The organism is Limnobaculum parvum (assembly GCF_003096015.2).
Taxonomy (GTDB): domain Bacteria; phylum Pseudomonadota; class Gammaproteobacteria; order Enterobacterales; family Enterobacteriaceae; genus Limnobaculum; species Limnobaculum parvum.
Genome location: NZ_CP029185.2, coordinates 2,763,233 through 2,820,903 on the forward strand (window position 1 = coordinate 2,763,233; position 57,671 = coordinate 2,820,903).

Below are 57,671 nucleotides of genomic sequence, written 5' to 3' on the forward strand. Positions count from 1 at the left end.
TCAATATAGATAACGGGGACGCCATGAGACATCACTACGGTACCGTTAGCCGCCTCCCCTTCTGCCTCAGCAATCACGGCGGCGACACCCTGAGCAATTGCTTGGGAAATATAACGGCGGCCATCTACTTTATGGCCCACAACGGCAATAAAAAGATCGCCAGAGGCTGCCACGCGGCTATCCAGCGTCATCTCTTTTAATTTGCGCTCAGGAACCTGAATATTCCACGGAGCGAGCAGATCGCTTAAATTAAGATCGGCCACCGGAAGCTCCTTTCTGATTAATCACTAATTCGTTTTTGTCCGCTACGGGCAATCCATCTGGCTCGATATTCATTGTCCGTAAAACCCCGCCCATAATTGCACCAAAAACCGGCGCAGAAATGGCACCACCATAATATTGTCCACCACGTGGATCGTTAATCACTACCACCAGCGCATAACGTGGCTTGCTGGCAGGAGCAACACCCGCAGTGTACGCAATATATTTATTAACATAACCGCCATTAGGCCCCACTTTTTTCGCTGTACCGGTTTTAATGGCGATACGGTAACCTTTCACTGCGGCTTTTGTACCACCGCCTCCCGGTAACGCTACTGATTCCATCATATGGACCACAGTACGAACGGTACTTTCAGGGAAGATACGTTTCCCCTGCACCGGTGGGTCAATTTTAGTAATGGAGAGCGGCCGATAAATACCGAAGCTCCCCATCGTTGCATACGCTCGCGCTAACTGTAATGGCGTTACCATTAGCCCATAGCCAAATGAGAAGGTGGCCCGCTCTATGTCAGCCCACCGTTTTTTTTGTAAAAACAAGCCGCTGCTTTCTCCGACCAATCCCAAATTGGTCGGTTGCCCCAACCCAAAGCGCGAGTATGTATCAACCAATGCATCCGCTGGCATATTCAACGCCAGATGAGAAACACCGACGTTACTGGATTTTTGTAAAATACCGGTGACCGTTAGTTCAGGATAAAGGGCAACGTCTTTTATCTCATGACCATTTACCCGATACGGTCGGGTATTCAACACCGAATTTTCTTTGATAATACCGCGATCCAACGCCGTCATAACCACCATAGGTTTAACCGTCGATCCCGGTTCAAAAATGTCTGTTATCGCCCGATTACGGAAAAATTCTTCCGGTGAGCCAACCCGGTTATTCGGGTTATAGGAAGGACTGTTAACCATGGCCAAAATTTCGCCGGTATTCACATCTACCAGTACCGCGGTACCTGATTCGGCTTTGTTAGCCGTCACCGCATTACTCAACTCACGGTAAACCAGTGCCTGAAGGCGTTCATCAATACTCAACGTCAGGTTATGGGCTGCTTGGCTATCTACAGAAGAGATATCTTCAATGACTCGGCCATAGCGGTCTTTACGTACCGTACGTTCGCCGGACTTACCCACCAGCTTATCTTCAAAGCTTTTTTCAATACCTTCCAGGCCGTTATCATCAATATTGGTAAAACCAACAACATGGGCAGTGACCGAACCGGCAGGGTAGAAGCGACGAGACTCACGTTTTAAGTAGATACCCGGCAGTTTGAGCTTACGCACATACTCTGCGGTTTCCGAATTGATTTGGCGGGCTAAATAGACAAAGCGCCCTTTAGGATTGACGTTGATTTTTTCTGACAGCTTATTCAACGGTAAACCGACGACATCCGCCAGCGCTTTCCAGTGCATGTCCTGTGAAATACCGCCCCGCTCATTCAATTCTTTTGGATCGGCCCAAATCGCATTAACCGGCACGCTGACCGCTAATGGTCGACCAAAGCGATCGGAAATCATACCGCGAACAGTAGGAACTTCCTGCACTCTTAAAGAGCGCATGTCCCCTTCTTTGACCAATTTATCGGGCTCAATCACCTGTAACCATGCAGCACGAGCAATCAAACCAACCATGGCTAACACAATAAACAAACAGAGCAAACCAAAACGCCAGCTTACAAAGCCGGCCTCATTCTCAGGACGTTTCACTTTAATCTTATTGGTTCGTGCTGCTTTCATGTCATTTCATTAGCCATGGTAAGTTCATCAATCATCCATTAATTTATAACGTGCTTCGCACGTCGACTATTTTATCAGTTCTTTTTACTATTTCTGGATAACTATTTGTTCCTGCTCCGGTGCCACATGCTGCATTTGCAGTTTTTCATTAGCCAACCGTTCAATACGGCTATGGTCAGCCAGAGCATTTTCTTCCAGAATCAGGTTACGCCATTCGATTTCCAGCGCTTCTCGTTCTAAAATCAGTTGTTCACGTTCTGCGGTTAGCAAACGCGTACGATGACTCGATAGCACCACCGCTATCGCCGATACTAAAACCAACACAGTCAGCAGCAGCGGTAACTTTGCATTACGCAGTAAATCATCACCGATGATACTGGATAAACTGTGGCGCTCATTCGATATCATTCAGCTGTCCTTTGGGCAAACCGCAACACGGAACTACGCGCCCGTGCGTTGTCTGCCACTTCCTGCTCGGATGGCATCATTTTACCCAACGCTTTTAATTTTTTTACGCCATGTTGCTTTAACTGTTCTTCCGTTAGCGGAATACCTGCCGGAACCTGAGGTCCTTTGCTGTGCTGGCGAATAAAGCGTTTAACAATACGATCTTCCAGTGAATGGAAGCTGATGACAGAAAGACGTCCACCTTCAGTCAGTGCTTCCAGTGCGCCATCCAGAGCACGTTCAATCTCTTCCAGCTCACTGTTAATATAAATTCGGATTGCCTGAAAACTACGCGTTGCCGGATGTTTATGTTTGTCACGAATTGGCGTTGCCGCCGCAATGACTTCTGCCAATTCCTTGGTACGGGTCATTGGCTCGGTACGATTACGCTCAACGATGCCCCGGGCGATACGCTTGGCAAAGCGCTCTTCACCAAACGTTTTCAATACCCAGGCAATATCTTCTTCTTCCGCTTTTAGCAACCACTGTGCCGCGGATAAACCACGCGTAGGGTCCATACGCATATCCAGTGGACCATCGCGCATAAATGAGAAACCGCGTTCGGCATCATCCAACTGTGGAGAAGAAACGCCCAAATCTAATAGAATGCCGTCAATTTTCCCTTCTAAACCGAGGTCACGGGCATAGCTAGCCAGATCGGAAAAAGGACCATGAATAATGGAAAAACGAGCGTCTGAAATAGCAGATGCGGCTTGAATAGCCTGAGGATCGCGGTCTATAGCGATAAGGCGCCCTTGGGGACCCAGTTGTGAGAGGATCAGTCGCGAGTGTCCACCACGGCCAAAAGTACCGTCAATATAGATACCATCCTGTCGAATGCTTAAGGCATTAACTGCTTCATCCAAAAGCACCGTGGTGTGCTGATAATTATTCAACATAGTTTATAATGAAAAATCCTGTAGCCGCTCTGAGAGAGGTGACTTAGCAGACTGCTCAGCCTCGATGTCGTCCTTAACTTGTTGATACCAGGCCTCTTCACTCCACAGTTCAAACCTATTGAACTGCCCAACCAGCATCACTTCTTTAACTAAAAGCGCATGTTGCCGCAATGTATTCGCTATCAATACACGACCAGCGCTATCCAACTGGCATTCACTGGCATGACCCAATAACAGACGCTGAACTCTGCGTTCTGCTGGATTCATGCTGGATAGTCGGGATAACTTCTGTTCAATTTTTTCCCATTCAGGGAGGGGGTAAAGCAACAGGCATGGCTGATGAAGGTCAATGGTACATACCAATTGCCCTTCACATTCATCCAGCAGTGAATCTCGATAGCGAGTAGGGATAGCTAATCGCCCCTTACTATCGAGATTTATTGTTGTTGCTCCACGAAACATGGGCAGGTCACTCCTTCGCGACAAGTTTTACCACTTTACCCCACAAATTCCCACTTGAATAGAGTTTACGGAGGGTATTAAAAGCTTGTCAAGACGAAGTGCCGCGACTTTACACTAAATAGAGAGGCTATTTAGTGGTCTGAAAATAGAATATGTATGTGTTAAATTTGAATGAAACAAACTAACAATATGAATAGTAATAATTATTTATTCAATTCAGAATCAGAAAAGCTGGCGGTTAACAGCGTTGGCAATCAATCAATAAAAAATCCGTTAATATAAAAAAATGTTTCTATAACCACTACAGCATAAATCTGACACGATCTGATGTGAATGGAAGGGAATATAGGTGGTTGGCTAGTTTACTCGTCAATCAGGCCAATACTTTAGCTGAGAATAGTAACATAACGTAACGCTTCGGAGTAAGCTCAATACCGCTTACTGACCACAAAATAAAGGGCCTGTTACAGGCCCTTTATGGTTTTCTCAGCTTATCAAAGTGATACTGTTAAATGAGTTACAGGCTATGCGCGACTCAAACTACCACGGCGGAACAAACTGCGTCGAATGCGGGTTAGCCCTGGTTTTGGCTTTTGAGTTTCATCGATACTTGCCAGAACTAACTCCAACACTCGTTCGGCGACCTCTCGATGGCGTTGAGCAACGGATAGCACCGGGCACTCCAGAAAATCCAACAGCTCATTATCACCAAAGGTCGCAATCGCCAGATCGGCGGGTAGACGCCCCTGTTTCTGCAGAATCACATCCATCACGCCCTGTAGCAATGAGAATGAGGTGGTATAAATTGCCTGAGGAATCGGGTTCGATTCCAGCCAATTTTTAAATACTTCCGCCGCGGATTCACGTTCATAGCTGTTAGCATAAATATAGCTAACTTGGCGCTTATCCTCTTTCCACGCCTGACGGAACCCCTGCTCACGCAATTGACTGACCGACAATTCCGGTAAAGCCCCCAGATACGCCACGCTATCTGCTTTGAAGTTACGTAACTCCGATGCCAACATTTCCGCATCTTCGTAATCTGCCCCGACAACACTGATGAAGTGCTCCCGATCCAGTGCACGGTCAAGTGCAATAATTGGTAAAGGACTGTTCACCCAACGTTGATAAAACGGATGCTCTGGCGGCAATGCCGTGGAGATAATCAAGGCATCCACTTTCCGTTGCAGCAAGTGCTCAACACAGCGCATTTCATTATCTGGCTGGTCTTCAGAGCAGGCAATAAGCAACTGGTAACCCCGTTGGCGAGCCTGACGTTCAAGATAATTAGCAATTCGTGTATAGCTGGTGTTTTCTAAATCAGGAATAACCAGCCCAATAGAACGAGTACGACCAGCACGTAAGCCAGCAGCAACCGCATTCGGTTGATAATTATGTTCCCGGACTACCGCCATGACTTTCTCAACTGTTTTATCGCTCACACGATATTGTTTGGCTTTGCCATTAATTACATAGCTGGCCGTCGTGCGTGAAACACCCGCGAGACGCGCAATTTCATCCAGTTTCACGTTAACCCCTTAAGTATTAATTCGCCCCGTCATTGGTGGCATAATAGCCATAATATTATAAATGGCTTTAAGTAATGTAGATCTAACCCAAGATATGACGATTCAGCAACTGCTTAATCCATTCAGTCGATGTAATACAAAATAAAAAGCTCCACGCCACCGGCAGAGCTTCTGTTTTTATCTGAAAAATACCTAGCGCATAATCCGCTCACCGCGCCCTACACCAACAATTCCTGAACGGGCAACCTCGACAATTTCCCCCGCTTCACGAATAGCGGCTATAAACGCATCCAGTTTACTGCTGTTACCCACAAGTTGAACCGTGTACAGCGAGGCTGTGACATCCACGATCTGCCCGCGGAAAATATCGGCACAGCGTTTGACTTCTTCCCGTCCGTCACCGGAAGTACGTAATTTCACCAGCATAATTTCACGTTCAACACAGTCACCATCGGCCAATTCAGACACTCGCAGGACATCAACCAGCTTGTGCAACTGTTTTTCTACCTGCTCCAGCGCTTTCGCATCACCTTTAGTGTGGATAGTCATACGCGAAAGAGTCGGATCGTCCGTTGGCGCAACGGTTAGACTTTCAATGTTGTATCCCCGTTGGGAAAACAGGCCAATCACCCGCGATAGTGCGCCGGACTCATTCTCCAGTAGTACTGATAATATACGGCGCATAATCAGCTCCTCTCCGTTCTGCTCAGCCACATTTCGTCCATTGCACCGCCGCGAATTTGCATCGGATAGACGTGTTCTCTTTCATCAATGGCAACATCAACAAACACCAGCCGGTTTTTAATTGCCAGCGCCTCCGCCAGTTTACTTTCCAACTCGTCCGGTTTGCTAATAGCGATCCCTACATGACCATAGGCTTCCGCCAATTTAACGAAGTCCGGTAGCGAATCCATATAAGAATGGGAGTGGCGACCAGCATAAATCAGATCCTGCCACTGTTTTACCATACCGAGGAATTTGTTATTTAAGTTAAGCACCACCACGGACAAATCGTATTGCAGCGCCGTAGATAGCTCCTGAATATTCATTTGAATGCTGCCATCTCCGGTTACGCAAACTACTGTTTCCTTAGGAAATGCCAGCTTAACCCCCAGCGCAGCGGGTAAACCAAAGCCCATGGTGCCGAGACCACCAGAGTTAATCCAGCGACGGGGTTTATCAAACGGATAATACAGTGCGGCAAACATCTGATGCTGACCCACATCAGAGGTAACATAAGCATTGCCTTGCGTTAAACGATATAAAGTTTCTATCACAGCCTGTGGCTTGATGCGATCACCGCTGCGATCGTAAGCCAGTGATTTTTTGGCACGCCATTCATCAATGCGCTGCCACCAACTATTCAGATTCTCAAAGCTCTGTGCCGGATCGTGCTGTTTCAGCAGATCTAACATCTGGGTCAATACCTGCTTGGCATCACCAACGATAGGTACATCGGCATTCACCGTTTTAGAAATTGAAGTAGGGTCAATATCAATATGTAATACCGTTGCCCCCGGGCAGTATTTCGCCAGATTGTTAGTCGTACGATCATCAAAACGCACGCCAACTGCGAAGATCAGGTCAGAATGATGCATGGTCATATTAGCTTCATAAGTACCGTGCATACCCAACATGCCAACAAAATGTTTATCCGTTGAAGGAAATGCACCCAATCCCATCAATGAGCTGGTTACCGGTAGATTCAGCGTTTCTACTAGGGTCTTCAACTCGGCATCACAACCTGAAGTGATAGCGCCACCGCCAACGTATACCACCGGAGTTTTCGCCTCGAGTAATATTTGTAAAGCGCGTTTAATTTGCCCCCGGTGGCCTTGCACCGTTGGATTATAAGAGCGCATAGCAATGTGATCGGGATAAGAATAAGGGATCTTAATAGCCGGATTGAGAATATCTTTGGGTAAATCGACAACGACTGGGCCAGGGCGACCGGTACTGGCAACATAAAACGCTTTTTTCAGCACCATAGGAATATCTTCTACGTGCTTAACCAAAAAGCTATGTTTTACTATGGGGCGGGAAATTCCCACCATATCGCATTCCTGAAAGGCATCATTACCTATCAGCGTCGTCGCCACCTGACCAGAAAGTACAACCAGTGGAATCGAATCCATATAGGCTGTTGCAATCCCGGTGATGGCATTAGTTGCCCCCGGCCCTGAAGTGACCAGAACCACGCCCACTTCTCCGGTTACACGGGCAAACCCATCAGCCATATGTACGGCAGCTTGCTCATGACGGACTAACACATGATCGATACCGCCTACCGTATGCAATGCATCATAGATATCCAGAACGGCTCCACCGGGATAACCAAACACATGCTTAACCCCCTGATCGATCAACGATCGGATAACAATCTCAGCTCCGGATAACGTTTCCATGGGTTTCCTCCAGGTTATTGTTGTTGTGCACTCAGGCGCTAGTAAGCCATAAGGCGGAATACAGGGTTTTACCCATGATATTGATCTTGTCTGCCCTGCTTGTGTTTACTGCCCTCAGATCGTCAATCAGCTAAAAGGCATCACATAAAAGATAGCCAAGGGTTGGTTTATTACCATACGCCGTATATTCATGCTGGCAAAAGCATTCTTTCATCACTAAAAATAAAGTTTTTCAAGCCATTAAGTAGATAACCAACAGAATAATCGGTTATTTTTAGCCGGATTTTTCCGATTAATAAACCACTCATTTAGTAAAAACCAGAAAAAACAAGGGCGCACTACTGTGCGCCCTTATGAATATGCAATAAAAACAATAACCGATTTGTGATACCTGACACTATTCTCGGTACATCTGCTCTATTTCATTCTGATAGCGATTGAGTATGACTTTGCGCCGTAGTTTTAGCGTCGGGGTCAATTCACCTAACTCCATGCTAAAAGCATCGGGCAGTAGCGTAAAGCGTTTAACCTGCTCAAAACGCGCCAACTCCTTTTGCAGTTCATTCAAACGTTGCTCGAACAGTGCCACAATATGGCTATGACGCAATAGTTCCATCCGATCCTTATAAATCAGATTCATGGAGCGGGCATATTCTTCCAGACTCACAAAGCAGGGAACAATCAGTGCAGAAACAAACTTACGGGCATCGGCAACTACCGCGATTTGATCGATAAAGCGATCCTGTCCTAACGCCCCTTCAATAAGCTGGGGGGCAATATATTTTCCGCAGGAGGTCTTCATTAAATCTTTAATACGTTCAGTAATAAACAGATTGCCAGATTCATCCAGCATGCCTGCATCACCGGTTTTTAACCAACCATCCGTGGTAAATGCCGCTGCGCTCTCTTCCGGACGGTTATAGTAGCCGCGCATGACAATCGGGCCACGCACCTGAATTTCGTTCTCATCACCAATACGCACATCAACACCGGGTAGAGGACGACCGATAGAACCAAAACGAAAACCGGTCTCTTCCCAGCAGGATACCGTGGCACAAGTTTCTGTCATACCGTAACCGTAAGTAATATGCAGCCCCACTGCATGGAAAAACAGGATGATGTTGTCATCCAGCTTTGCCCCTGCTGCCGGTAAAAAGCGAATATTTCCACCCAGAATGCCGCGTAATTTTTTCAGCACCAACTTATCAGCCAAACGATAACCCGCAGCCATCAATGGATTCAGTTTTTTACCCTGATGGGCTGCCCAAAACTTACGCTTACCACACCACAAGGCGCTATGAAATAAAGCGCGACGATGCCAAGGAGCCAGATCGACTTTGTCATGAATAGCAGAGAAAACTTTTTCATAAAACCGTGGCACTGCACACATCACCGTGGGTTTCACATCGGACATCGCTTCGCGTACTGCTGCAGTATCACGTAGATAGACATTTTGAGCGCCAGCATGCATCACATACAGACTCCAAGCTCGCTCAAAAACGTGCGATAACGGCAGAAAGCTAAGAGAAACATCATCCGCACTGACGGTCAAACGCTCGTCATGCAGGCAAAACTGTGTGGCTAAATTCCGGTAATCCAGCATCACACCTTTCGGTTCACCGGTGGTACCCGAGGTGTAAATCAGCGTAAACAAATCGTCGATATCGCGCTCGTTAATGCGCGCCTGAAATTCAGCCAAATGGCTATCATCGGCCCGTTGACAAAAATCATCCAGATGGATAGCAATATCACACTCACGCAGGTCTATGTTTTTATCAAACGCAATGATTCTTTCAAGTTGAGGACAAAGCTCACAGATAGTTAATGCTGCATCCATTTGAGCTTGAGCGCCAACAAACAGTGTTTTAGCCTGTGCATCATTAATTACAAAAGCGGACTGTACCGGAGTATTGGTGGAATAAATAGGTACGGCAATCGCGCGTAAATGAAGAATCGATAAGTCAGTAATCGCCCAATCAATACTGTTGGTGGCAAAGATAGCAATACGGTCCTGAACCTGCACACCGGTACTCAATAAAGATCTAGCCGTTTGGGAAATACGTTCACCAATTTGCTGCCAGCTTAATGACTTTTCCTGATGTTGATCCCACTCTCTGAATGCAATTCTGCTTGGATTTTGTTGGATACGATCCTGCACACGCCCTACCGGGTGAAATTGCCTGAGTGTTTGGTTCATAAATGGTTCTCATTTTCAGCTTACAGCTGTTCACTATTTTTATGCAAAGAAGTCTACATTTTCTCGTCCGTGGGTCAATGGGAATTAATTAAATATGCGTGAATGATTGCAAACTTTAAGCTAAAAAACCCTTAGAAACAGAGTGCTAACGAATGAGTATTTAAAAAGAAAATAGCAGTAATAAGTGTATCGGCGTGTGCTAGCGCCTACCCGGCAACATAGCGGCAATCAAATTGCGCTTCAGCCAAATTGAAAGAGTAACTATCGCCAAAATATGTAAACAAACTAAAAGAGTCACTAAATTTACTAACCAATAATGCCATTCATCTACCGGCCAACGATCCATTAAAGCCGTATCCTGAGCCCAGCCGGTTAAAGCTACTAGCGGTAGTAGTAGCCAAAATAACCAAATACTAATGGCACCAATAGGATTATGCCCCAGAGAACGATGTGCCGAACGCTGACGCACCTCTTCCAGATGCTGACGTATCGCCGAACAGGTTGGAATAATAGCCGAAAGACGGGCTGGCCCTTTTGCCCCCGTCATTCCCCATATTAGACGCACAATCACCAGCGTAGCAATGGTCAACCCCACGATTTGATGCAGGGTTTTACCTGGCTCAGTAATATGCAGTCGGTTAATCAGAAACCCCAACGCAACGCACCAGTGCGTCGTTCTGACCACCCAATCCCAACGCTGAATCATTTATTTATACTTCTTGTGATACTGGTCGCGAGTCTGTTTAAACTGTTCTGCGGCCTGCTTGGCCTGATCAAACTTGCCGGAATCGGCTAATGCTGTAGCACCATCAATCTCGCCGATCAATGTATCCAAACCATGACGGAAATCTTTCATGCTAGCGCTATCTTTTCCCTGTCCTTCCAACTTGTCGGGAGTACCCTGCTGTGCTTTTTGCGCGGCCTGCTTCATGGCAGACAAACCTTGCTTAAACTCATCGGGTGAATCCGTGTTCAATACCGTACGGTAATTTTTAGCAATCAACTTCATTTGATCTTCAACTTCACTCGCCTGCGTGATAGCACTGGTTGCCAGTGCCGTCAGACCAACCGCCGCAACTAACCATTTATTCATACATCCCCCTAATAACACTAAGAAAGTTCACTCAATGACACAACTTTAGTAAGTGTAGTTGCTGTAAAGAAAAAGAGGTAACTGGAAAGCGAAGAATCTGTTAATCCCTAACTTAAGTTTCTTAGCCTACCTTCCTCGAACATTTTTTCAGTCAAAATGCAAAACAACCGTTGACAACAACTCCGCAATCCAGTATCAATTAATCCTACTTAATTTTTTATAAAGAGTACTGGATCGCATGTTTACTTCTATTCGTTTTCTCAGCCTCCTCCTCCTCGCATCTTGTTGCGCGGCTGGCTTGTGGAAGACGAACTGATTCGATTCAGAAAAGACACAAGAAACCCGCGCTACCTGCGCGGGTTTTTTTTTGCCTCGTAGGAAGTTTTAACCCGATTAAACGACTTAAAAACAGAAGGTACAGAATATGAGCCAACAAGTAATTATCTTTGATACCACCCTGCGAGACGGCGAACAGGCTTTACAAGCAAGCCTGAACGTAAAAGAGAAAATGCAAATAGCCTTGGCGTTAGAGCGTATGGGCGTTGACGTGATGGAAGTTGGCTTTCCGGTTTCTTCTCCCGGTGATTTTGAGTCGGTACAAAGCATTGCTCGGCAGATCAAAAATAGCCGAGTGTGCGCCTTGGCACGTTGCGTCGATAAAGACATCGACGTCGCTGCCGAAGCGTTGCGCGTAGCCGAAGCCTTCCGTATTCACGTTTTTTTAGCCACCTCCACCTTGCATATCGAATCCAAACTGAAGCGCTCTTTTGAAGATGTCATGGAAATGGCAATTCGTTCAGTTAAAAGAGCTCGCAACTATACAGACGACGTTGAATTCTCCTGCGAAGACGCTGGCCGTACCCCCATAGATAACCTGTGTCGCATCGTTGAAGCCGCTATTACTGCAGGTGCCACCACCATTAATATTCCAGACACGGTGGGTTATACGGTACCGCGCCAGTTTGGCAATATCATCGAAACGTTGTATCAGCGCGTACCTAATATTGATAAAGCGATTTTGTCCGTCCATTGCCACGATGATTTAGGTATGTCTGTGGCAAACTCCATAACTGCTGTTCAGGCTGGAGCCCGTCAGGTTGAAGGTACCATCAATGGTATTGGTGAACGAGCCGGTAACTGTGCACTGGAAGAAGTCATTATGGCGCTTAAAGTTCGTCAGGACATTATTAACGTACATACCAACATCAATCATCAGGAAATTTACCGCACCAGCCAGTTAGTTAGCCAGTTGTGTAATATGCCTGTTCCGGCTAACAAGGCGGTGGTTGGTTCCAATGCTTATGCTCACTCTTCCGGTATCCATCAGGATGGCGTGCTGAAAAACCGGGAAACCTATGAAATCATGACGCCCGAATCCATCGGTTTCAGCCAAGTGCAATTGAACTTGACCTCCCGTTCTGGCCGCGCAGCCGTGAAGCACCGTATGGAAGCGATGGGCTATAACGAAACGGATTACTCTCTGGACGATTTGTACGCCGCCTTCCTGAAACTGGCAGACAAAAAAGGCCAAATATTTGATTACGATTTAGAAGCGCTGGTATTCATTCGTAAACAACAGGAAGAGCAGGAGCACTTCGCGCTGGATTACTTCAGTGTACAGTCTGGTACCAATTTGATGGCAACCGCCTCTGTCCGTCTGGCCTGCGGTAGTGAAATCAAGTCTGAAGCAGCAACAGGTAACGGCCCAGTAGATGCCGTCTATCAGGCGATTAATCGCATTGCTGACTATCCTATTACCATTGTGAAATATCAATTAACGGCGAAAGGCCAAGGAAAAGATGCTTTAGGTCAGGTAGATATTGTTGCTGAATATGAAGGTCGTCGTTTCCACGGTGTTGGGCTGGCAACGGATATCGTTGAATCTTCTGCTCAAGCGCTGGTTCACGTACTGAATCATCTCTGGCGCGCTAAACAGGTGGTAGTGCAAAAACAACGCCTGATACAAACTACCGAGTAATCTTTGAGTTCTATTTTTAAGCAAACAACAAAAATAACCATAAAGTATGGAGCAATTATGACGCGTTCTTACCACATTGCAGTATTGCCCGGAGATGGCATTGGCCCAGAAGTGATGCAGCAGGCAATCAAAGTGCTGGAGGCGGTTCGCCAGCGCTTTAATATCAAGATTACCACCAACGAATATGATGTAGGTGGTGCCGCCATCGATCGCCACGGCATGCCATTACCAGCAGCAACCGTAATGGGTTGCGAGCAGGCCGATGCGATTTTGTTTGGTTCTGTTGGTGGACCAAAATGGGAGCATCTGCCGCCAGCAGAGCAACCAGAACGCGGAGCATTATTACCTTTACGTAAACATTTCCAATTATTCAGCAACTTGCGCCCTGCCCGTCTGTATCAGGGTTTGGAAGACTTCAGCCCGTTAAGAAGCGATATCTCTCATAAAGGCTTTGATATTTTGTGCGTGCGCGAATTGACCGGCGGTATCTATTTTGGTCAGCCTAAAGGTCGTGAAGGCTCAGGCCCTGATGAAAAAGCCTTTGATACTGAGGTTTATCATCGTTTCGAAATTGAACGTATTGCCCATATCGCTTTTGAAGCTGCCCGTAAGCGTCGTGCCAAAGTCACCTCTATTGATAAATCTAACGTGTTACAAAGCTCTATTTTATGGCGTGAAGTGGTCACTGAAATTTCAAAACAGTACCCAGATGTGGCGTTAAACCATATGTATATTGACAATGCCACCATGCAGATGGTGAAAGAGCCTTCTCAGTTTGATGTAGTGCTGTGTTCCAATCTGTTTGGTGACATTCTGTCTGACGAATGCGCCATGATTACTGGTTCAATGGGGATGTTGCCGTCCGCCAGCCTGAACGAAAAAGGCTTTGGTTTATACGAACCGGCTGGCGGCTCTGCGCCGGATATTGCCGGAAAAAATATCGCCAACCCAATTGCTCAAATCCTTTCCCTGTCACTATTGCTACGCTACAGCCTGAATGCTAATGATGCCGCCAATGCGATCGAAAAAGCCATTAATCAGGCGTTAGAACAAGGTTATCGTACTTCAGACTTAGCCGGTAACGGCAAGTCTGTCAGCACCAGTCAAATGGGCGATATCATCGCTCAGTTCGTTGCTCAGGGGGCATAAAATGGCTAAGACACTGTATCAAAAATTATACGACGCCCACGTAGTGTACGAAGCGCCGAACGAGACACCATTATTGTATATCGATCGCCATCTGGTGCATGAAGTCACATCACCACAGGCTTTCGATGGTTTACGCGCAATGAAACGTCCGGTACGTCAACCGGAAAAAACCTTTGCCACTATGGATCATAATGTATCCACTCAAACTAAAGACATTAACGCTTGCGGTGAGATGGCCCGTATTCAAATGCAGGAACTGATTAAGAACTGCAAAGAGTTCAAGATTTCCTTATACGATTTGAATCACCCTTATCAGGGCATCGTTCATGTTATCGGACCTGAGCAAGGCATAACTCTACCAGGCATGACCATTGTGTGTGGTGATTCCCATACCGCTACCCACGGTGCTTTTGGATCTCTGGCTTTTGGTATTGGTACTTCTGAAGTTGAGCACGTTTTAGCCACACAAACCCTAAAACAGGCGCGTGCTAAAACGATGAAAATTGAAGTTCAGGGCGATACCGCTGAAGGTATTACCGCTAAAGACATCGTACTGGCTATTATCGGTAAAATTGGCCATGCCGGTGGTACTGGCTATGTGGTGGAATTCTGTGGTAGAGCCATTGAAGCGCTATCGATGGAAGGCCGCATGACATTATGTAATATGGCGATTGAGATGGGCGCTAAAGCAGGTTTAGTCGCTCCCGATAACACCACCTTTGACTATGTAAAAGGCCGTCAATTTGCGCCGAAAGCAGAACAATGGGATGCCGCTGTCGCTTACTGGCGTACGCTGAAATCTGATGATGGTGCTCAATTTGATGCCGTTATCAGCCTGAATGCAGCGGATATCGCTCCACAGGTCACTTGGGGAACTAACCCAGGTCAGGTAATGGCTATCGACCAAGCCATTCCTGACCCCGCTTCTTTCAGCGATCCGGTTGAACGTACATCGGCAGAAAAAGCGCTGGCCTATATGGATTTGAAAGCCGGAACTAAGCTGACCGATGTAGCTATTGATAAGGTGTTTATCGGTTCATGTACTAACTCACGTATCGAAGATCTGCGCGCGGCTGCGGCTGTTGCTAAAGGCCACAAAGTCGCCTCAGGGGTGGTGGCGATGGTAGTTCCCGGTTCTGGCCCGGTTAAAGTTCAGGCCGAAGCTGAAGGTCTGGATAAGATCTTTATTGAAGCGGGTTTTGAATGGCGTTTGCCCGGTTGCTCTATGTGTTTAGCGATGAACAATGACCGGCTAGATCCCGGGGAGCGCTGCGCTTCAACCAGTAACCGTAATTTTGAAGGTCGTCAGGGCCGGGGTGGACGTACTCACTTGGTGAGTCCGGCAATGGCAGCAGCAGCAGCCATTGCTGGTCACTTTTCCGACATCCGCAAGCTGAGTTAAGGAAACTACAACATGACTAAATTTACTCAACATACTGGCATTGTCGTTCCATTAGATGCAGCAAATGTCGATACTGATGCCATTATTCCCAAGCAATTTTTGCAAAAAGTAACCCGTACTGGTTTTGGTCAGCATCTGTTTAACGACTGGCGCTTTCTAGACGATGCGGGTCAGAAACCAAACCCTGATTTTGTTTTAAATAAGCCACGCTATAAAGGCGCTTCAATTCTGCTGACCCGAGAGAACTTTGGCTGTGGTTCCTCACGGGAGCATGCCCCTTGGGCCCTGACAGATTACGGATTTAAGGTCGTTATCGCGCCTAGCTTTGCTGATATTTTTTACGGTAACTCATTTAATAACCAACTGTTGCCAGTCATTTTAACTGAGGCAGAAGTTGATGAATTATTCAAACTGGTTGCTCATCAGGAAGGCGTGACATTTACCGTTGATCTGGAAAACCAGCAAGTGGTTGCCGGTGGTAAACACTATGCCTTTAACATCGACCCTTTCCGTAAGCATTGCATGATTAACAGGCTGGATAGTATCGGTCTGACACTACAGCATGATGATGCAATTAGCGCCTATGAAGCTAAACAACCTGCCTTTCTGCGCTAGAAGATAGGATTAACCAAACACTAGTCAAACACAAAGGGGCCAGCATATGCAGGCCCCTTTGTGATAATTCATACCCAAAAAGAGAACCCATCCAACAACGTTAATCACAAGTGACCTCTAATGCTGGAAAAACGCCTAACCTTTTCGGATATCTTATTATTTATCTGTTTCCATTTAAATTAAAACCAATTAACGCACATTAAAGTTATTGTACTAATTATTAAAATTTATAATTTAAAAACCGGATAAACAGTCATTATCACATGTCAATTATTTTTATATTAAAAGAACTCTAATCAGAGTGAAAATTAATAAAGGCAATACACATTTCACTAATAATTTATACTATCGTTATTAACCACTCAAAAAAAACAGAGAGCAAAGCTCTCTGTTTTAATATGCTTTACAACCTAACGGTCAGATCACTTATAGCTAGTGAAAGCGTCGCGATATTCTTTAGCGATAGATTTAATTTCAGTTTTACCTAAAGCGAATCCACCAACAGCGCCATAAATACCACCAACAACGCTAGCTACCGCTGCCCCAACAGCTGAACCAATCAGGCCAAAACCCAGAATGCCGCCACCCGCTTCGCCAGCAACTTTAGTACCTAAACCTAGGCCCGTTGAAAAACCATCGCCAAGGCCAACTAAAGCGCCTTCTATAGCATCACTAAAGTTTGCAGCCCAAGCACCACTCACTTGCTCAATTTCACTATTTTGTAATTCACGCATGATAATTCCCTTTTATGGATATATTAATCAATAAAAAATATTGATAGAAAAAAAAGCCTTAAATATTTAAGGCGAGTTTATTTTTATCACAAATAATTTTTTTATTTCTATTGATTTAAACCAATTTTACATCCTAAATAAGGCTGAATAATTAAAAAATTAAATAAAATGAGTAAACACTTAGCATCCTACCGATAGATAAGATCGCCATAAGGAGATGTCTTAATATCGACTTATTTTCATAGAAATAAAAAGACCACTTCAACGATAAAGCAAAATATATTAATGACTATTGTTGATAAATATCTTTTTTATAAATGGCGATTAAAAACAATAGTGAGTCGCACCAAGAGGCGCATCTCGCTATTTTCTTTCTCACTTCCGTACTTTTTTGGCGACTTTCTCAGACACCGCCTGCCGCTGTTGCTGAAATACTTGAGTCGTTGTACGAATTCTATCAACCAACTCTATTTCTGCGCTAGCAGGTGACCCGCCAACAAAGGGTGGTGCAGGATCATACTCCATTCTGAGTTGCACCATTTTTGCTTCTTCCGGTCCCCTTATTTTGCCCAATAACGTCAGGGCAAAATCAATACCAGAAGTCACACCGGCTCCCGTTACTCGATTACCATCAACCACCACTCGCTGATTCACCGGCTCAACGTCAAAATAGGCCAGTTGCTCAAGCGAAAGCCAGTGGCTGGTTGCACGATAGCCGCTCAATAATCCAGCCGCCGCCAAAACTAAAGAGCCAGTACACACCGAAGTAACATACTGAGCGCCTTCTGCCTGTTGGCGTAAAAAAGTAAGTATTTGCTGATCTTCCATTAACGCCAACTGGCCTGGACCACCAGGAACAAAAAGAATATCGGCTTGAGGAGATTGTTGTAAAGTGACCGTTGGCAAGATTGTCAGGCCGTGCGTATCCCTAACTGGCTCAAGGGTTTTCCACACCAGATGGACATTAAATTGCTTAACGCTGGAAAACACCTCAAATGGCCCCGTTAGATCTAATTGCGTCATATTAGGGTACAACAACATAACAACATTCATTTATGACTCCGAAATCATTAAACAAACGGACACTCGTTTTGTTTCGTCTCACTATACGCTATCCACGTAAAACCACCGATAATGAAATAAGTTAGTATTCACTCCTGATAATAATCCCCTTCCCCACGGACAAAACAGACTCTACAATGTGTCCTTCTCAACGGGGTGCGACATAAAGCTGAGAATGTGTTTAACGTGTGAAATCACACCAGACCATACCCGTAGAACCTGATCCGGTTAATCCCGGCGGAGGGATTTGAGAGTGTGTTCAGTTTCTTCCTATGCCTACTGAATAGCTTAACCAACTCAAAGACCTTTGTTTCCGACTGAACTATTTAGGGGAGTGCAAAGTGTTTAAAAAACTCATCACCGCAATCGGGTTTCTTGCCGTTTGCCCGTTTCTGGCCAATGGGGCAGAAAACCGTCCAACGTTAACCGTCTATACCTATGACTCTTTTGCTTCTGACTGGGGCCCCGGTCCGAAGATCAAGAAAGTCTTTGAAGCACAGTGCCAATGCGAATTGAAACTGGTTCCGCTAGCTGATGGCGTTTCATTGCTTAATCGTTTAAAGATGGAAGGTAAAAAAAGTACCGCAGACATGGTATTGGGATTAGATAATAATTTGCTGGTTGCTGCGAAACAATCCGGCCTGTTTGTCCCACACAAGCTGGATGTAAATGCCCACTCACTGACGCTACCCGGCGGCTGGCAAGACGATACCTTTATCCCGTATGACTATGGCTACTTTGCCTTTGTCTACAATACGGAAAAATTAAAGACACCACCCAAAAGCCTGAATGAGCTGATTGAAAGCCCGGAACAGTGGCGAATTATCTATCAGGATCCACGCACCAGCACCCCAGGACTCGGTTTACTGTTGTGGATGCAAAAAGTGTACGGCGATAAAGCGCCACAGGCCTGGCAAAAGCTGGCGAAGAAAACAGTCACTGTAACCAAAGGTTGGAGTGACGCTTACGGCCTGTTTCTTAAAGGTGAGGCCGATTTAGTCCTCAGCTATACCACCTCTCCGGCCTACCACATCATAGAAGAGAAAGATAATCGCTATGTCGCGGCTAACTTCAGTGAAGGTCACTATATGCAGGTTGAAGTTGCAGGTCTGCTGGCTAATAGCAAACAGCCCGAGTTAGCAGCTAAGTTTATGGCTTTTATGATGACGCCGGCATTCCAACAGGAAATCCCAACCACCAACTGGATGTATCCGGTTATTGATATTCCACTCCCAGAAGCCTTCACTCAAACAGCAAAACCTTCAGCAACACTGGAATTTAGCCCTGAAGAGGTAGCACAACACCGTAGTTCATGGATTCAGGCATGGCAAAACGCCGTCAGCCATTAATCCCTTCCTGGCTCTGGCCGGGTTTGATTGCTGCAACGCTGATCCTCAGCGTTGCGCTTGCAGCTTTTGCTGCGCTATGGCTTTATTCTCCTGCAGGAGATATCCGACAGCTATTGAATGATAGCTATCTGTGGCACGTCGTACGCTTTACCTTCTGGCAGGCATTCCTGTCAGTGTTGGTATCCCTGATACCGGCTATTTTTGTTGCCCGCGCACTCTACCGCCGGCGTTTTATCGGTAGAACGTTAATGTTACGTCTGTGTGCAATGACGCTAGTATTACCGGTGCTGGTCGCTGTTTTTGGCTTACTTAGCGTATATGGTCAACGAGGCTGGCTGGCTAATTTGCTAAATGCTCTGGGGATAGACTATGCTTTTTCACCCTATGGATTACAGGGCATTTTACTGGCTCATGCTTTTTTCAATTTACCTCTCGCGACACGGCTCCTTCTCCAATCGCTGGAAGGTATTGCCGTTGAACAACGCCAGCTCGCCGCTCAATTAGGTATGAGCTCGTGGCAGCGTTTTCGTTTTGTTGAATGGCCAGCCCTAAAGCGCCAACTTCTGCCAACCGGTGCGCTAGTGTTTATGCTATGTTTTGCCAGCTTTGCTACCGTATTATCCCTCGGTGGCGGCCCTAAAGCGACCACCGTTGAGCTAGCAATTTATCAGGCGCTGCATTACGACTTTGATCCTCAGCGCGCGGCGTTATTAGGATTAATTCAGCTGGTCTGCTGCCTATCGATTGTCCTTCTCAGCCAACGTTTCAACCCATCGCTCCCCGTGGGAAACACCTATGGTCAAGGATGGCGAGACAGGCAAGATTCCCGACTAAGTAAAATAGCCGATGGCTTGCTGATTACCCTGACTTTATGTTTGATGCTCCCGCCACTGGCAGCCGTGGTGTTAGACGGTATTAACAGTACCGTACCTGAAGTGCTACAACAACGCGCAATGTGGCAATCCCTGTTCACCTCACTGCGTATTGCTCTGGGCTCCGGATTGCTCAGTCTGGCACTGACCACAATGTTGTTGTGGAGTAGCAGAGAGCTCAGGTTACGCCACAATTCTTGGGGAGCTAGGCTCGAAATCAGTGGCATGGTAATTTTGGCGATGCCAGCCATTGTTTTAGCTACGGGTTTCTTTTTGCTGCTAAATAGTACCACCGGGCTACCTGACTCCGCTGACGGCATCGTAATACTGGTTAATGCTTTGATGGCTATCCCTTATGCGTTAAAAGTACTGGAAAACCCAATGCGCGATCTGGGGGAGCGTTACGCTTTACTTAACGTATCATTAGGGTTGACTGGCTGGAATCGGCTACGTTGGATCGAATTAAAAGCCCTGAAGCGCCCGCTCGCTCAGGCATTAGCCTTTGCCAGTGTGCTGTCTATCGGTGATTTTGGTGTTATCGCGCTGTTTGGCAATGAACAATTTCGCACATTACCCTACTATCTCTATCAACAACTGGGAAATTACCGTAGTGAATCGGGTGCTGTAACGGCATTACTGCTATTACTACTGTGCTTTTTCCTATTCACGCTGATTGAACGACTTCCCGGACGTAAACATGATCGCTCTGAATAAGTTAAGTTATCTTTATCCTCCGCTATCCATGTGTTTCGACCTGAATATTCAGGCTGGTGAACGCGTTGCCGTTCTTGGCCCCAGCGGCGCAGGGAAAAGCACCTTATTGCATCTGATTGCCGGTTTCGTTCTGCCTGAAAACGGCAGTTTATGGTTGAACAATGTCGAGCATAGCCGCACCCCACCGGCTCAACGTCCGGTTTCTATGCTATTTCAGGAAAATAACCTGTTCGCTCACCTTACCGTTGAGCAAAATATCGGTCTTGGGCTTAATCCCGGCCTTAAGCTAACGCCAGAACAACAGCAAAAACGGCTGGATATTTGCCGTCGGGTAGGACTAATTGACTACCTTGACCGCTTGCCCTCTCAGCTTTCCGGTGGACAGCGTCAACGTACCGCTCTGGCCCGCTGTCTGGTCAGAGATAAACCTATCCTGCTTTTAGATGAGCCTTTCTCTGCGCTCGACCCGGCTTTACGTTATGACATGCTATCCCTGTTGGAAAGCGTATGTGACGAGCAACGGCTCACCTTGATGATGGTTTCGCATAATCTGGATGATGCAGCGCGTATCGCACCAAGAACCCTGTTGGTGGTGGAAGGTAATATCGTTTATGACGATTCCACTCAGGGCCTTCTGAGCGGAAAATCCGATGCTGCTCGTATATTGGGTGTAACCAGCTAAATCCTAATGATTAAATTTGGCCTATAGCCCTGTATTCTTCCGGCCAGAAATGCCTGCGGCCGGAAAAATATCAGTCAGATAATAATTAATAACAAATATCATCAGAGCAAGATGGCCCTTGTGATGCATTATCCAATTGGATTAAGCGCGCCTTCTCTTCCTGCACCTTGACCAGAATTTCGCTAAACACACTGGAAGGTTGGGCTCCGGATACGGCATATTTATTATCAAAAACAAAGAAAGGAACTGAAGTTATCTTTAACTGCCGGGCAAAGGATTCGTCCGCACGAACGCTATCCATATAGCGATCGGAATTCAGTACCGCCTGAACTTCGGATGATTCCAATCCAACTTCGTTTGCCAGATTAATCAACGTATCAATATCCGCCAGATTAAGCCCATTGGTAAACATGCCTTTGAACAGGGCCTCACTGGTCGCATCCATCACACCCTGCTCAGCGGCGTAATGCAATAATCGATGTGCATCAAAAGTGTTAGTCGGTATCAGTCTATCAAAATGAAAATCTAGTCCGGTCTGTTTTGCCTGCTGAGCAATATTTGCCGTCATTTCGTTGGCTTCGGGTATGCTCATGTCATATTTTTCAGAAATATGAGTATAAATATCTTTTTGTTTTGATTTTGGCGCACTGGGATCCAGCTCAAAACTACGCAACACAATCTCGACGCTCTCTTTTTCCGCAAAAGAGACCAGCGCTTGATTAAGATGATGTTTGCCGATGTAACAAAACGGGCAGGAGAAATCAGACCATATTTGTATTTTCATAATACTTTTGTCCTTCACGATAATTCTGAGCTAACCGTTGAATAAAAGCGGGTGCAACAAAGCCAAGACCCGATAAATATTTTTAGCGTAGCGTTGTTACCTATTATTTCTGATTAAGCGCCTTAACCTAATGGATACATCTAAAAATCAGGTCACAAAGAATATATCGTAGGTCATAATGGCAATTAAAAAGAATATCTCTGCTCTTTAAAGATAGAACAAAACGATTTCATTCCCAATAAAAATGAAAATAGATAATAGCTGTATGGATATACATATTAGAATATACTTCCGATAGCTCGGTTCTTTATTGCAACAAACGACTCAAGGTAAGCATACGGTGAATTCAGTTCGACAAGGTTTTATCCTGACTCGTCACTGGCGGGATACCCCTTCAGGCATTGAAATTGACTACTGGCTCGCAACGGACAGTGGCCCACAACGTATACGTTTACCACTACAGCAAGCCGTTGCTTTTTCTCCCGCATCCAGCAATACCCGTATTACTTCACTGCTCTCTTCTGAACGAGGATGGAGTTTACGCCCGCTGGAAATGCAGGATTTTAGCTGCCAAACCGTGGATGGATTGTACTGTCGCCAATATCGCCAGCTACAACGAATAGAAAAGAATCTGAACGAATCGGGTATTACGCTGTACGAAGCGGATATCCGTCCACCAGAACGCTACTTGATGGAGCGTTTTATTACGGCGCCAGTGTGGTTTCAGGGGGAGCAAGCCGCGGATGGCAGCCTGATCAATGCTCAAATAAAAGCAGCGCCGGATTATCGTCCCTGCCTGAGTACCGTTTCCCTAGATATTGAAACCACAGAGCACGGAGAGCTTTATTCTATTGGTCTGTATGGCTGCGGACAAAAGCAGGTTTACATGCTCGGCCCGGAGAATGGCACGCCACACCAAAGTGACTTTAATCTTGAGTATGTTGCCAGTCGCCCTTTATTGCTGCAAAAACTAAACCAATGGATCGCAGAATACGATCCTGATGCCATTATTGGTTGGAATCTGGTGCAGTTCGATTTACGGGTATTGCAAAAACATGCAGAACGTTATCAGGTACCTCTCACTTTTGGCCGAGATAATAGCCCGCTGGAGTGGCGAGAACATGGCTTCAAGCAGGGGCATTTTTTTGCCTCTGCCAGCGGGAGATTAATTATTGATGGTATCGAAGCGTTGAAAAGCGCCACCTGGAACTTTGCCTCCTTTAGTCTGGAAAATGTCGCCAGAGAACTATTGAACGAAGGAAAAGCCATCGATAACCCCTATCAGCGAATGGATGAAATCAACCGCATGTTTCGGGAGGATAAGCCGGCGCTGGCCTACTACAACCTGATGGACTGCGTGTTGGTTACCCGCATTTTTGATAAAACTCAGTTAATGACCTTTCTGCTAGAACGAGCGACCATGACGGGTTTAGCTGCCGATCGCAGCGGTGGTTCGGTTGCGGCTTTTACCCATCTCTATCTTCCGCGTATGCATAGAATTGGTTATGTAGCGCCTAATTTGGGAACATTGCCGGAGGAACATAGCCCCGGTGGTTATGTGATGTCTTCCACTCCCGGCCTGTATGACTCAGTACTGGTTCTGGACTATAAGAGCCTGTACCCCTCAATCATTCGCACTTTTCTCATTGATCCTGTGGGTCTGATTGCCGGAACGTTAAAAGAAGATCAACAACAAACGGTACCCGGTTTTCGTCATGCCCGTTTCTCCCGCACAACCCACTGCTTGCCAACAATTGTTGAGCAAATCTGGCGTGGACGTGAAGAAGCTAAACGTTCTGATAATAAGCCGTTGTCTCAAGCGCTAAAAATTATCATGAATGCCTTTTATGGCGTGCTGGGCTCCAGTGGCTGCCGGTTTTTCGATCCTCGCCTTGCGTCGTCGATCACCCTACGGGGCCATGAAATCATGCTAAAAACCCGAGAGTTGATTGAACAACAGGGATATCAAGTTATCTATGGAGATACTGACTCGACGTTTGTCTGGCTAAAAAAAGCGCATACCAACCAACAGGCAAACCAAATAGGACGAGCGCTGGTTAATCATGTCAATCAGTGGTGGCAAACTACGCTAAAAGAAGAGATGGGTCTTGAATCAGCACTGGAACTGGAGTTTGAAACTCACTTTAACCGCTTCTTAATGCCAACCATCCGCGGCGCTGAACAGGGCAGTAAAAAACGCTATGCTGGCCTGATCTTAAGCGATAATGGCGATGATGAGGTAATTTATAAAGGAATGGAAACAGTAAGAACCGACTGGACTCCGCTGGCACAACACTTTCAGCAACAGTTGTACTCGTTGATATTCCATAATCAGCCCTATCAGGAATTTATCCGTGATTATGTGGCAAAAACCCTCAATGGCGAATTTGATCGGCAACTGATCTACAGTAAACGACTGCGCCGACACCTATCAGAATATCAGAAAAATGTACCGCCACATGCCCGAGCCGCTAAGCTGGCCGATGAGTATAATCTGGCTCATGGTCGCCCCCTGCAATATCAAAATGGTGGCACCATTCGTTATTTAATTACCCTTCAGGGCCCGGAACCACTGGAAAACCTACAATCACCCATTGACTACCAGCACTATATTTCTCGTCAGTTAGAACCAATTGCGGATGCAATCTTGCCGTTTATGCACGATAATTTTGATTCATTGGTTACTGGTCAAATGGGGTTGTTTTAACGCTCATCGATCATTACCATAGCGCCCTTGCTCCATCCCCCTAAAAATCATCGTAATAAGTGACTACGTTGTGCTCCATCGCCCCCCGATGACAGCCTTGGGGTAAATGTTAATTAATGAGAAGCCGATAAATATATGCCCTTTACTTTAGGTCAACGCTGGATTAGCGATACGGAAAGTGATTTAGGACTAGGAACAGTCGTTGCGCAAGATGCTCGTACCGTAACCTTATTGTTCCCTGCCATTGGGGAGAACCGGCTGTATGCTAAAGCTGACTCTCCGATAACCCGCGTCATGTTTAATCCTGGAGATACCATAACCAGCCACGAAGGTTGGCAGTTACTTGTTGACAGCGTTAAAGAAGAGAATGGCGTTCTGACCTATATCGGTCGTCGTCTTGATACTGATGAAGAAAATAGCCCCCTGCGGGAAGTAATGCTGGACAGTAAACTGACTTTCAGCAAACCACAGGATCGCTTGTTTGCCGGCCAACTCGACCGTATGGATCGCTTCAGCCTGCGCTATCGGGCAAGAAAATATCAAAGCGAACAATATCGTATGCCGTGGAGTGGCCTGACAGGTATACGCGCCAGCTTAATTCCTCACCAATTGCATATTGCCAATGAAGTCGGCCATCGCCACGCTCCGCGTGTTTTGCTGGCTGATGAAGTGGGCTTGGGAAAAACCATTGAAGCCGGGATGATTATCCACCAGCAGTTGCTGGCGGGCCGTGTTGAGCGGGTACTGATTGTGGTACCGGAAACCCTGCAACACCAGTGGCTGGTTGAAATGCTACGTCGCTTTAACCTGCATTTTTCGCTGTTCGATGAAGAACGCTATGCCGAAAGCCGTCAGGACTTCGACAACCCATTTGAAACCGAACAACTGGTCATCTGTTCCCTGAATTTTGTTTGCCAAAGTAAACAACGCCTGAACGATTTAGTTGAAGCTAACTGGGACCTGCTCGTTGTCGATGAAGCTCATCATCTAGCCTGGAGTGAAGAAGCGCCAAGCCGCAACTATCTGGCCATTGAACAACTGGCCCAACATACCCCCGGCGTATTGCTGCTAACGGCTACCCCAGAACAGTTGGGGCAAGAGAGCCACTTTGCCCGCCTGCGCCTGTTGGATCCGGACCGCTTCCATGATTATCAGGAATTTGTTGACGAACAACAGAAATACCGCCCGGTTGCTGACGCGGTTAGTTTATTAGTCAGCGGTGAAAAGTTGGACGACCAGGCGAAAAACTCACTGAGTGAATTAATCAATGAACAGGATATTGAGCCGTTATTGAAGGCAGCGAATCTTGATAGTGAAGAGAATGAATCTGCCCGTACAGAGCTGGTTAATATGCTGATGGATCGCCACGGTACCAGTCGAGTTCTGTTCCGCAACACCCGTATGGGCGTGAAAGGCTTCCCTATCCGCTATTTGCATCAGATTAAACTTCCTCTGCCGACTCAGTATCAAACTGCGTTTAAAGTCGCGAAAATAATGAACGGCAAGAAGCCAATTGACACTCAGGCGCATGACATGCTTTATCCTGAGAAAATCTTCCAGAATTTTGAAGGGGATAGCGTCAGTTGGTTGAATTTCGATCCACGCGTTGAGTGGCTGATGGAGTACCTGAAGCAAAATCGCAACGAAAAGATCTTGGTGATCTGCGCACAAGCCGCCACCGCTTTACAACTTGAACAAACACTTCGTGAGCGTGAAGGTATCCACGCGGCCGTATTCCATGAAGGCTTATCCATCATTGAACGTGACCGTGCTGCCGCTTGGTTTGCCGCTGAAGAGAACGGCGCTCAGGTCCTATTGTGTTCCGAAATTGGCTCTGAAGGTCGTAACTTTCAGTTTGCCAGCCGGTTAGTGATGTTCGACTTACCGTTTAATCCGGATCTGTTAGAACAGCGAATCGGCCGTCTGGATCGTATAGGACAAACGCGTGATATCCAGATTATTGTGCCTTATCTGGAAAATACCGCACAGGCTATTCTAATTCGTTGGTTTCATGAAGGGTTAGATGCCTTTGAGCACACCTGCCCAACTGGACGCCCAGTATATGATGCGGTACATGATGAGCTGATGGCTTATCTGGCTGAGCCTGCCGAACAAACTGGCTTTGATGATTTTATCCAGCGCTGCCGCACGAAACATTTGAGTCTGAAAACTCAGTTAGAAAATGGTCGTGACCGCCTGCTGGAGATGAACTCCAACGGTGGAGAACGCGCCCAAGCGCTGGTTCAATCGATTGCTGAACAGGATAACAATGTTGAACTGATCGGTTTCACCATCAATCTATTTGATATTATTGGTATCAATCAGGAAGATGACAGCGATAACTTGATGATCCTTACCCCTTCTGACCATATGCTGGTGCCGGATTTTCCGGGGATTCCGCAAGATGGCTGTACCATCACCTTCGATCGGGAAAAAGCACTCTCTCGAGAAGATGCACAGTTTATCAGTTGGGAGCACCCTATTGTCCGTAACGGCCTAGATTTAATTCTGTCAGGAGATACGGGAAGCTGCGCGGTTTCATTATTGAAAAATAGGGCCCTGCCTGTTGGAACGATGCTAATGGAACTGATTTATGTGGTTGAGGCACAAGCACCGAAAAACTTACAGCTTACTCGTTTCCTACCGCCAACACCGATTCGTCTGATGCTTGATCGCAAAGGGACCAACCTTGCTGCTCAGGTTGGTTTTGAAAGCTTTAACCGTCAGCTAAGTGCAGTCAATCGACATACCGGCAGCAAATTGGTTAACGCAGTACAGAAAGATATTCATGAAGTACTACAAATGGCAGAAACAGAGGTTGCTAAACAGGCTCAAGCACTGATTGATGGTGCCAAGCAGGAAGCGGATGATACTTTGACACTGGAATTTAATCGTCTAAATGCGCTGAAAGCCGTCAATCCAACCATTCGTGATGACGAACTGGAGGCCATTGAAGACAATCGCCAGCAGATTCTTGACTGCCTACAGCAAGCCAGTTGGCGGCTGGATGCATTGCGCATGATAGTCGTTTCTCATCAATAACGATGGTTCAGGATACCGGTTGCCACTCTACGAGCAGCCGGTATCAGTACTGACGCTGACCTGACACCACCGGAGATTTTCAATATGATGGAAGCCTATCATCCTTCACAAGACCCTTGGTTATACATTCTGTATCAGGATGAGCATATCATGGTGGTGAATAAGCCCAGCGGCCTACTTTCTGTTCCCGGCAAAGCGCCGGAACATCACGATAGCATCATGGCGAGAATTCAACGCGATTTCCCCGCAGCCGAGTCGGTTCATCGACTGGATATGGCGACCAGCGGTGTGATGGTCGTGGCATTAAATAAAGCGGCAGAACGGGAATTAAAACGACAATTTCGTGAGCGTGAACCGAAAAAATCCTATATTGCGCGTGTCTGGGGACACCTAGAAAAAGATGAGGGTTTAATTGATTTACCGCTGATTTGTGACTGGCCAAATCGCCCTAAACAAAAAGTCTGTTATGACACGGGCAAAAGCGCCCAAACAGAATATCAGGTGATTAGCCGCGACAATGATGGTTCCACTCGGGTAAAACTCATGCCGATTACCGGACGTTCTCATCAGTTACGAGTACATATGTTAGCGATGGGCCATCCGATATTAGGTGATAAATTTTATGCTCATCCAGAGGCTAAAGCGATGGCTCCACGGTTACAACTCCATGCACAGGAACTGTGTATCCATCACCCTGTGTTTGGTAGCCCAATGCACTTTAAATGCGAGCCAGATTTTTAATCTCTTACACTCAAACCATCTTCAGGTACAAACCTGAAGATGGTTTAGAATTTCGTCCACACAGCCTTCGATATCCTTACCAGCACTATCAACCACAATACGTGGGCGTTTCCACTCTTGATACTCCTTTTCTACGATTTGCTGCCAAACGGGTAAGACCAGATGAGGAATATCGCTCTGGCGGGATTCAACCCGCTGGCGATGCTCATTAATATTGCTACAGATAATCTCAATATCCACACCGGAAACTTGTGCATCAGAAGCGACCTGCATCCAGTTATCCCGCGACCAGCTAACGGGATTCACACAATCCGCAATGACTGTTTGTCCTAACATTAAGTTATCTTTTGCCAGCAGATAGCTGGTGTCATACCCGGAAGTTCCCACATCTTTCAGCAGTACCCCGGCGTTACGGATAGCCTGTTCAATAGAGTCTATTCGAAGGTAAACGCCCCCCATCTTTTTTGTCAGTGCTTTGGCTATTGAAGTTTTACCGACACCCGGTAACCCGCTGAATACGATTAACATCTAAGCCTCCAGTCAATTAAGATGAGTCATTTCTGACTTGTGCAGATCCTGACTTCTGGTTTATCTCCAGTTTGACCGGATGGGCTTGAAGCGGATAGGTTTGAAAGATGACGCTCTCCGTTTCAAAGATCCGGACAACTGATACCGTTTTGGCTGTTATCTTGAGCTTTTTATTGAAAAAAGCTCAAGATAATGAATATATGAAAAAATAGTGTACTGCAACATATCAAGATTCGACTGAATGACACACGCTTTTTAACTGATAATGTTCAATCAATCGCATAAAAGGGAATAAATTACTTAAAGCCCAGCTCTCGCTTAATTAAATCGTAAGCGCCCTGAATCTCCTGAGCTTTCTGTTTAGCGATTTCCATCATCTCTTGCGGTAAACCTTTTGCCACCAGCTTATCAGGGTGATGCTCTGTCATTAATTTCCGATAGGCACGTTTAATGGTTGCGGCATCATCACTTGGTTTAACCCCCAGCACTTTACAGGCATCTTCCAGAGTAGGCCCAGATGCGGGGCGATATCCGCTATTTTGTTGACCACTCCAACCACCAGATTGCCCAAACTGGCGACCGCTATCAATCATGCTTAGCAATTGATCTAACTGCGCGCGGGAAATGCCCAACTCTTCAGCAATAACATACAGCACTTGCCGCTCATTAGGGTGTAGCACACCATCAGCAAATGCCGCCTGTAGCTGAATCTCCAGAAACATACGAACCAAATCGGCGCGACCAAAACAGATCGTTTTTAATTCACGTAATTTTTCCCGTAAAGGGAAGCCACTCTGCTTACCTTCACGAAACGCCTGCTGGGCATCACTGCGGCGCGGGCCATGTATCTGCATACGATCCATAATCATCGATGCGTTCTGAATATCAACTTCGGTTACCCGGCCTTTTGATTTAGTCAAATGGCCCATCACTTGAAAGGTGGTACGGAAAAACAGCGCCTGACGCGCCTGTTGATTGGCAAAAAAGCCACCGCGACGCGCATTTCTTACATTGTCTACCATGTGGCCAACAATTAACCCAAGAACGACCGCCCAGAAGCCTCCGCCGGATATAACACCTAAAATAACCCCAAGGATTTTTCCCCAATACTGCATATCACCCTCAATTGACAATGCCGTCTGTCGCAAATTGCATTATCATACCTGCCAAATATTGAACCACCTAACGGTGATGGTAAGATTTAGCGCTGGTGTAACAGAGACGAGTACGATAATCTCATCGGGTTTACTTCTGCCTACATAGCCGTAACCAACGGAATACCAAGAATAACCGTATGAAAAAACGTTATCCCACACTGCTGGCCACTACAATTTGGATGGCATTATACAGCCAGAATGCTTTGGCTAACCCTTTAGCCGAACAATGTCGGCTTGGAATCCCTATTTATGAACGTCCGCTGATGTCGGGCGATCCGAACGCTTTACCGGTTAATATTGAATCTGATGACAGTCAGGTTAACTATCCTGAAAGCGCGATGTTTACCGGCAACGTTATTGTTGAACAGGGTAACCGGTTGATGGTTGCCGATCAGGCCGAAGTAAATCAAACCGAACAGCCGGGTCAATCGGAACCTATCCGTACCGTTACGGCTACCGGCAACGTTAAGTATGATGACAATATGATCAAACTTAGCGGCCCAAAAGCTTGGTCTAATTTGAATACCAAAGATACCGATCTTTACCAGGGTAATTATCAGATGGTTGGGCGCCAAGGGCGCGGTCAGGCTGATACCATGAAGCTGCGGGAAAATAACCGTTATGCGATTTTGGAAAACGGTACCTTTACCTCCTGTCTGCCTGACGATAACAGCTGGAGTGTAGTGGGCTCTGAAATCATTCATGATAATGAAGAAGAGCTGGCCGAAATCTGGAATGCCCGATTTAAAATTGGCCCAGTGCCGGTTTTTTACAGCCCATACTTACAGTTACCTACCGGTAATAAGCGTCGTTCCGGTTTCCTACTGCCTAATGCCAAATACGGTAATAACAGCGGTTTTGAATTTATTCTGCCGTATTACTGGAATATTGCGCCAAACTTCGATGCGACTATTTCGCCACACTATATCCAACAGCGTGGGATGCAGTTCCAGAATGAGTTCCGTTACTTACTCACCCCTGGCGCAGGTATCATGGAGTTTGACTGGCTGAAAAGTGATGACCAGTACGCCTCTGATTTTCCAAGTGCAGACAATACCGACCGCTGGTTATTCTACTGGAATCATAATGGTGTAATGGATCAGAACTGGCGTTTCAGTATTGACTATACCAAGCTCAGTGATAGCCGCTATTTAAGTGATTTTACCAGCGAATATGGCTCCAGTACCGATGGTTATGCTACCCAAAAATACAGCGTGGGATATGCTAACCAGAACTGGGATGCGACTGTGGCAATGAAAAAATTCCAGATCTTTGCTACCGGTGGTAACGTTAACGCCTACCGTGCAGAGCCACAAATTGATATCAATAACTATCTGTATGATATTGGTGGTTTCGACCTGCATACTTACGGTCAGTTATCTAAATTCACCAGTGAGAACCCGAATAACCCAACCGCAGTACGGGCACATATTGAGCCAACGTTTAACTATCCTATCGCCAATGATTGGGGAAGTATTGATAGTGAATTCAAGCTGATGGCGACCCACTACGAACAGGACTTCTCGGATAATTTTTATAAGTACTATGGTACCTCTGCTCCACATCTGGAAGATTCAGTAAACCGGGTATTACCACAGTACAAAATTGCCGGCAAAGTGGTGTTTGACCGCCCAATGGACACTTGGCAAGACTTTACTCAGACGCTGGAACCTCGGGTCCAATATCTCTATGTTCCTTATAAAGATCAGAGTGATATTTATGTCTATGATTCAACGTTACTCCAGTCAGACTATACCGGATTATTCCGCGATCGTACTTATAGCGGTCTGGATCGTATCGCCTCCGCAAATCAAGTGACGACAGGTTTAACCACACGGATTTATGACGATCGTCAAAATGAGCGTTTTAATGCTTCTATCGGACAGATCTATTTCTTCGAAAAATCCCGCACCGGTGACAATGACTACTATTCAAACAAAATCGACCAGAATAAAGAAACCGGCAGCGTAGTTTGGGCCGCAGACAGCTACTGGAAAATTGACTCTAACTTTGGCCTGCGCGGTGGCGTACAATACGATACGCGTCTGGATACCTTCGCGGTAGGTAATGCCGTGGCTGAGTATCGTAAAGATAGCGAACGTGTAGTTCAACTTAGCTACCGTTATGCCAGCAAAGAGTACGTGTCAGCCATGACCACTAACATATCTAACGGTTATACCGCATATAATCAGGATATTTCGCAAGTTGGTGGTATTGCCACTTGGCCAATTGCAGACAGATGGTCTGTTACTAGTGCATATTACTATGACACGAAACTAAAACAGTCTGCCGATGGTCTAATAGGCGTTCAGTACAATACTTGCTGTTGGGCTATTGGTGTTGGCTATGAACGAAAAATTATTGGCTGGAACTCGAAGGGTGATTTCCAGAGTGATTACGACAACAAGGTATCTTTTAACATCGAACTGCGTGGCTTAAGTGGCAACCATAACTTAGGCGGAAGCAAAATGTTACGTACCGGAATATTGCCATATCAACAGGCTTTCTGATATCCATCGTGAAGACGTTGGTATTATTTCTAAGATAAACCGCCCCGTGCGGATGGACTATATGAGAAAAGTAATGAAAAACTGGAGATCGCTTGCCGCAAGTCTGGCGCTCTGTACATCAGTCGCTTCGATGTCATTGGCTTCACATGCTGTACTTGCTGCACCTCAGGGACAACACGTCGATCGCGTTGCTGCTATCGTCAATAACGGCGTCGTTTTAGAGAGCGATGTCAACAATATGATGTCTTCCGTTAAAAATGGCGCTCGCCGCGCTGGCCAACAATTGCCAGATGACGATACTTTACGCGCCCAGATTACTGAAAGACTGATTATGGATAGCATTGTTAGTCAGCTAGGCACCAGCATGGGCGTTAAAATTGATGATGCCCAACTTGATAAAGGTATTGCTGATATTGCTCAGCAAAACCGTATGACGGTAGCTCAGTTAAGAAGCCGCCTTTCCGCAGATGGTATGGACTACAAAACTTATCGTGAGCAAATCCGTAAAGAGATGCTGATGAGTGAAGTACGTAATAACGAAGTCCGCCGTCGGATTACGGTATTGCCTCAGGAAGTTGACTCATTAGCCGGCCAAATGGCTAATCAGTTAGATGCCAGTGCGGAACTAAACCTAAGCCACATCATGATTCCGTTAGGTGAAAACCCTAGTCCGGATCAGGTTGCTAAAGCGGATGAGCGAGCAAAAAGCATCGTTGAACAGTTAAAAAATGGCGCTGACTTCGGCAAAATGGCTGCGACCTATTCAGCAGACCCACAGGCGCTGAGAGGCGGTAAAATGGGTTGGGCTAAAATGCAGGAACTGCCTTCTATTTTTGCCAGCGAACTACAAACATCGCAAAAAGGCAGTATCGTTGGTCCAGTTCGTTCTCGCGTAGGCTTCCACATACTCAAAGTAAATGATATTCGCGGTGAGCAAAAATCCATTTCGATCATGGAAGTTCATGCTCGCCACATCCTGATCCGTCCAACGGTTGTAGTGACTGACGATCAGGCTAGAGCACAATTGGCTTCTATTGCCGATGATATTCGCAGCGGAAAAGCAGATTTTGCCGAAATGGCGCGTAAATACTCTGAAGACCCAGGTTCTGCTCGCCAAGGCGGAGATATGGGTTGGTCTTCGCCAGAAGTCTTTGATCCGGCATTCCGCGATGCGCTGATGCGCCTGCAGAAGAATGAGATCAGCGCACCGATTCACTCTTCATTTGGCTGGCATCTGATCCAACTGTTGGATACCCGTCAAGTTGATAAAACCGACGTTGCTCAGAAAGACCGGGCTTACCGTATGCTGTTCAACCGGAAGTTCTCTGAAGAAGTACCTAGCTGGATGCAGGAAATTCGTGCCAGTGCTTACGTTAAAATTATGAACGGAACTAACAGCAGCAGTACCAGCACTAATGGTCAGTAATTCTCAGCGCGTGGTGATCACACCGGGAGAGCCTGCCGGTGTAGGACCTGACTTAATCGTTCAACTGGCTCAGCGGGAATGGCCCGTTGAGCTGGTGGTTTGCGCCGCGCCAGAATTACTCCAACAAAGGGCAGCCCTCCTTGGGCTGCCTTTACAATTACGTGTTTACCAGCCGAAACAATCACCTCAGCCTCAGGAAAAAGGAACATTAACCGTTTTACCGGTTAAATTAAGTCATCCTGTTACCCCTGGGGAGCTTAATCGCCAAAACAGCCAATACGTTATAGACTCGCTGGCCCGCGCCTGCGATGGCTGCCTTAGCGGTGAATTTGCAGCGTTGATCACCGGCCCGGTACATAAAGGCATTATTAATGATGCCGGACACCCTTTTACTGGTCACACGGAGTTTTTTGCAGAACGCAGTCAGCGGCAACGTGTAGTAATGATGCTGGCAACGGAAGAGCTACGTGTTGCTTTGGTGACCACACATTTACCTCTATCCCGCGTTTCTGAAGCAATTACCCCTGAGAGCCTGACGGAAACCATTACCATACTGAATCATGATTTAGTCACTCAGTTTGGCATTCCGCACCCCCAAATTTATGTTTGTGGGCTGAACCCTCATGCGGGTGAAGGGGGGCATATGGGCCATGAAGAGATAGAAATAATCTCCCCTACGCTGGAAAAACTGCGTCAACAGGGTATCAGCCTTATTGGGCCGCTTCCGGCAGACACCCTATTTCAGCCTAAATATTTACAACATGCTGATGCCGTATTAGCCATGTATCACGATCAGGGATTACCTGTTTTAAAATATCAGGGATTTGGCCGAGCGGTGAATATCACCCTGGGACTTCCTTTTATCAGAACCTCTGTTGATCATGGCACCGCATTAGACCTTGCCGCGACGGGTACTGCCGATGCTGGTAGTTTTACCGTTGCTCTCAATCTCGCTATTAAAATGATAAATAATCGTAATGAATAATCGTGTTCATCAGGGCCACTTTGCCCGCAAACGTTTTGGGCAAAACTTTTTAAGCGATCCTTATGTGATCGACAGCATCGTCTCGGCGATTCACCCACTGCCGGGTCAGGCAATGCTGGAGATAGGTCCAGGTCTGGCTGCACTAACCGAACCTGTCGCCGAGCGGTTAGAACATATGACCGTTATCGAACTGGACCGCGATTTAGCGGCACGTCTGGCGGTTAACCCTAAGCTGAAAGATAAGCTAACTATCTATCAGCAAGATGCCATGACCTTTGATTTTGCTGCACTGGCTAAAGAGATTGGGCAACCACTAAGAGTGTTCGGCAACCTGCCATATAACATCTCGACGCCGCTGATGTTCCACCTTTTCAGCTATACTAATGCTATAAGTGACATGCACTTTATGTTACAGAAAGAAGTCGTTAACCGTCTGGTCGCTGGCGAAAATAGCAAAACTTTCGGTCGGTTAAGCGTAATGGCGCAATATTATTGCCGGATTATTCCGGTACTGGAAGTGCCACCAACGGCATTCCGCCCTGCGCCAAAAGTAGACTCAGCGGTAGTACGTCTAATTCCGCATGACAGTATCCCCTATCCTGTAGAAGATATTCGTATCCTGAGCCGTCTGACTACCGAAGCATTCAATCAACGGCGTAAAACCATCCGCAATAGTCTGGGTCATCTGTTCACGCCAGAACAACTGACTGAATTGGGCTTGGACCTGAACATGCGGGCAGAAAATATCTCTGTTGAACTGTATTGCAAAATGGCAAATTGGTTATCAACCAAAGGCACCAAACTGCCGGAGGCTAAACAGGAGTAATACCGTGATCGATAAACCCAGAGTTTTTATTCAGGCACAAAGTTTCTATGTTGAAGCCCAGTCTTTGCCGGATGAAGAGCGATTTGTTTTTGCTTATACCATGACAGTTCGCAATCTGGGCCGAGAGCAGGTACAACTTCTTAGCCGATATTGGCTAATCACTAATGCTAACGGCAAACACACTGAAGTTCAGGGTGAAGGCGTGATTGGTGAGCAACCGGTTATTTTGGCAGGCAGTGAGTTTCAATATACCAGCGGCGCTATTCTGGAAACGCCGTTGGGTACAATGGAAGGCCATTACAATATGATTGATCATATGGGGCAACCATTTCAGATAGTGATTCCGGTATTCCGTCTGGCGATTCCGTCTCTGATTCACTAACAAAAATTCAATAATAAAAAGGTTAGCTCCCGCTTATGGCAACACTTTTAGTCGGTGATGTGCACGGTTGTTTTCAGGAACTACAGGCTTTGCTGGCACAAGCCAGTTTTAACCCCGCCACAGATACCCTTTGGCTAACGGGCGATTTGGTTGCCCGAGGCCCGGACTCTCTTGACGTTCTTCGTTATGTTCGATCGCTGGGCGATTCAGTCCGTATCGTATTGGGTAATCATGACCTTCATCTGTTGGCGATTTATGCCGGTATTAGCCGCAATAAACCGAAAGATAACCTGACCGAATTGCTGGAAGCGCCGGACTGTGACGAATTAATCAACTGGCTACGCCGTCAGCCCGTGCTACAAATAGACGAAGAAAAGGCATTGGTGATGGGACACGCAGGCATCACCCCTCAATGGGATATCGATACCGCCAAGCGCTGCGCCCGTGAGATTGAAGCCATTCTTTCCAGTGATAGCTATCCGCTATTTTTGGACTCCATGTATGGCGACTTACCAAACTGCTGGCACGATGAGCTATCAGGATTGCCAAGGCTGCGCTATGCCACCAATGCGTTAACCCGCATGCGTTACTGCTATCCCAATGGTTGTCTAGATATGATCTGTAAAGATGTACCTAAAAAGGCACCAGCACCGTTAAAACCTTGGTTTGAACTCTCAAGTCCGGTTTCTGAGAACTACTCGATTGTTTTCGGGCACTGGGCTTCACTGGAAGGAAAAGGGGTACCAGAAGGCATCTATGCACTGGATACCGGCTGCTGCTGGGGGGGGAACTCACCATGTTGAGATGGGAAGATAAGCAATATTTCCAACAAGAATCTCTGGCCAAAACGGCTGAAACCAATGATTAAAACAGCTCCGGCACACCGTTCGAATGAGCCGGAAAGCCATTATTTTTGCCGTTCCAGTATTTCGAACTGATAGGCATGTGGGTTCTTTTCATCAGCCTCATGGCGTTGAGAAAATACCTGATGCCATGCAACTTGATGATAATCAGGGAAATAGGTATCTCCCGCCAGATCGGCATCAATATGGGTTAGATACAGCCGATCAGCCAGAGATAATGCCTGCTGATAGACGCTACCACCACCAATAATCATCACCTCTTCCGCCTTGCCTGCCGCTTGAATAGCCAGACCTAGCGAAGTAACCCAAGTCACTCTTTCGTCCGTTTGAGGCTGCCGACTGATCACAATATTTAACCGCCCTGGTAGCGGACGTCCAATAGACAAATAAGTATTACGACCCATAATTATCGGTTTGTTCAGGGTATTTTGTTTAAACCAAGCCAAATCGGCGGGAAGATGCCACGGCATCGCATTCTCAGCACCAATCACCCGGTTGGCTGCCATAGCGGCAATCAGACTAATCATCATAACAAGATCCTGCTATCAGGCGGTTATACGCTGGGTTTGCGGCGATAGAGCCATAGGGCAGGTAACGAAAGCCCAATGGACAATGCTCCAACGATAAACGAAGCCCTCAAAAAATAAGTAATCATGGTTCCAAACAGCTCGGGAGAATAACCCTTATGGGAGATCTCTACCAGCGCAATCATTGCCTTATAGGCAAAAACGCCAGGAAACATCGGAATCACGGCAGCAACGGTAAACACTTTAGGATGGGCAAGAAAACGCCGCGACCAGATAATACCGATTGTGCCAATCAGCATAGAGGTCAGCAATGTGCTCCATTCCAGAGGAAACTGGTAATAAATTAATATGGTACGGCAGGCATAACCTATCGCGCCAAGTAACGCACAATACTTTAGCGCTTTTACCGGTACGTTAAACACCAGCGCAAAACCAACCGCCGGAATTGCTGCGAAAAACATATTTTCGATAAGCGTTAATATCAGATTCATAACCAGCTCCGAAATCCCCAGACGGTTATCGCAACCACAACCCCAATACAGGTTGAAAGGGTTAGCAGACTGGCCATTACCCAACGAGCAATACCGGTATTGATATGTCCTTTAAACATATCCGCCACCGAGTTAATCAGCGGGAAACCGGGAACCAACAGCAACACACTGGAAGCCATCGCTATCGAAGCTTTAGCTATATCCATCCAATTCACCAACCAACCGGCAACGGTGGTTGCCACAAAGGCCGTGGCAAAAAAATTGATTAACGGATTGATCTGAAAAGAAGTGATAACCTGACGAGAGTACATGGCAACTCCGCTGGCTAACAGCGTAACGAGTACGGCATCCCAATCTCCGCCTGCCAATTTGCAGAAGCTGGCGCAGGATAACCCCACCATCAGCACCATTAACCAGCGTGGATAGCGTAAAGGCTTAATATGATTTAAGCGTTTCTCTACTTCATCAACACCTAATAAGTGATGCTCAGTTAATATCACAATCCGCTGAACTTCAGTTACCACATGCATATTTATGCCGCGATCGACATTCTTGCGCGTAGAGGTAAGACAGTGTCCTTTATAGATGGTACTCAGCACTATTGCATTAGCAGAGATAGAACTTTCTACCTCATCCACACCGAGTGCTTTACCAAGACGAGTAGAAAGTTGCTCTATCAACATACTTTCTGCGCCGTGCTGTAGCAATAACAACCCACACTGTATACACAAACGGGTAATCTCCCGCTGGCGTTGATGGACTTTATCAAATTCCACTTTATGTTTACCTGAGTGAAATAGAGAGGAAATAAACGGATAAACGCTACCGTTTGCCGGGATTTCAAAAGTGCCAGTTAGAATAACACTGATTTTTGAACCGCTTCAAACGCTTAGCCACTGTTTATTATAATTTTTAAAGTTTAGGTGCAGAATATCAAAGAGGCTAATTCTATTCCCTTTTCTATCTATGCCCTTCCATGAGCACTTGAATTCAGTTGACGACTGAAAGAGGCCAGCATGACCCACACGGATGCGGGGCGAGGCGCAGCGGCGCTGTACCGGTGCATTAAGGCCGAATGAAGGAAGAAGGCAGTCGCCACAACGCGGTATGCCGTGTTGAACAGCACTTGCGCTGGCCCGCAAGGGTGAATACATCATTTCATGATGTATTCATAGCGCGACCTGAATTCCTGTACGAAAGGCGCGGGATGCAGGGGCATTCGCCCAATGCCCCTGCTCGGCTGCGTACACCACAGCTCAGATAGACACCATATGTTTAGCAGACGAAACTTACTCCGACCCTAATTTCCCATTAACTACTTCAACAACTGATGCATCTCCTGAACGGAAATCACTTTCTCCGTTGGATCCGCATTCATTGCCATCGTGGTAGCAAAACCGCCGTTTAGCGTGGTGTCATAGTGGACTTTATACTGTAGCGCGCTGCGGCGAATCAGCTTAGAGTCCTCAATAGCCTGACGCCCTTCGGTGGTGTTGACGATGTAGTTATACTCGCCGTTTTTAATCCGATCCTGAATGTGCGGACGACCTTCATGTACCTTATTCACCAGACGAGGATTGATTCCTGCTTCACCTAACACCACCGCAGTACCATGAGTGGCATCTAGATCGAAGCCCTGTTTCAGCAGCTTGGCGGCTAAATCCACCACTCGAGCTTTATCACCTTCACGAACCGATAACAGTGCGCGTCCACGCGGGATCCGATTTGGGCTGCTGCCCAACATCGCCTTAGCGAATGCTTCGGCAAAGCTGCGGCCAACCCCCATCACTTCACCGGTTGAACGCATTTCTGGCCCTAGAATTGGGTCTACTCCCGGGAATTTGTTGAATGGCAGCACCACTTCTTTTACCGAGTAATAAGGCGGAATAACTTCTTTGGTTACACCTTGCTCTAGCAGCGATTTGCCTGCCATCACCCGTGCAGCGACCTTAGCCAGTGGTACACCTGTTGCTTTGGAAACAAACGGGACGGTACGAGCTGCCCGAGGGTTCACTTCAATCAGATAGACATCGTTTCCTTTTACCGCAAACTGCACGTTCATTAAGCCGCGGACACAGAGTTCAAACGCCAACTTTTCAACCTGTCTACGCATCTCATCCTGAATATCCTGGCTTAGCGTATAAGCAGGTAAAGAGCAGGCGGAATCGCCGGAGTGAACACCCGCTTGTTCGATGTGCTCCATGATGCCACCAATCAGTACGCGTTCACCGTCACAGATGGCGTCTACGTCAACTTCAATTGCGTCATCCAGAAAGCGATCCAGCAGTACTGGCGCATCGTTAGAAACACTCACTGCGGTCTGGAAATAACGGCGCAGGTCGGTCTCATCATAAACAATTTCCATCGCCCTTCCGCCCAGCACATAAGAAGGACGAACGACCAACGGATAACCAATACCGGCCGCCTTTTCCACCGCCATTTCAATGGCAGATACCGTTGCGTTTGCCGGTTGTTTCAAGCCCAAACGATGAACCGCCTGCTGGAAACGCTCCCGATCTTCTGCCCGGTCAATGGCATCCGGAGAGGTACCAAGAATCGGTACACCCGCGGCTTCTAACGAACGAGCCAGTTTTAATGGGGTTTGACCGCCATACTGAACGATAACACCGGCGGGTTGCTCTACGCGTACGATTTCCAGTACATCTTCCAGTGTAACCGGCTCGAAATAGAGGCGATCTGAAGTGTCATAATCTGTTGAAACGGTTTCAGGGTTACAGTTAACCATGATGGTTTCATAGCCATCTTCACGCAGCGCTAGCGAAGCATGAACACAGCAGTAGTCAAACTCAATCCCTTGCCCAATACGATTTGGACCACCGCCCAGCACCATAATTTTTGGGCGATCATTCGTTGGATTCGCTTCACACTCATCTTCATAAGTCGAGTACATATAAGCGGTATCCGTGGCGAACTCGGCCGCACAGGTATCTACCCGCTTGTATACCGGATAAATACCATGCTTATAACGCAGTTTACGGACTTCAGCTTCAGAGAAGCCAACCAGTTTAGCCAGACGTGCATCGGCAAAACCTTTGCGCTTCAACAGGCGCATAAAATCATAGTCTAGGCCGTTAATACCGCGCTCAGCCACCTGCTCTTCCAAACGAACAAGTTCCTCAATCTGTACCAAGAACCAGCGGTCAATGTTGGTCAGATTAAAGACACCGTCCACAGACATGCCTGCGCGGAATGCATCTGCAATGTACCAGATACGCTCAGCACCCGCTTCTTTCAGCTCGCGACGAATACGCGTCAGCGCTTCCGGATCGTCCAGACTGACTTTTGGATCCAATCCACTGGCACCCACTTCCAGACCGCGTAATGCTTTTTGCAGTGACTCTTGCTGCGTGCGCCCAATCGCCATCACTTCCCCAACAGATTTCATCTGCGTTGTCAGACGGTCATTAGCACCAGCAAACTTTTCGAAGTTAAAACGAGGAATTTTTGTCACGACATAGTCAATGGAAGGCTCGAACGATGCTGGCGTTCTCCCCCCGGTAATGTCATTCATCAACTCATCCAGGGTGTAGCCAACCGCCAGCTTGGCCGCGATTTTGGCAATCGGGAAACCCGTTGCTTTAGAGGCCAACGCTGAAGAACGGGAAACCCGCGGGTTCATTTCGATAACAATCAGCCGACCATTTTTAGGGTTCACCGAGAACTGTACGTTAGAACCACCGGTTTCCACACCAATTTCACGCAGCACCGCCATCGATGCATTCCGCATGATCTGATACTCTTTATCGGTCAGGGTTTGCGCTGGCGCTACGGTAATCGAGTCGCCCGTGTGAATCCCCATAGCATCAAAGTTTTCGATGGAGCAAACGATAATACAGTTATCATTTTTGTCCCGAACCACTTCCATCTCATACTCTTTCCAACCAATCAGCGACTCATCAATCAACAGCTCTTTAGTCGGTGAAAGATCCAGACCGCGCTCGCAAATCTCTTCAAACTCTTCGCGGTTATACGCAATGCCGCCACCGGATCCCCCCATGGTAAATGATGGACGGATAATACAAGGGAAGCCCACATCGGCAGCCACCGCATGCGCCTCTTCCATATTATGAGCAATACCGGAACGCGCCGTATCGAGCCCAATCTTTTTCATTGCTTTATCAAAACGTTGACGATCTTCCGCCTTATCGATGGCATCTGCCGTGGCACCAATCATAATGACGCCAAATTCAGCCAGAACGCCCTTACGCTCCAGCTCAAGGGCACAGTTAAGAGCGGTTTGCCCTCCCATCGTCGGCAGAACCGCGTCCGGACGCTCTTTCTCAATGATTTTGCGTACCACTTCCCACTGGATAGGCTCGATATAGGTTGCATCAGCCATGTCTGGGTCGGTCATAATCGTTGCCGGATTGGAGTTCACCAGAATCACCCGGTATCCCTCTTCACGCAGCGCTTTACAGGCCTGAGCGCCGGAATAATCAAACTCACAAGCCTGGCCGATGACAATAGGTCCGGCACCCAGAATCAGGATACTTTTTATGTCAGTACGTTTTGGCATGGTTCAAGGCTCCTGATTTATTTTTAGCAGTAGAACGATAAGATTCAATCAGTTCAATAAAATGGTCGAACAACGGAGCCGCATCATGCGGCCCTGGACTGGCTTCCGGGTGCCCCTGAAAACTAAATGCCGCTTTATCGGTACGGTGAATACCCTGTAATGTGCCATCAAATAAAGACTTATGCGTAATACGTAAATTTGCTGGCAATGAGGATTCATCTACCGCGAAACCATGATTTTGAGCAGTGATCATAACGCGATCGGCGTCGAGATCTTTCACCGGATGGTTACCGCCGTGATGACCAAACTTCATCTTGATGGTTTCAGCACCGGACGCCAAAGCCAGCAGTTGATGCCCCAAGCAGATACCGAATACCGGAATATCAGTTTGCAATAATTGGCGAATAGCCTTAATCGCGTAGTCACAAGGTGCCGGATCGCCAGGTCCGTTTGACAGGAAAATACCATCTGGATTAAGTTTCAGAACGTCTTCTGCGGAGGTTTGTGCTGGTACCACCGTCAAGCGACAGCCGCGATCCACCAGCATCCTTAGAATATTACGTTTTACACCATAATCATAAGCCACGATGTGATAGGGCAATTCGCTGTCATGTTTTACTGCGGGTAAATCATTTTCCAGCGTCCAACTACCCTGAGCCCAGCGGTAGGGCTCTTTAGTCGTCACCTCTTTTGCTAAATCCATCCCTTTCAGACCGGGGAAGGCGCACGCTTTTTCTAGAGCCAGTTGAACATCCGGTCGATCGCCAACAATGATGCAACCATTTTGTGCACCTTTCTCTCTGAGCAAGCGGGTCAATTTACGCGTATCAATATCAGCGATAGCAACTATATTGTGGCGTTTCAGGTATTCTGACAGACCTTCTTGATTGCGGTAGTTACTGGCAATCAACGGCAAATCACGAATAATAAGTCCCTGAGCATGAACGGAAGCGGATTCTTCATCTGAAGAGTTCGTGCCGACATTTCCAATATGGGGATAAGTAAGAGTAACAATTTGGCGGGAATACGATGGGTCAGTAAGGATTTCTTGATAGCCTGTCATTGAGGTATTAAAAACCACCTCTCCAATTGCCATACCGTTGGCCCCGATGGCCCGACCATGAAATTGGGTTCCGTCTTCGAGAACCAGTATCGCTGTCTTACTCAAAACACCCTCCTAGAATAAATAGTCACAATATATGCATATTAATTCACAACTATACCTTTTTGAAAGGCACAAAAGAAGCCTTGCTGGCAAATTTTGGGCAAATTGGGCGCATTCTAATGATCGAACCGTCTTTTGTCTATCGGAACACACATTTTTTATTGTTTTTTAGCGCTTCAATGTAGAAATGTAGATGTAATAGCAAAAAACACCAATAAACTATATTTAGAAAACGATTGCTAAATCACATAGCAAAGAAAAATAGTATTTTGACGAAAAAAGGGGATAAATGCGTTAACAAATGAGACTCAAGGATAAAAAAATCAACTTAATATGTAAAAATAAAGAAAATAGATTAAAATAAAATATTGAATTACAAAAAACAAACATTAATAAATTAATTCATTATATATCATAATATTATTAAAAATAAAATCGAGATAATTGAAATATAAAAAATCAAAAATCTCGATTTAAACACCATAAAATCAGTCATTCAGAGATAAAACATCACGCATGCTATAAAGACCTGACTTATGTTGGCTCAGCCAAGCGGCAGCCCTTACGGCACCGTTAGCGAAGGTCATTCGACTGGAGGCCTTATGGGTAATCTCAACCCTCTCACCAATATCAGCAAACATCGCCGTATGTTCTCCGACGATATCACCCGCTCTCAGAGTAGCAAATCCGATAGTTTCACGGGTTCGCTCACCGGTATATCCTTCTCGACCATATACCGCACAGGTTTTTAAGTCCCTACCTAATGTATCGGCGATAACTTCTCCCATTGCCAGCGCAGTACCGGAAGGAGCATCAACTTTATGGCGATGATGGGCTTCAATAATTTCAATATCAGTATAATCTCCCATTACCTTAGCCGCCTGTTCTAGTAATTTAAGTACCAGATTAACCCCAACGCTGAAGTTAGCGGCAAATACGATAGGAATTTCTACTGAAGCCTGCTGAATAGCTGCTTTGCCGGCGTCATCAAATCCGGTGGTGCCAATAATCATCGCCTTATGATGGTGACGACAAAAAGCAATATGCTCCAGAGTGCCTTCAGGACGAGTGAAGTCAATAAACACATCAAAATCTTTCGCGACCGCTTCCAGATTATCACTAACCCTAATACCAATCTGACCAATGGCAGCCAGTTCACCAGCATCTACACCCACCAGTGAAGAACCACGCCGTTCCAGCGCCGCCCCTAATGTTACATTTTCTGCCTGATGGACAGCTTGAATAAGCTGACGTCCCATTCGTCCGCCAGTACCGGCAATCGCAATTCTAACCTGCTTATTGGTCATAATGATCCTCTGAATTTTTATTCTGTAACCCACTTAACTACCAGATTAACGTTCGCCCTGAACGGTGACAAATAAATTTACTAATTATGCCGAACTAATTAAAAGCTAAGCTTATATTGAAGAAAGGACAAAATGATTAAAATAAAAACGGGCTGAATATATCAGCCCGTTCGCGTTTTGCTCAAAATAGCCGTTCTGGTTCAATCAACCTGCTTAACTCTCAGCTCTTTTGGTACTTCAAACACAATACTTTCTTCACGCCCTTCCATTTCTACCGCAGATTCTCCACCGAGGGAGCGCAGGCGGGTAATCACCGCCTGAACCAGAACATCAGGTGCAGAAGCACCCGCGGTCACACCGACAGAATTCAGATTTTTCACCCATTCTTCCTGGATATCTTCTGCGGTATCAATCAAATAGGCGGGTTTACCGATGCGTTGAGCCAATTCAGCCAGGCGGTTTGAATTAGACGAGTTTTTTGAACCAACCACTAGCACCATATCAGACTGTAAAGCTAAATTACGTACCGCTTCCTGACGGTTGGTCGTGGCATAGCAGATATCATCTTTACGTGGCCCGATAATATCTGGAAAACGCTCGCGCAGCGCATCAATCACATCCGAAGTATCATCAACAGACAGTGTCGTTTGCGTCATAAAACAGAGGTTCTTCTCATTCTTGACTTTTAACTGCCACACATCATCCGGCGACTCCACCAAATACATTCCGCCTTCCTGATTGCTGTACTGCCCCATGGTGCCTTCCACTTCAGGATGGCCAGCATGACCAATCAAAATTGCTTCACGACCTTTACGGCTGGCTCGAGCCACTTCCATATGAACTTTGGTCACCAAAGGACAAGTCGCGTCAAACACCGTCAAGTCACGAGCTTTGGCCTCAGCACGAACCGCCTGAGACACGCCGTGTGCAGAGAAAATCAAAATCGCACCATCGGGAACTTCATTAAGCTGTTCAATGAATACCGCACCGCGATCGCGTAGGCTGTCAACAACATAACGGTTATGCACCACTTCATGGCGTACATAAATTGGAGCGCCATAAATCTCCAGCGCACGTTCAACAATACTGATAGCCCGGTCGACTCCAGCACAGAAACCTCGCGGATTGGCTAACAATATCTGCATTTTTACTCTCCAAATGTATACGGTGTAGTCAGCAACCTTGCTGGCTACACCGCCAATAAAACCGTTACATCACTGTGACTTGTATTACGTCGGCTTTTTCTCTTTTTTAGAGAAAATAAAACCTTCCAGTACCACCATCACCGCCCCGATGCATATGGCACAATCAGCAACGTTAAAAGTTGGGTAGTGCCAATCGCCAATAAAAAAATCAAAAAAGTCGACGACAAAACCATGGTACAGACGATCAAACAGATTACCCAAGGCACCGCCGATAATCAGGGTGAAAGCAATATTGCTCCATTTAGCCGTGGCCGCTGTACGGTACATCATCACCATTAATACGGTGGTAATCGTTATCGCTACGGCTGCCAACGCCCAACGCTGTCCCATAAAGGAACTAAACGCTGCACCATAATTTCTCGCATAGTAGAAATTAAAGAACGGTAACCAATCAACCGACTCACCCAGACGGAAATTTTTTACTACCCAAAACTTACTGGCCAGATCGACAATCAGCACGACAACCGCCAGCCATAGCCAGCGGAGTCCGGTAGAACCAATAGATTTACTCATCAAGAGAACTTACGCTCTTCACCATTGCCGGCAACGTTAGTTACACAGCGACCACAAAGATCCGGATGTTCTGCATTTTGACCAACATCCAGCGTATAGTGCCAACAACGAGGACATTTAGTGCCCTGAGCTTTAGCCAATCCAACCTTCAAACCTTTAATCATTTCGCTTTGTTGTGCATCTGCCGTTGCTTGAGCAATTGGTTCAACTTTGGCACCTGACGTCAGCAACACAAAACGCAGCTCATTTTTAAGCGAATTGAGCTTATCTGCCAGATCGGCGTCGGCAAATAAAGTCACCGATGCTTCAAGGGAGCCACCGAGTTTCTTATCGCTGCGCGCCTGCTCTAACACTTTGTTTACTTCACCACGAACCTTCAGCAATTCTTCCCAATAGCTGTCATTCATGCTTTCGCCATCGGCCAGACCGAATAACCCTTGGTACCATTCACCGGTAAACACAAACTTCTCACGTTCCCCCGGCAGATAGTTCCAAATCTCATCAGCAGTAAACGACATAACCGGCGCCATCCAGCGAACCAATGCTTCAGCGATATGATACAGCGCAGTCTGACAGCTACGGCGCGCCAGGCTATCACCTTTTGCGGTGTACTGGCGATCTTTGATGATATCCAGATAGAAAGAGCCCATTTCAACGGAGCAGAACTGCATCAAACGTTGAATAACCACATGGAAATCGTAGTTATCATAACTGGCCGCAATTTCATTTTGTGCAGCCAGAGCGCGACCGACTGCCCAGCGATCCAGAACCACCATCTCTTCTGGTTTCACCATATCTTTTGCCGGATCAAAACCGCTCAGGTTAGCCAGCAGGAAACGCGCGGTGTTACGGATACGACGATAAGCATCCGCAGAGCGTTTTAAAATTTCATCGGACACCGCAATCTCACCGGTGTAATCCGTTGAGGCTACCCACAGGCGCAGGATGTCGCCACCCAGCTTATTCATTACGTCCTGAGGACTAATGGTATTACCGATAGATTTCGACATCTTCCGGCCTTGACCATCCACAGTAAAACCGTGAGTCAGAACCTGACGATAAGGGGCTTTGCCTTTCATCGCTGTTGAAATCATCAGGGAAGACATAAACCAACCGCGATGCTGGTCTGAACCTTCCAAATACATATCAGCGCTATGGCCGTGGAATTCAGGTCGTACATCAATTACTGAGGAGTGAGTCGATCCCGAGTCAAACCAAACGTCCAGCGTATCCGGCACCTTCACATAATTATCGGCATCTTCACCCAATACGTCTTTTGGATCCAGATCCCACCATGCCTGAATACCATGCTGTTCGACGCGCTGAGCTACCTGCTCCATAATTTCTAAGGCGCGAGGGTGCAGTTCATCCGTATCTTTATGGACAAACAGTGACATTGGCATACCCCAAGTGCGCTGGCGTGAGATACACCAGTCAGGGCGATTTGCTACCATGTTTTCGATGCGAGCCTGACCCCAATCGGGGATCCAGCGAACGCCTTTAATCTCTTCCAGAGACTGCTTACGTAAGCCATTTTGATCCATGCTGACAAACCACTGAGGGGTTGCACGGAAAATAATCGGGGACTTATGACGCCAGCAGCATGGATAGCTGTGCAGCAGTTTTTCAAGGTGTAATAAGGCACCGTGTTCACGCAGTATTTCAATAATGGCATCGTTGGCTTTAAATACGTTTAAACCATCAAGGCCAGCGCCAGTTCCCGACAGATAGCAACCATCTGGGCCAACCGGATTCGCCACTTCTAACTGATACTTTTGACCAACCACATAGTCATCAGGACCATGACCAGGCGCGGTATGTACCGCTCCGGTACCCGCATCCAGAGTAACGTGTTCACCCAGTACGATTGGTACATCAAAATTCAGGAACGGATGTTTAAAGCGCATCAGTTCTAAATCAGCCCCTTTTGCGCTACCCAGAACTTTCCAGCTATCAATACCGGCGCGTTTCATCACGCTTTCAACCAAATCGGCAGCCAGAATTAAGTAGTCACTACCCGCCAGAACTAACTGATACTCAAACTCGGGATGCAGAGAAATAGCTCGGTTTGCCGGTAAGGTCCACGGAGTGGTAGTCCAGATAACCGCATAAACTGAACCAGACAACTGACTTACACCAAACTGGGCCGCGACGGCTACGGGATCAACCGCAGCGAAACGCACATCAATAGAATGTGAAGTTTTATCGTAATATTCGACTTCAGCTTCAGCCAGAGACGAGCGGCAGTCAATGCACCAATGCACTGGCTTAGCACCTTTATGCAGGTGACCATTGCCGATAATTTTTGCCAGAGAACGAATGATATTGGCTTCAGTCTTATATTCCATCGTCAGGTATGGATGATCCCAATCACCCAGCACACCTAAGCGGATAAAATCTTTTTTCTGGCCTTCAACCTGTTCCGCTGCATAGTCACGACAAGCTTTACGGAACTCAGCTGCGCTGATTTTCTCGCCCGGCTTACCCACAAGCTGTTCCACTTTCAGCTCAATTGGTAATCCGTGGCAGTCCCAGCCTGGTACGTATGGCGCATCATACCCAGCCATACCTTTTGACTTGATAATTATGTCTTTGAGAATTTTATTTACCGCATGACCAATATGAAGGCTGCCGTTTGCATAAGGAGGGCCATCATGAAGAATAAAGGTTTTCTTCCCTTTTTTGGCCTGGCGAATCGCACCATACAGGTCAGATTCATACCAATGTTTTAGCATATCCGGTTCACGCGTGGCTAAATCGCCGCGCATTGGAAAACCGGTTTCCGGCAAATTCAACGTGTTCTTATAGTCAGTCATTCGATTCTCGGTTCCCTATCTCTCGGCTAGATATTTAAGTCCGTACCGTTTGCCCAAAATATTCACGGGCGGTCACGACATCATTTTCAATCTGCTGTTTTAAAGCATCCAACGAGGCAAAACGCTGCTCGCTGCGTAATTTTTCTCTGATAACAACATCAATATGGCGACCATATAGGTTCATATCAACATCTAATAAATGCACTTCAAGCTGTTGGCGTACACCGGAAACCGTGGGCCGTGTGCCAATATTGGCTACGCCGGGTAATGGCTTATCGACCAACCCCTGAACTTCTACGGCATACACCCCTTTAATGGGTGCCACTAGTCGCTTCATCGGTAAATTCGCGGTAGGAAAACCAATGGTTCTCCCTAACTCATCACCATGGACTACCCGTCCACACATACTGTATGGGCGCCCAAGTAAAGATTCTGCCAACGCTAGATTATCGTCTCGCAGCGCCTGACGAATGATGGTACTACTGATTCGAGTACCCGACTCGCAAAAACTTTCGCTATCGGCGACAGAAAAACCAACGGTTTCTCCGGCGGTTTTCAGCAAAGAGAAATCCCCTTGCCGCTTCGCCCCAAAGCGAAAATCATCGCCAACCATTAAAAATTTAACACCCAACAGATCCACCAGCAATCGAGAAATAAATTGCTCTGCGCTGTTGGCTGCAAAAACAGAATCAAACTTCACGCACAGCAGATAATCGATACCAGCCTGCGCCAGATATTTACACTTATCGCGTAAACGAGTCAGCCTTGCGGGCGCCTGCTGTGGGGCAAATAACTCCAACGGCTGGGGTTCAAAAATCATCACCATCGTTGGCAGACCCAAACGCTTCCCTTCTCGTTTTAACTGACGCAGTAACGCTTGATGTCCAAGGTGAACGCCGTCAAAATTACCAATCGTCAAAACACACCCGTGGTGGCGAGGTCGGATATTGTGTATACCGCGAATCAGCTCCATAATCAGTTTTGGGCTCTGTACAGTTGGAAACCATCGATTATAGCAATAGCCGCGCCTAAGGTTAACCCGCGATTACGTGATAAACGAAAATCTTCTGTGGTTTATTGCCTTCAGGCGTTAATCTACCGATAAATATACAGTAATGCCTATATCTTCAGCATCTGCATAAAGAAAACGCGTTAATTACTGTATTCTGTTGTATAAAGCTGTTAGAATTCTGCGCCATCGATAACCGCGGTGTCGCCCCTTCTTTTTTTAGTAAAAAGAGAAAATGGCGGCGCTAATTTGCACAAATCCGTTGACAAAAGAAGGTCGAAAGGGCATATTCCTTCGCCTTTAGAATGTCCTCAAGAAACTATTTGGGAGTTGGACCTTGGCTAATATTAAATCAGCTAAGAAACGCGCCATCCAATCTGAGAAGCGCCGCAAGCATAACGCAAGCCGTCGCTCTATGATGCGTACTTTCATCAAGAAAGTACAAATGGCGATTACAGCAGGTGACAAAGCTGCTGCTCAGGCAGCATTTAATGACATGCAACCAATTGTTGACCGTCAGGCAGCAAAAGGCTTAATTCACAAGAATAAAGCTGCGCGTCATAAGTCAAACTTGACTGTACAAATCAACGCTATGTAATAATGTTGAGCGTTTCTTAAAAAAACCGGCATTGCCGGTTTTTTTATGTCTACCGTTTATCAAAACGCAACAAACCTTCAGCAACCCAAAAGATCACACTTTAGGAGATGAACTCCACTGCGTCTTCATTTCTATATTACTACCATTGCTTAATGTGACAGTAATATCCACCCGTTCGCCCTGAGAAATGCTTAGTTTCATTTGCCCAAGGGCTCGCTCTTTTCTAGCTTCCAGTGAAATGTTACTCTTTTGAAGGCTTCGGCTCTCTCCCTGACTTCCCTTACGTTGGATCTCTACTGAGATCGTGCATTCACAACTACTATCAAGATTTACCTTTGGAGTAATGGTGTAGTAGCGGGCATCCTGTTGCGTACTAAACCAAAGCTGGTTACTGAGGGCTGCGACAAGTAAAAAAGACATAATAATTCCTCAGAAGAACCCAAAAAAACAAAACAGGGCAATCGCCCTGTTTTTACATAGAAGGAACCTAATTAATGTTGGTTAGAGTATGCAACGTTACCCGCACCAGCCTGAGTAACGGAAATTAAACCGCCGTCATAACTTTGTGATGCACCAGAAACGTTACCACTACCACTTTGAGAAACATAGATTGCCGCTTTATTCGCAGTTTGTGCAGCTACGCTCAAGTTATCATTACCAAATTGGTCAACGTTAATTAAACTGTTGTCACCGCTTTGATTGCTGTAAGACTTGTTGCGATCGCCACGCTGCTCAATATCAGTTAACGATTTATAAGCCTGAGTTTGACTGGCATCAGCAAAGTTACTGGTACCTGCCTGATAGATACGAATTTCAGCAGATGCCCCGGTATATTGAGGCACAGTTGGAGCGGGTGGTGCAGGAGGATCATAATGACCAGCCATTGCACTGCCAGAAAGAACTAGTGATGATAACGCAATAATTTTCCACAGTTTCATGATACTACCCCGTCGTATATAGGCTTTCTATGATTATCAAAAAACAGTCATTCCTAGTGTTGAGTAACTCGAATGGCCATTCCTGACGAATTTTGTATAACACCAGCGGACCGGTTTACACCATTTTGAATAATCTGCGTTACGCTCCCTTTACCCTTTTGGATAATGTAAGCTTCATTATCAAAATCTGATTGCTCAATAGACGCTGAATTTGCTACTCCGAACTGTGCTATATAAGCCACATTGTTAGCATCAGCCTGAATAATTTCAGCGCTATTAGCGATACCTTTTTGAGCCATAACAGCCGTGTTATTGCTCCCTGATTGCCTGACCTGCGCCTGATTAGCACTCCCCTTTTGTACGACAATTGCCATATTGGAGGTGCCGTTTTGCTCGATGTTTGCCCGATTCCCATGTCCAATAACGTTCCCAAAATTCATCGGATAATCTGATGAAACAAATTCAGAACCCGCCATGTCATATTGGGCAATCGATGTAGCAGAAACAGAAAGCAACGCTAATGCACATATCAATCTTTTCATTTTGTCACCCTGATTAAATCTAATGGGTTGACTTAGCCATAAACATGAATAATAAAATCAATGAGTTTCTTTCAGATATTTACCATCATGATTATTTGCTTCGTTACATAATGATTTGAGTATGCGATCGCTCAAAAATAAAAAACTCACCCTCTTTTCGTATTTTAAAAAATAGTATTGATACAAAAGTTTTAGAACAAACAGTAAACCACCACAGTCATTAATCTTTAATTAAAAAATGGCTAATCATTTTATCCATATAAAAAGTCCATATAATAAAATATAAAAATACGATTACCATACTACACAATAATGTCATCAATATAATAATCACACAAATTAAAGAATTTAAAAACCAAGTGACTCACTCATCATTAAGAAATAATTTATAGCTATTACATATATCTAAAATGCGGCATATAGATTACGTTTCGCATTACAAATCTCTTTATTAAATAGCACTACAGTATGATTTTATTGAAATTTCATATCATACCCATGATTAGTTATTTGAATTAATTGAAAGTTTTTAAAACCAACAGAAACATTTAGCAACAAAAATAGACCTTGATTTAGAAATCGTTAATACTAGATTGAATATGTAAAAACAACTCATCAAAGGAATCAATAAAACAAAAGAAACTCTAACGAAATTGTCATATATATTCTGAATGACATCTTTTATGAAAATAAAAAGTCATTAACTAATTACTGTTACTGCAGTTTCTCAGATTCTGCGCGGATGGGCTTGTCTATTATTTCGGAGTTTCATTATGAATAATGAAGCAAACAGAAGCTTATTGTTGTTAATAACACAGCCATCGTTATTAGCCACAGCACTATTGCATCAATTAAATACAGCCTTATCCATTAATGTTAAGTTGCAAAATATTCATAAACCTCTCGATGAACCGCCTCCTGAAAAGGTATTGGTTCTTTTTGATTTGATGAGCGTAGACAGAAAGTTAATTACTTTTTGGCAAGGCGTTCTCAATCAAAATCGCGATCGTATTAAATTACTATTACTGAATACGCCAGAAGACTATCACTTTGAAGAAATTGAAAAATGGCCACAAATTAGTGCTGTTTTTTATCTTTCTGCCGATCAGGAAAAGTTAATCGAAGGGATCAATAGCGTCATTTGTGGCGAATATTATTTTTCTCAGCGATTAGCCAGTCATCTGCTTAATCAGTCACGATTCTACCATTATAACCCCGGAGATAATGCGGCTTACCTGACTCAGCGGGAAAAAGAGATCCTGCACAAATTGAGTCTGGGTGCATCCAATTTAGAAATCGCCAGATTACTGTTTATTAGTGAAAACACGGTTAAAACTCATCTTTATAACCTGTTCAAAAAGATATCCGTGAAAAATCGTACTCAGGCGGCAACCTGGGCTAATGAACATCTTAGGCGCTGAATCATGAACGGTTATCTGTATGCTGCTGTCATTTCACTATTTCTAACTTTTAGCCATGTTACATGGGCTGTTGAAGTTGAAGTCCCTGGTTTGATTACCGACCACACGGTAACCGCCACCGGACACGACTTTTATCGCGCCTTTAGTGATAAGTGGGATAAAGATTTTAAAGGAAATATCACCATCAGCGAAAAACCCAGCGCACGTTGGGGTAGCTGGATAACCATAAAAATCGATCAGGATGTATTACATCAAGCATTTCTATTTCCAACCAAACGCGACTTTAATCGCAACGTAGAATTAGCCACGGATAAAGTGGCAGAAAAGCTGGCCAGAAGACAGGTAGACCAAAGCCTTCTGAATACCGGTGACTTAACCCGTGATGAGTTTTAAGGAGAGTGTTATGCGTATCAAAAACATGGTTCTATCTTTGCTTCTGTTCTCGCCCCTCTCTTGGGGAGGAAACATGGTATTTCAGTTCGTTAACCCTAACTTTGGTGGTAACCCAAATAATGGCTCTTATCTGTTATCTGAAGCCAATGCACAAAACTCTTATAAAGATCCCGATGGATATGACTTTGAATCGTCTACACCCACTGCGCTGGATAATTTTACTTCGGCCATTCAATCCCAACTTTTGGGTAGTCTGATGGGTAATATTAATCAGGGAAAACCAGGCCGGCTGGTGACAAAAGATTTTATTGTTGATGTCACTAACACCGATGGTCGCTTGACGATGAATGTTCTCGATCGTGCCAGTGGTAAAAGCTCAACCATTGAAGTTGATGGTTTGACCAGTATCAGCGCTAACTAAGACAAGGTAACGACCTATGCGCCATCTTTTATTAATTGCCAGCCTGTTTCTACTAAATGGTTGTCTGACTGCTCCTCCAAAGCAAGCGGCTGAACCAACACTATTGCCGCGCAGTCAAAGTTATCAGGACTTAGTGCAATTACCGACGCCAAAAGGCAAAATTTTTGTCTCGGTATATAACATCCAGGACGAAACGGGTCAGTTTAAACCTTATCCTGCCAGTAACTTCTCTACCTCGGTGCCACAGAGTGCGACGGCCATGCTGATATCTGCATTGAAGGACTCCAACTGGTTTATCCCACTGGAGCGGCAAGGCCTGCAAAACCTGTTAAATGAACGAAAAATTATTCGGGCCGCTCAAGAGAATGGTAAAGCAGCTGTTAATAATACGCAGCCACTTTCCTCTCTGGTGGCAGCAAACGTACTCATCGAAGGCTCCATTATCGGCTACGAAAGCAACGTAAAATCAGGGGGTATTGGTGCGCGCTATTTTGGTATCGGGGGCAGTACGCAATATCAACTCGATCAGATTGCCGTTAATTTACGGGTAGTCAATGTGAGCACGGGAGAAATCCTCTCATCGGTGAATACCAGTAAAACGATTCTTTCTTATGAAGTTCAGGCAGGTGTATTCCGCTTTATTGATTATCAGCGCTTGCTGGAAGGTGAAGTAGGTTATACCTCTAATGAACCCGTAATGATGTGCTTGATGTCAGCCATTGAGACGGGTGTTATTTACCTGATTAACGATGGTATATCTCGTAACCTATGGCAACTGCAAAACCCACAAGAGATTAATACGCCAGTTTTCCAGCGCTATAAAAATCTTAAAGTTCCGGTCGCCTGATAACAGATGATTTCGATATAGGGGTTCTACCTACAGGTGAACCCCTATTCTTTGCTACTTTAGAACACTTTTTGGCGATAACTTAGCTAATGAGAGCTTCAGCAGGAAGTACCCCAATACGGCAGCGGCCGTTGAACCAATCAAAATACCTAAGCGCGAATAGGTAATATATTCAGCGGATAATCCTTCAAATGCCAGAGAAGAGATAAAAATCGACATGGTAAAGCCAATACCACACAGTACAGAAACAGAGCAAATGTGTTTTAGTTGGATAGATTCTGGCATCTTGACCAAACCGGTTTTTAACGCAACCCAGCAAAAACCAAAGATCCCCAACGGCTTACCTACCACCAAACCTAGCATAATCCCCAATGGCAAAATACCGGTCAGGGAATTCAGCGTAACCCCCGCCAAAGTAACGCCGGCATTGGCAAAAGCAAACAACGGTAAAATAAAGTAGGTCACCCAAGGATGTAACTGATGAATCAAACTATCCAGCGGCTTACTACCTTCAGTGCCATTTAGTGGGATAAAAAATCCAGTAATAACCCCTGCCAATGTGGCATGTACACCAGACTTAAGCATAAAGACCCAGAGTATTGCGCCCACAATAATGTAAGCCAATTTGTTGCCTACGCCACGCCAGTTCATCACCGCCATCGTGGCAATTGTCACGGCAGCTCCCGCCAAGGCAACCATTGACAGCGCTTTGGTATAAAACAGGGCAATAATGATAATCGCCCCCAGATCGTCAATAATGGCTAACGCCATTAAAAAAGCTTTCAAACTGGTTGGTACTCGGCTTCCTAACAATGCCATGACACCAAGTGCAAAAGCGATATCGGTTGCCGCCGGAATGGCCCAGCCGGTACGGGTTACCGCATCATCCATATTAAATATTAGATAAACCAACGCGGGTAGAATCATCCCTCCGACTGCCGCTACCACCGGAAACATCGCCTGATCTCTTCCCTTCAGCGATCCTTCTATCAACTCTTTTTTAACTTCCAGCCCAATCACCAGAAAGAAGATGGCCATCAAACCATCATTAATCCAGTGAGCCAGAGAGTTGCTTAAATCCAATGCGGCAATCTTGATTACTACGGGTAAATGTAAAAAGCCTTCATAGGCTGCCTGCAAAGATGAGTTAGCCATAATCATGGCGATTAATGCTGCAATAATCAGTAAAATACCACCAGATGCTTCTAATTTTAGAAACTGGCGCAAATAGCGAGTCATGATAAGAGCGGCTCCTTTAATACCTGATGACAAGATACCATATGTTATTATTCAATTAGGCATAATCGGATAGTACTATAAAACTTCACCTATCACCTTAAAATTAGACTAAGAATCTATAATTTTACAAAAAGTAGTCTTTA

50 protein-coding genes, 1 pseudogene and 1 riboswitch (1 of these 52 cut by a window edge) are annotated in these 57,671 nt (G+C 46.0%); of the genes and pseudogenes, 21 read left to right on the top strand and 30 right to left on the bottom strand.

Annotation, left to right across the window (positions count from 1 at the left end):
• The 11 genes from murE to cybC form a co-directional block, all read right to left on the bottom strand.
• Positions 1-263, bottom strand: the beginning of a protein-coding gene (murE, locus tag HYN51_RS11570; protein ID WP_108900166.1) for a UDP-N-acetylmuramoyl-L-alanyl-D-glutamate--2,6-diaminopimelate ligase. It extends 1,237 nt beyond the left edge of the window; only the first 263 of its 1,500 coding nucleotides appear in the window; it begins with the start codon at positions 261-263; the stop codon falls past the left edge of the window.
• Positions 250-2,019, bottom strand: a complete 1,770-nt coding sequence (gene ftsI / locus HYN51_RS11575) for a peptidoglycan glycosyltransferase FtsI (RefSeq protein WP_108900167.1) — start codon at positions 2,017-2,019, stop codon at positions 250-252. The genes murE and ftsI overlap by 14 nt, the downstream gene beginning before the upstream one ends.
• An 87-nt stretch (positions 2,020-2,106) precedes the next feature.
• On the bottom strand, positions 2,107-2,427 hold the full coding sequence (gene ftsL, locus HYN51_RS11580; protein ID WP_108900168.1) for a cell division protein FtsL: 321 nt from the start codon (positions 2,425-2,427) through the stop codon (positions 2,107-2,109).
• On the bottom strand, positions 2,424-3,365 hold the full coding sequence (gene rsmH, locus HYN51_RS11585) for a 16S rRNA (cytosine(1402)-N(4))-methyltransferase RsmH (RefSeq protein WP_108900169.1): 942 nt from the start codon (positions 3,363-3,365) through the stop codon (positions 2,424-2,426). Before rsmH ends, ftsL begins: the two co-directional genes overlap by 4 nt.
• Before the next feature lie 3 nt (positions 3,366-3,368).
• Positions 3,369-3,827: a division/cell wall cluster transcriptional repressor MraZ gene (gene mraZ, locus HYN51_RS11590; RefSeq protein ID WP_108900170.1), complete on the bottom strand. Its 459-nt coding sequence runs from the start codon at positions 3,825-3,827 to the stop codon at positions 3,369-3,371.
• 524 nt (positions 3,828-4,351) lie between these two features.
• The gene (gene cra, locus HYN51_RS11595) at positions 4,352-5,356 is read right to left on the bottom strand and encodes a catabolite repressor/activator (RefSeq protein WP_108900171.1); all 1,005 of its coding nucleotides are present in this window, start codon (positions 5,354-5,356) and stop codon (positions 4,352-4,354) included.
• A 192-nt stretch (positions 5,357-5,548) separates the two neighbouring features.
• Positions 5,549-6,043: an acetolactate synthase small subunit gene (ilvN, locus tag HYN51_RS11600; protein ID WP_108902044.1), complete on the bottom strand. Its 495-nt coding sequence runs from the start codon at positions 6,041-6,043 to the stop codon at positions 5,549-5,551.
• A complete protein-coding gene (gene ilvI, locus HYN51_RS11605) occupies positions 6,043-7,761 on the bottom strand; it encodes an acetolactate synthase 3 large subunit (protein ID WP_108900172.1) in 1,719 nt (572 codons plus the stop codon). Before ilvI ends, ilvN begins: the two co-directional genes overlap by 1 nt.
• A 397-nt stretch (positions 7,762-8,158) precedes the next feature.
• Positions 8,159-9,958: an AMP-dependent synthetase/ligase gene (locus HYN51_RS11610; protein WP_108900173.1), complete on the bottom strand. Its 1,800-nt coding sequence runs from the start codon at positions 9,956-9,958 to the stop codon at positions 8,159-8,161.
• Positions 9,959-10,157: 199 nt separating this feature from the next.
• Positions 10,158-10,664 (bottom strand): cytochrome b/b6 domain-containing protein, encoded by a 507-nt coding sequence (locus HYN51_RS11615; protein ID WP_108900174.1) that lies wholly within the window; start codon positions 10,662-10,664, stop codon positions 10,158-10,160.
• Complete coding sequence (gene cybC / locus HYN51_RS11620) at positions 10,665-11,051, bottom strand: cytochrome b562 (RefSeq protein WP_108900175.1); 387 nt, start codon at positions 11,049-11,051, stop codon at positions 10,665-10,667. It lies immediately after the preceding gene.
• Positions 11,052-11,475: 424 nt separating this feature from the next.
• Here cybC and leuA point away from each other — a divergent pair, with 424 nt between their 5' ends.
• Genes leuA through leuD form a run of 4 tightly spaced genes read left to right on the top strand, consistent with a single transcriptional unit; the run spans position 11,476 to position 16,195 of the window.
• On the top strand, positions 11,476-13,029 hold the full coding sequence (gene leuA / locus HYN51_RS11625; protein ID WP_108900176.1) for a 2-isopropylmalate synthase: 1,554 nt from the start codon (positions 11,476-11,478) through the stop codon (positions 13,027-13,029).
• Between the two features lie 57 nt (positions 13,030-13,086).
• Entirely contained in the window at positions 13,087-14,178 is a 1,092-nt protein-coding gene (gene leuB / locus HYN51_RS11630; RefSeq protein WP_108900177.1) for a 3-isopropylmalate dehydrogenase, read from the top strand.
• 1 nt (position 14,179) lies between these two features.
• Positions 14,180-15,580, top strand: a complete 1,401-nt coding sequence (leuC, locus tag HYN51_RS11635; RefSeq protein ID WP_108900178.1) for a 3-isopropylmalate dehydratase large subunit — start codon at positions 14,180-14,182, stop codon at positions 15,578-15,580.
• Positions 15,581-15,592: 12 nt separating this feature from the next.
• A complete protein-coding gene (gene leuD, locus HYN51_RS11640; RefSeq protein ID WP_108900179.1) occupies positions 15,593-16,195 on the top strand; it encodes a 3-isopropylmalate dehydratase small subunit in 603 nt (200 codons plus the stop codon).
• Positions 16,196-16,617: 422 nt separating this feature from the next.
• On the opposite strand, the gene HYN51_RS11645 is transcribed toward leuD, so the two are convergent.
• Positions 16,618-16,929: a DUF5862 family protein gene (locus HYN51_RS11645; protein ID WP_108900180.1), complete on the bottom strand. Its 312-nt coding sequence runs from the start codon at positions 16,927-16,929 to the stop codon at positions 16,618-16,620.
• Positions 16,930-17,304: 375 nt separating this feature from the next.
• A complete protein-coding gene (locus tag HYN51_RS11650) occupies positions 17,305-17,982 on the bottom strand; it encodes a DJ-1/PfpI family protein (protein WP_108900181.1) in 678 nt (225 codons plus the stop codon).
• A 151-nt stretch (positions 17,983-18,133) separates the two neighbouring features.
• Positions 18,134-18,255: riboswitch (TPP riboswitch) on the top strand.
• Between the two features lie 77 nt (positions 18,256-18,332).
• Between HYN51_RS11650 and thiB the strand changes: the two genes are divergently transcribed.
• From thiB to thiQ, 3 genes are read left to right on the top strand one after another with little or no spacing between them, the layout of a single operon-like run.
• Entirely contained in the window at positions 18,333-19,340 is a 1,008-nt protein-coding gene (gene thiB, locus HYN51_RS11655; protein ID WP_108900182.1) for a thiamine ABC transporter substrate binding subunit, read from the top strand.
• The gene (thiP, locus tag HYN51_RS11660; protein ID WP_108900183.1) at positions 19,316-20,926 is read left to right on the top strand and encodes a thiamine/thiamine pyrophosphate ABC transporter permease ThiP; all 1,611 of its coding nucleotides are present in this window, start codon (positions 19,316-19,318) and stop codon (positions 20,924-20,926) included. Before thiB ends, thiP begins: the two co-directional genes overlap by 25 nt.
• A complete protein-coding gene (thiQ, locus tag HYN51_RS11665; protein WP_108900184.1) occupies positions 20,910-21,608 on the top strand; it encodes a thiamine ABC transporter ATP-binding protein ThiQ in 699 nt (232 codons plus the stop codon). Before thiP ends, thiQ begins: the two co-directional genes overlap by 17 nt.
• A gap of 85 nt (positions 21,609-21,693) precedes the next feature.
• Here the strand turns inward: thiQ and HYN51_RS11670 are convergent, their stop codons facing one another.
• Positions 21,694-22,392: a DsbA family oxidoreductase gene (locus tag HYN51_RS11670; protein WP_108900185.1), complete on the bottom strand. Its 699-nt coding sequence runs from the start codon at positions 22,390-22,392 to the stop codon at positions 21,694-21,696.
• A gap of 340 nt (positions 22,393-22,732) precedes the next feature.
• Here HYN51_RS11670 and HYN51_RS11675 point away from each other — a divergent pair, with 340 nt between their 5' ends.
• From HYN51_RS11675 to rluA, 3 genes are all read left to right on the top strand, one after another.
• On the top strand, positions 22,733-25,099 hold the full coding sequence (locus HYN51_RS11675; RefSeq protein ID WP_108900186.1) for a DNA polymerase II: 2,367 nt from the start codon (positions 22,733-22,735) through the stop codon (positions 25,097-25,099).
• 135 nt (positions 25,100-25,234) lie between these two features.
• Entirely contained in the window at positions 25,235-28,141 is a 2,907-nt protein-coding gene (gene rapA, locus HYN51_RS11680) for an RNA polymerase-associated protein RapA (RefSeq protein WP_108900187.1), read from the top strand.
• Positions 28,142-28,228: 87 nt separating this feature from the next.
• Positions 28,229-28,882, top strand: coding sequence for a bifunctional tRNA pseudouridine(32) synthase/23S rRNA pseudouridine(746) synthase RluA (rluA, locus tag HYN51_RS11685; RefSeq protein ID WP_108902045.1), 654 nt, complete (start codon positions 28,229-28,231; stop codon positions 28,880-28,882).
• A gap of 21 nt (positions 28,883-28,903) precedes the next feature.
• Here rluA and HYN51_RS11690 read toward each other — a convergent pair whose 3' ends face one another.
• Positions 28,904-29,410, bottom strand: a complete 507-nt coding sequence (locus HYN51_RS11690) for an AAA family ATPase (protein WP_108900188.1) — start codon at positions 29,408-29,410, stop codon at positions 28,904-28,906.
• Between the two features lie 296 nt (positions 29,411-29,706).
• The gene (djlA, locus tag HYN51_RS11695; RefSeq protein ID WP_108900189.1) at positions 29,707-30,525 is read right to left on the bottom strand and encodes a co-chaperone DjlA; all 819 of its coding nucleotides are present in this window, start codon (positions 30,523-30,525) and stop codon (positions 29,707-29,709) included.
• 179 nt (positions 30,526-30,704) lie between these two features.
• Here djlA and lptD point away from each other — a divergent pair, with 179 nt between their 5' ends.
• The 6 genes and pseudogenes from lptD to apaH all read left to right on the top strand — a co-directional run bounded on the left by lptD (position 30,705) and on the right by apaH (position 37,564).
• Positions 30,705-33,077: an LPS assembly protein LptD gene (gene lptD / locus HYN51_RS11700; RefSeq protein ID WP_108900190.1), complete on the top strand. Its 2,373-nt coding sequence runs from the start codon at positions 30,705-30,707 to the stop codon at positions 33,075-33,077.
• 73 nt (positions 33,078-33,150) lie between these two features.
• Positions 33,151-34,503: a peptidylprolyl isomerase SurA gene (surA, locus tag HYN51_RS11705; RefSeq protein WP_230513972.1), complete on the top strand. Its 1,353-nt coding sequence runs from the start codon at positions 33,151-33,153 to the stop codon at positions 34,501-34,503.
• Complete coding sequence (pdxA, locus tag HYN51_RS11710) at positions 34,493-35,488, top strand: 4-hydroxythreonine-4-phosphate dehydrogenase PdxA (RefSeq protein ID WP_108900192.1); 996 nt, start codon at positions 34,493-34,495, stop codon at positions 35,486-35,488. Before surA ends, pdxA begins: the two co-directional genes overlap by 11 nt.
• The gene (gene rsmA, locus HYN51_RS11715; RefSeq protein ID WP_108900193.1) at positions 35,481-36,314 is read left to right on the top strand and encodes a 16S rRNA (adenine(1518)-N(6)/adenine(1519)-N(6))-dimethyltransferase RsmA; all 834 of its coding nucleotides are present in this window, start codon (positions 35,481-35,483) and stop codon (positions 36,312-36,314) included. The genes pdxA and rsmA overlap by 8 nt, the downstream gene beginning before the upstream one ends.
• Positions 36,315-36,318: 4 nt before the next feature.
• Positions 36,319-36,696 (top strand): Co2+/Mg2+ efflux protein ApaG, encoded by a 378-nt coding sequence (gene apaG, locus HYN51_RS11720; RefSeq protein WP_108900194.1) that lies wholly within the window; start codon positions 36,319-36,321, stop codon positions 36,694-36,696.
• A gap of 35 nt (positions 36,697-36,731) precedes the next feature.
• Positions 36,732-37,564: pseudogene (apaH, locus tag HYN51_RS11725) on the top strand (bis(5'-nucleosyl)-tetraphosphatase (symmetrical) ApaH).
• A 39-nt stretch (positions 37,565-37,603) separates the two neighbouring features.
• Here the strand turns inward: apaH and folA are convergent.
• From folA to ribF, 10 genes are all read right to left on the bottom strand, one after another.
• Positions 37,604-38,089, bottom strand: a complete 486-nt coding sequence (folA, locus tag HYN51_RS11730; RefSeq protein ID WP_108900195.1) for a type 3 dihydrofolate reductase — start codon at positions 38,087-38,089, stop codon at positions 37,604-37,606.
• Between the two features lie 23 nt (positions 38,090-38,112).
• Positions 38,113-38,577, bottom strand: coding sequence for a threonine/serine exporter family protein (locus HYN51_RS11735; RefSeq protein WP_108900196.1), 465 nt, complete (start codon positions 38,575-38,577; stop codon positions 38,113-38,115).
• Complete coding sequence (locus HYN51_RS11740; RefSeq protein ID WP_157953035.1) at positions 38,574-39,353, bottom strand: threonine/serine exporter family protein; 780 nt, start codon at positions 39,351-39,353, stop codon at positions 38,574-38,576. The genes HYN51_RS11735 and HYN51_RS11740 overlap by 4 nt, the downstream gene beginning before the upstream one ends.
• A 539-nt stretch (positions 39,354-39,892) precedes the next feature.
• Positions 39,893-43,114: a carbamoyl-phosphate synthase large subunit gene (gene carB, locus HYN51_RS11745; RefSeq protein WP_108900198.1), complete on the bottom strand. Its 3,222-nt coding sequence runs from the start codon at positions 43,112-43,114 to the stop codon at positions 39,893-39,895.
• The gene (gene carA, locus HYN51_RS11750) at positions 43,098-44,282 is read right to left on the bottom strand and encodes a glutamine-hydrolyzing carbamoyl-phosphate synthase small subunit (RefSeq protein WP_108900199.1); all 1,185 of its coding nucleotides are present in this window, start codon (positions 44,280-44,282) and stop codon (positions 43,098-43,100) included. Before carA ends, carB begins: the two co-directional genes overlap by 17 nt.
• Before the next feature lie 485 nt (positions 44,283-44,767).
• Complete coding sequence (gene dapB, locus HYN51_RS11755; protein ID WP_108900200.1) at positions 44,768-45,586, bottom strand: 4-hydroxy-tetrahydrodipicolinate reductase; 819 nt, start codon at positions 45,584-45,586, stop codon at positions 44,768-44,770.
• A 200-nt stretch (positions 45,587-45,786) separates the two neighbouring features.
• On the bottom strand, positions 45,787-46,731 hold the full coding sequence (ispH, locus tag HYN51_RS11760) for a 4-hydroxy-3-methylbut-2-enyl diphosphate reductase (RefSeq protein ID WP_108900201.1): 945 nt from the start codon (positions 46,729-46,731) through the stop codon (positions 45,787-45,789).
• A gap of 84 nt (positions 46,732-46,815) precedes the next feature.
• A complete protein-coding gene (lspA, locus tag HYN51_RS11765; protein ID WP_108900202.1) occupies positions 46,816-47,304 on the bottom strand; it encodes a signal peptidase II in 489 nt (162 codons plus the stop codon).
• A complete protein-coding gene (ileS, locus tag HYN51_RS11770; RefSeq protein ID WP_108900203.1) occupies positions 47,304-50,120 on the bottom strand; it encodes an isoleucine--tRNA ligase in 2,817 nt (938 codons plus the stop codon). The genes lspA and ileS overlap by 1 nt, the downstream gene beginning before the upstream one ends.
• A 34-nt stretch (positions 50,121-50,154) precedes the next feature.
• Positions 50,155-51,093 (bottom strand): bifunctional riboflavin kinase/FAD synthetase, encoded by a 939-nt coding sequence (ribF, locus tag HYN51_RS11775; protein ID WP_108900204.1) that lies wholly within the window; start codon positions 51,091-51,093, stop codon positions 50,155-50,157.
• Positions 51,094-51,466: 373 nt separating this feature from the next.
• Here ribF and rpsT point away from each other — a divergent pair, with 373 nt between their 5' ends.
• On the top strand, positions 51,467-51,727 hold the full coding sequence (gene rpsT / locus HYN51_RS11780) for a 30S ribosomal protein S20 (RefSeq protein ID WP_108900205.1): 261 nt from the start codon (positions 51,467-51,469) through the stop codon (positions 51,725-51,727).
• 93 nt (positions 51,728-51,820) lie between these two features.
• Here the strand turns inward: rpsT and csgC are convergent, their stop codons facing one another.
• From csgC to HYN51_RS11795, 3 genes are all read right to left on the bottom strand, one after another.
• A complete protein-coding gene (csgC, locus tag HYN51_RS11785) occupies positions 51,821-52,147 on the bottom strand; it encodes a curli assembly chaperone CsgC (RefSeq protein ID WP_108900206.1) in 327 nt (108 codons plus the stop codon).
• A 71-nt stretch (positions 52,148-52,218) separates the two neighbouring features.
• Positions 52,219-52,665 carry a curlin gene (locus HYN51_RS11790; RefSeq protein ID WP_108900207.1) on the bottom strand — a complete coding sequence of 149 codons (447 nt, stop codon included), beginning with the start codon at positions 52,663-52,665 and terminating at the stop codon, positions 52,219-52,221.
• A gap of 53 nt (positions 52,666-52,718) precedes the next feature.
• Positions 52,719-53,207, bottom strand: coding sequence for a curlin (locus HYN51_RS11795; RefSeq protein WP_108900208.1), 489 nt, complete (start codon positions 53,205-53,207; stop codon positions 52,719-52,721).
• Positions 53,208-53,980: 773 nt separating this feature from the next.
• Between HYN51_RS11795 and csgD the strand changes: the two genes are divergently transcribed.
• Genes csgD through csgG form a run of 4 tightly spaced genes read left to right on the top strand, consistent with a single transcriptional unit; the run spans position 53,981 to position 56,289 of the window.
• A complete protein-coding gene (gene csgD, locus HYN51_RS11800; RefSeq protein ID WP_108900209.1) occupies positions 53,981-54,628 on the top strand; it encodes a biofilm master transcriptional regulator CsgD in 648 nt (215 codons plus the stop codon).
• Between the two features lie 3 nt (positions 54,629-54,631).
• Entirely contained in the window at positions 54,632-55,021 is a 390-nt protein-coding gene (gene csgE, locus HYN51_RS11805) for a curli production assembly/transport protein CsgE (protein ID WP_108900210.1), read from the top strand.
• Positions 55,022-55,031: 10 nt separating this feature from the next.
• The gene (gene csgF / locus HYN51_RS11810) at positions 55,032-55,442 is read left to right on the top strand and encodes a curli production assembly/transport protein CsgF (RefSeq protein ID WP_108900211.1); all 411 of its coding nucleotides are present in this window, start codon (positions 55,032-55,034) and stop codon (positions 55,440-55,442) included.
• 16 nt (positions 55,443-55,458) lie between these two features.
• Positions 55,459-56,289, top strand: coding sequence for a curli production assembly/transport protein CsgG (csgG, locus tag HYN51_RS11815; protein WP_108900212.1), 831 nt, complete (start codon positions 55,459-55,461; stop codon positions 56,287-56,289).
• A 54-nt stretch (positions 56,290-56,343) separates the two neighbouring features.
• On the opposite strand, the gene nhaA is transcribed toward csgG, so the two are convergent.
• On the bottom strand, positions 56,344-57,528 hold the full coding sequence (nhaA, locus tag HYN51_RS11820; protein WP_108900213.1) for a Na+/H+ antiporter NhaA: 1,185 nt from the start codon (positions 57,526-57,528) through the stop codon (positions 56,344-56,346).
• Positions 57,529-57,671: the final 143 nt, after the last annotated feature.

Coding starts and splice junctions, on each gene's coding strand:
- ftsI (WP_108900167.1), bottom strand. CDS start 2,019: ATGAAAGCAGCACGAACCAATAAGATTAAAGTGAAACGTCCTGAGAAT.
- ftsL (WP_108900168.1), bottom strand. CDS start 2,427: ATGATATCGAATGAGCGCCACAGTTTATCCAGTATCATCGGTGATGAT.
- rsmH (WP_108900169.1), bottom strand. CDS start 3,365: ATGTTGAATAATTATCAGCACACCACGGTGCTTTTGGATGAAGCAGTT.
- mraZ (WP_108900170.1), bottom strand. CDS start 3,827: ATGTTTCGTGGAGCAACAACAATAAATCTCGATAGTAAGGGGCGATTA.
- ilvI (WP_108900172.1), bottom strand. CDS start 7,761: ATGGAAACGTTATCCGGAGCTGAGATTGTTATCCGATCGTTGATCGAT.
- HYN51_RS11610 (WP_108900173.1), bottom strand. CDS start 9,958: ATGAACCAAACACTCAGGCAATTTCACCCGGTAGGGCGTGTGCAGGAT.
- HYN51_RS11615 (WP_108900174.1), bottom strand. CDS start 10,664: ATGATTCAGCGTTGGGATTGGGTGGTCAGAACGACGCACTGGTGCGTT.
- cybC (WP_108900175.1), bottom strand. CDS start 11,051: ATGAATAAATGGTTAGTTGCGGCGGTTGGTCTGACGGCACTGGCAACC.
- leuA (WP_108900176.1), top strand. CDS start 11,476: ATGAGCCAACAAGTAATTATCTTTGATACCACCCTGCGAGACGGCGAA.
- leuB (WP_108900177.1), top strand. CDS start 13,087: ATGACGCGTTCTTACCACATTGCAGTATTGCCCGGAGATGGCATTGGC.
- leuC (WP_108900178.1), top strand. CDS start 14,180: ATGGCTAAGACACTGTATCAAAAATTATACGACGCCCACGTAGTGTAC.
- leuD (WP_108900179.1), top strand. CDS start 15,593: ATGACTAAATTTACTCAACATACTGGCATTGTCGTTCCATTAGATGCA.
- HYN51_RS11645 (WP_108900180.1), bottom strand. CDS start 16,929: ATGCGTGAATTACAAAATAGTGAAATTGAGCAAGTGAGTGGTGCTTGG.
- HYN51_RS11650 (WP_108900181.1), bottom strand. CDS start 17,982: ATGAATGTTGTTATGTTGTTGTACCCTAATATGACGCAATTAGATCTA.
- thiP (WP_108900183.1), top strand. CDS start 19,316: ATGGCAAAACGCCGTCAGCCATTAATCCCTTCCTGGCTCTGGCCGGGT.
- thiQ (WP_108900184.1), top strand. CDS start 20,910: ATGATCGCTCTGAATAAGTTAAGTTATCTTTATCCTCCGCTATCCATG.
- HYN51_RS11670 (WP_108900185.1), bottom strand. CDS start 22,392: ATGAAAATACAAATATGGTCTGATTTCTCCTGCCCGTTTTGTTACATC.
- rapA (WP_108900187.1), top strand. CDS start 25,235: ATGCCCTTTACTTTAGGTCAACGCTGGATTAGCGATACGGAAAGTGAT.
- rluA (WP_108902045.1), top strand. CDS start 28,229: ATGGAAGCCTATCATCCTTCACAAGACCCTTGGTTATACATTCTGTAT.
- HYN51_RS11690 (WP_108900188.1), bottom strand. CDS start 29,410: ATGTTAATCGTATTCAGCGGGTTACCGGGTGTCGGTAAAACTTCAATA.
- djlA (WP_108900189.1), bottom strand. CDS start 30,525: ATGCAGTATTGGGGAAAAATCCTTGGGGTTATTTTAGGTGTTATATCC.
- lptD (WP_108900190.1), top strand. CDS start 30,705: ATGAAAAAACGTTATCCCACACTGCTGGCCACTACAATTTGGATGGCA.
- surA (WP_230513972.1), top strand. CDS start 33,151: ATGAAAAACTGGAGATCGCTTGCCGCAAGTCTGGCGCTCTGTACATCA.
- pdxA (WP_108900192.1), top strand. CDS start 34,493: ATGGTCAGTAATTCTCAGCGCGTGGTGATCACACCGGGAGAGCCTGCC.
- rsmA (WP_108900193.1), top strand. CDS start 35,481: ATGAATAATCGTGTTCATCAGGGCCACTTTGCCCGCAAACGTTTTGGG.
- folA (WP_108900195.1), bottom strand. CDS start 38,089: ATGATGATTAGTCTGATTGCCGCTATGGCAGCCAACCGGGTGATTGGT.
- HYN51_RS11735 (WP_108900196.1), bottom strand. CDS start 38,577: ATGAATCTGATATTAACGCTTATCGAAAATATGTTTTTCGCAGCAATT.
- carB (WP_108900198.1), bottom strand. CDS start 43,114: ATGCCAAAACGTACTGACATAAAAAGTATCCTGATTCTGGGTGCCGGA.
- dapB (WP_108900200.1), bottom strand. CDS start 45,586: ATGACCAATAAGCAGGTTAGAATTGCGATTGCCGGTACTGGCGGACGA.
- ispH (WP_108900201.1), bottom strand. CDS start 46,731: ATGCAGATATTGTTAGCCAATCCGCGAGGTTTCTGTGCTGGAGTCGAC.
- lspA (WP_108900202.1), bottom strand. CDS start 47,304: ATGAGTAAATCTATTGGTTCTACCGGACTCCGCTGGCTATGGCTGGCG.
- ileS (WP_108900203.1), bottom strand. CDS start 50,120: ATGACTGACTATAAGAACACGTTGAATTTGCCGGAAACCGGTTTTCCA.
- ribF (WP_108900204.1), bottom strand. CDS start 51,093: ATGGAGCTGATTCGCGGTATACACAATATCCGACCTCGCCACCACGGG.
- csgC (WP_108900206.1), bottom strand. CDS start 52,147: ATGTCTTTTTTACTTGTCGCAGCCCTCAGTAACCAGCTTTGGTTTAGT.
- HYN51_RS11790 (WP_108900207.1), bottom strand. CDS start 52,665: ATGAAACTGTGGAAAATTATTGCGTTATCATCACTAGTTCTTTCTGGC.
- HYN51_RS11795 (WP_108900208.1), bottom strand. CDS start 53,207: ATGAAAAGATTGATATGTGCATTAGCGTTGCTTTCTGTTTCTGCTACA.
- csgD (WP_108900209.1), top strand. CDS start 53,981: ATGAATAATGAAGCAAACAGAAGCTTATTGTTGTTAATAACACAGCCA.
- csgE (WP_108900210.1), top strand. CDS start 54,632: ATGAACGGTTATCTGTATGCTGCTGTCATTTCACTATTTCTAACTTTT.
- csgF (WP_108900211.1), top strand. CDS start 55,032: ATGCGTATCAAAAACATGGTTCTATCTTTGCTTCTGTTCTCGCCCCTC.
- csgG (WP_108900212.1), top strand. CDS start 55,459: ATGCGCCATCTTTTATTAATTGCCAGCCTGTTTCTACTAAATGGTTGT.
- nhaA (WP_108900213.1), bottom strand. CDS start 57,528: ATGACTCGCTATTTGCGCCAGTTTCTAAAATTAGAAGCATCTGGTGGT.